Origin of the sequence: Reyranella sp., assembly GCF_965279465.1 — a bacterium.
GTDB lineage: Bacteria > Pseudomonadota > Alphaproteobacteria > Reyranellales > Reyranellaceae > Reyranella.
The window spans coordinates 5,085,492-5,139,465 of record NZ_OZ257242.1 but is presented as its reverse complement, the minus strand read 5'-3'; the positions used below and the strand labels follow the sequence as shown (position 1 = coordinate 5,139,465).

The 53,974-nt window shown below is 64.1% G+C and carries 63 protein-coding genes (2 of these 63 only partly in view); 18 read left to right on the top strand and 45 right to left on the bottom strand.

The features are described from left to right. The 3 genes from ACQY8M_RS25065 to ACQY8M_RS25055 form a co-directional block, all read left to right on the top strand. Positions 1–666, top strand: the 3' portion of a protein-coding gene (locus ACQY8M_RS25065) for an ATP-binding protein (RefSeq protein WP_428661231.1). Its footprint begins 900 nt before the window's first position; 666 of the gene's 1,566 nt are visible here — the last part of the coding sequence; its start codon lies beyond the left edge, outside the window; it ends in the stop codon at positions 664–666. A 127-nt stretch (positions 667–793) separates the two neighbouring features. After that, positions 794–949, top strand: a complete 156-nt coding sequence (locus ACQY8M_RS25060; RefSeq protein ID WP_428661228.1) for a hypothetical protein — start codon at positions 794–796, stop codon at positions 947–949. 169 nt (positions 950–1,118) lie between these two features. Beyond that, positions 1,119–2,033: a hypothetical protein gene (locus ACQY8M_RS25055; protein WP_428661225.1), complete on the top strand. Its 915-nt coding sequence runs from the start codon at positions 1,119–1,121 to the stop codon at positions 2,031–2,033. 131 nt (positions 2,034–2,164) lie between these two features. On the opposite strand, the gene ACQY8M_RS25050 is transcribed toward ACQY8M_RS25055, so the two are convergent. After that, positions 2,165–2,614, bottom strand: coding sequence for a hypothetical protein (locus ACQY8M_RS25050; RefSeq protein WP_428661222.1), 450 nt, complete (start codon positions 2,612–2,614; stop codon positions 2,165–2,167). A 145-nt stretch (positions 2,615–2,759) separates the two neighbouring features. On the opposite strand from ACQY8M_RS25050, the gene ACQY8M_RS25045 reads away from it, so the two are divergent. Next, entirely contained in the window at positions 2,760–2,903 is a 144-nt protein-coding gene (locus ACQY8M_RS25045) for a hypothetical protein (protein ID WP_428661219.1), read from the top strand. 195 nt (positions 2,904–3,098) lie between these two features. Here ACQY8M_RS25045 and ACQY8M_RS25040 read toward each other — a convergent pair whose 3' ends face one another. From ACQY8M_RS25040 to ACQY8M_RS25030, 3 genes are all read right to left on the bottom strand, one after another. Next, positions 3,099–4,022, bottom strand: a complete 924-nt coding sequence (locus tag ACQY8M_RS25040; protein ID WP_428661216.1) for an FkbM family methyltransferase — start codon at positions 4,020–4,022, stop codon at positions 3,099–3,101. A gap of 1,144 nt (positions 4,023–5,166) precedes the next feature. After that, positions 5,167–5,364, bottom strand: coding sequence for a hypothetical protein (locus ACQY8M_RS25035; RefSeq protein ID WP_428661214.1), 198 nt, complete (start codon positions 5,362–5,364; stop codon positions 5,167–5,169). 66 nt (positions 5,365–5,430) lie between these two features. Continuing rightward, on the bottom strand, positions 5,431–5,619 hold the full coding sequence (locus tag ACQY8M_RS25030; protein ID WP_428661212.1) for a hypothetical protein: 189 nt from the start codon (positions 5,617–5,619) through the stop codon (positions 5,431–5,433). Positions 5,620–6,039: 420 nt separating this feature from the next. Between ACQY8M_RS25030 and ACQY8M_RS25025 the strand changes: the two genes are divergently transcribed. Then, complete coding sequence (locus ACQY8M_RS25025; RefSeq protein WP_428661210.1) at positions 6,040–6,291, top strand: hypothetical protein; 252 nt, start codon at positions 6,040–6,042, stop codon at positions 6,289–6,291. Positions 6,292–7,019: 728 nt separating this feature from the next. On the opposite strand, the gene ACQY8M_RS25020 is transcribed toward ACQY8M_RS25025, so the two are convergent. Genes ACQY8M_RS25020 through ACQY8M_RS25010 form a run of 3 tightly spaced genes read right to left on the bottom strand, consistent with a single transcriptional unit; the run spans position 7,020 to position 9,036 of the window. Next, positions 7,020–7,547: a chromate transporter gene (locus ACQY8M_RS25020; RefSeq protein WP_428661207.1), complete on the bottom strand. Its 528-nt coding sequence runs from the start codon at positions 7,545–7,547 to the stop codon at positions 7,020–7,022. Beyond that, positions 7,544–8,098: a chromate transporter gene (locus tag ACQY8M_RS25015; RefSeq protein WP_428661205.1), complete on the bottom strand. Its 555-nt coding sequence runs from the start codon at positions 8,096–8,098 to the stop codon at positions 7,544–7,546. Before ACQY8M_RS25015 ends, ACQY8M_RS25020 begins: the two co-directional genes overlap by 4 nt. Then, positions 8,095–9,036, bottom strand: a complete 942-nt coding sequence (locus tag ACQY8M_RS25010; RefSeq protein WP_428661202.1) for a hypothetical protein — start codon at positions 9,034–9,036, stop codon at positions 8,095–8,097. The genes ACQY8M_RS25015 and ACQY8M_RS25010 overlap by 4 nt, the downstream gene beginning before the upstream one ends. 147 nt (positions 9,037–9,183) lie before the next feature. On the opposite strand from ACQY8M_RS25010, the gene ACQY8M_RS25005 reads away from it, so the two are divergent. Next, the gene (locus tag ACQY8M_RS25005) at positions 9,184–10,392 is read left to right on the top strand and encodes a TCR/Tet family MFS transporter (protein ID WP_428661199.1); all 1,209 of its coding nucleotides are present in this window, start codon (positions 9,184–9,186) and stop codon (positions 10,390–10,392) included. Here the strand turns inward: ACQY8M_RS25005 and ACQY8M_RS25000 are convergent. From ACQY8M_RS25000 to ACQY8M_RS24965, 8 genes are all read right to left on the bottom strand, one after another. Then, on the bottom strand, positions 10,355–10,657 hold the full coding sequence (locus ACQY8M_RS25000; protein ID WP_428661196.1) for a hypothetical protein: 303 nt from the start codon (positions 10,655–10,657) through the stop codon (positions 10,355–10,357). The genes ACQY8M_RS25005 and ACQY8M_RS25000 overlap by 38 nt on opposite strands. Before the next feature lie 180 nt (positions 10,658–10,837). After that, on the bottom strand, positions 10,838–11,335 hold the full coding sequence (locus ACQY8M_RS24995) for a MerR family transcriptional regulator (RefSeq protein ID WP_428675488.1): 498 nt from the start codon (positions 11,333–11,335) through the stop codon (positions 10,838–10,840). Positions 11,336–11,379: 44 nt separating this feature from the next. Further along, the gene (locus ACQY8M_RS24990) at positions 11,380–11,703 is read right to left on the bottom strand and encodes an integration host factor subunit alpha (RefSeq protein WP_428661193.1); all 324 of its coding nucleotides are present in this window, start codon (positions 11,701–11,703) and stop codon (positions 11,380–11,382) included. A gap of 137 nt (positions 11,704–11,840) precedes the next feature. Further along, positions 11,841–12,812: a beta-ketoacyl-ACP synthase III gene (locus tag ACQY8M_RS24985; RefSeq protein ID WP_428661190.1), complete on the bottom strand. Its 972-nt coding sequence runs from the start codon at positions 12,810–12,812 to the stop codon at positions 11,841–11,843. Next, on the bottom strand, positions 12,809–13,885 hold the full coding sequence (gene plsX / locus ACQY8M_RS24980) for a phosphate acyltransferase PlsX (protein ID WP_428661187.1): 1,077 nt from the start codon (positions 13,883–13,885) through the stop codon (positions 12,809–12,811). The genes ACQY8M_RS24985 and plsX overlap by 4 nt, the downstream gene beginning before the upstream one ends. 49 nt (positions 13,886–13,934) lie before the next feature. After that, positions 13,935–14,129 (bottom strand): 50S ribosomal protein L32, encoded by a 195-nt coding sequence (gene rpmF, locus ACQY8M_RS24975; protein ID WP_428661184.1) that lies wholly within the window; start codon positions 14,127–14,129, stop codon positions 13,935–13,937. A gap of 110 nt (positions 14,130–14,239) precedes the next feature. Next, positions 14,240–14,764, bottom strand: a complete 525-nt coding sequence (locus ACQY8M_RS24970; RefSeq protein WP_428661181.1) for a YceD family protein — start codon at positions 14,762–14,764, stop codon at positions 14,240–14,242. A 72-nt stretch (positions 14,765–14,836) separates the two neighbouring features. Next, entirely contained in the window at positions 14,837–15,334 is a 498-nt protein-coding gene (locus ACQY8M_RS24965) for a ubiquinol-cytochrome C chaperone family protein (RefSeq protein WP_428661178.1), read from the bottom strand. 95 nt (positions 15,335–15,429) lie between these two features. Between ACQY8M_RS24965 and ACQY8M_RS24960 the strand changes: the two genes are divergently transcribed. Continuing rightward, entirely contained in the window at positions 15,430–15,921 is a 492-nt protein-coding gene (locus tag ACQY8M_RS24960) for an outer membrane protein assembly factor BamE (RefSeq protein ID WP_428661175.1), read from the top strand. A 212-nt stretch (positions 15,922–16,133) separates the two neighbouring features. Here ACQY8M_RS24960 and ACQY8M_RS24955 read toward each other — a convergent pair whose 3' ends face one another. From ACQY8M_RS24955 to rpiB, 11 genes are all read right to left on the bottom strand, one after another. Continuing rightward, complete coding sequence (locus tag ACQY8M_RS24955; protein ID WP_428661172.1) at positions 16,134–18,239, bottom strand: sodium-translocating pyrophosphatase; 2,106 nt, start codon at positions 18,237–18,239, stop codon at positions 16,134–16,136. Between the two features lie 278 nt (positions 18,240–18,517). Next, a complete protein-coding gene (locus ACQY8M_RS24950; RefSeq protein ID WP_428661169.1) occupies positions 18,518–19,753 on the bottom strand; it encodes an MFS transporter in 1,236 nt (411 codons plus the stop codon). 53 nt (positions 19,754–19,806) lie between these two features. Beyond that, a complete protein-coding gene (gene thiL / locus ACQY8M_RS24945) occupies positions 19,807–20,787 on the bottom strand; it encodes a thiamine-phosphate kinase (protein ID WP_428661166.1) in 981 nt (326 codons plus the stop codon). Positions 20,788–20,792: 5 nt separating this feature from the next. After that, entirely contained in the window at positions 20,793–21,263 is a 471-nt protein-coding gene (gene nusB, locus ACQY8M_RS24940; RefSeq protein ID WP_428661163.1) for a transcription antitermination factor NusB, read from the bottom strand. Continuing rightward, complete coding sequence (locus ACQY8M_RS24935; RefSeq protein WP_428661160.1) at positions 21,260–21,736, bottom strand: 6,7-dimethyl-8-ribityllumazine synthase; 477 nt, start codon at positions 21,734–21,736, stop codon at positions 21,260–21,262. The genes nusB and ACQY8M_RS24935 overlap by 4 nt, the downstream gene beginning before the upstream one ends. Positions 21,737–21,840: 104 nt before the next feature. Beyond that, complete coding sequence (gene ribB, locus ACQY8M_RS24930; RefSeq protein ID WP_428661157.1) at positions 21,841–22,992, bottom strand: 3,4-dihydroxy-2-butanone-4-phosphate synthase; 1,152 nt, start codon at positions 22,990–22,992, stop codon at positions 21,841–21,843. Next, the gene (locus ACQY8M_RS24925; protein WP_428661154.1) at positions 22,989–23,591 is read right to left on the bottom strand and encodes a riboflavin synthase; all 603 of its coding nucleotides are present in this window, start codon (positions 23,589–23,591) and stop codon (positions 22,989–22,991) included. Before ACQY8M_RS24925 ends, ribB begins: the two co-directional genes overlap by 4 nt. A gap of 9 nt (positions 23,592–23,600) precedes the next feature. Further along, positions 23,601–24,680 (bottom strand): bifunctional diaminohydroxyphosphoribosylaminopyrimidine deaminase/5-amino-6-(5-phosphoribosylamino)uracil reductase RibD, encoded by a 1,080-nt coding sequence (ribD, locus tag ACQY8M_RS24920; protein ID WP_428675486.1) that lies wholly within the window; start codon positions 24,678–24,680, stop codon positions 23,601–23,603. A 7-nt stretch (positions 24,681–24,687) separates the two neighbouring features. Then, positions 24,688–25,152 carry a transcriptional regulator NrdR gene (nrdR, locus tag ACQY8M_RS24915; protein ID WP_428661151.1) on the bottom strand — a complete coding sequence of 155 codons (465 nt, stop codon included), beginning with the start codon at positions 25,150–25,152 and terminating at the stop codon, positions 24,688–24,690. 29 nt (positions 25,153–25,181) lie between these two features. Then, the gene (gene glyA / locus ACQY8M_RS24910) at positions 25,182–26,489 is read right to left on the bottom strand and encodes a serine hydroxymethyltransferase (RefSeq protein WP_428661148.1); all 1,308 of its coding nucleotides are present in this window, start codon (positions 26,487–26,489) and stop codon (positions 25,182–25,184) included. After that, entirely contained in the window at positions 26,486–26,935 is a 450-nt protein-coding gene (gene rpiB / locus ACQY8M_RS24905) for a ribose 5-phosphate isomerase B (protein ID WP_428661145.1), read from the bottom strand. Before rpiB ends, glyA begins: the two co-directional genes overlap by 4 nt. A 398-nt stretch (positions 26,936–27,333) precedes the next feature. Between rpiB and ACQY8M_RS24900 the strand changes: the two genes are divergently transcribed. The 6 genes from ACQY8M_RS24900 to ACQY8M_RS24875 all read left to right on the top strand — a co-directional run bounded on the left by ACQY8M_RS24900 (position 27,334) and on the right by ACQY8M_RS24875 (position 35,152). Next, positions 27,334–28,275: a glycosyltransferase gene (locus tag ACQY8M_RS24900; protein WP_428661142.1), complete on the top strand. Its 942-nt coding sequence runs from the start codon at positions 27,334–27,336 to the stop codon at positions 28,273–28,275. Positions 28,276–28,572: 297 nt separating this feature from the next. Beyond that, a complete protein-coding gene (locus ACQY8M_RS24895) occupies positions 28,573–29,709 on the top strand; it encodes a GSCFA domain-containing protein (protein ID WP_428661139.1) in 1,137 nt (378 codons plus the stop codon). After that, positions 29,706–30,464, top strand: coding sequence for a hypothetical protein (locus ACQY8M_RS24890; RefSeq protein ID WP_428661136.1), 759 nt, complete (start codon positions 29,706–29,708; stop codon positions 30,462–30,464). Before ACQY8M_RS24895 ends, ACQY8M_RS24890 begins: the two co-directional genes overlap by 4 nt. A gap of 655 nt (positions 30,465–31,119) precedes the next feature. Continuing rightward, a complete protein-coding gene (locus tag ACQY8M_RS24885; RefSeq protein ID WP_428661133.1) occupies positions 31,120–32,694 on the top strand; it encodes a glycosyl hydrolase family 28-related protein in 1,575 nt (524 codons plus the stop codon). Between the two features lie 623 nt (positions 32,695–33,317). Next, positions 33,318–34,400: a GSCFA domain-containing protein gene (locus ACQY8M_RS24880; protein ID WP_428661130.1), complete on the top strand. Its 1,083-nt coding sequence runs from the start codon at positions 33,318–33,320 to the stop codon at positions 34,398–34,400. Then, entirely contained in the window at positions 34,397–35,152 is a 756-nt protein-coding gene (locus ACQY8M_RS24875) for a hypothetical protein (RefSeq protein ID WP_428661127.1), read from the top strand. The genes ACQY8M_RS24880 and ACQY8M_RS24875 overlap by 4 nt, the downstream gene beginning before the upstream one ends. A 244-nt stretch (positions 35,153–35,396) precedes the next feature. Here ACQY8M_RS24875 and ACQY8M_RS24870 read toward each other — a convergent pair whose 3' ends face one another. The 5 genes from ACQY8M_RS24870 to ACQY8M_RS24850 all read right to left on the bottom strand — a co-directional run bounded on the left by ACQY8M_RS24870 (position 35,397) and on the right by ACQY8M_RS24850 (position 41,335). After that, entirely contained in the window at positions 35,397–37,004 is a 1,608-nt protein-coding gene (locus tag ACQY8M_RS24870) for a hypothetical protein (RefSeq protein WP_428661124.1), read from the bottom strand. An 898-nt stretch (positions 37,005–37,902) separates the two neighbouring features. Next, positions 37,903–39,429 carry a M81 family metallopeptidase gene (locus ACQY8M_RS24865; protein WP_428661121.1) on the bottom strand — a complete coding sequence of 509 codons (1,527 nt, stop codon included), beginning with the start codon at positions 39,427–39,429 and terminating at the stop codon, positions 37,903–37,905. Between the two features lie 66 nt (positions 39,430–39,495). Next, the gene (locus ACQY8M_RS24860) at positions 39,496–40,380 is read right to left on the bottom strand and encodes an NAD(P)-dependent oxidoreductase (RefSeq protein WP_428661118.1); all 885 of its coding nucleotides are present in this window, start codon (positions 40,378–40,380) and stop codon (positions 39,496–39,498) included. 1 nt (position 40,381) lies between these two features. Continuing rightward, on the bottom strand, positions 40,382–40,711 hold the full coding sequence (locus ACQY8M_RS24855) for a DHCW motif cupin fold protein (RefSeq protein WP_428661115.1): 330 nt from the start codon (positions 40,709–40,711) through the stop codon (positions 40,382–40,384). 18 nt (positions 40,712–40,729) lie between these two features. Further along, positions 40,730–41,335 (bottom strand): HAD family hydrolase, encoded by a 606-nt coding sequence (locus ACQY8M_RS24850; RefSeq protein WP_428661112.1) that lies wholly within the window; start codon positions 41,333–41,335, stop codon positions 40,730–40,732. A 24-nt stretch (positions 41,336–41,359) separates the two neighbouring features. On the opposite strand from ACQY8M_RS24850, the gene ACQY8M_RS24845 reads away from it, so the two are divergent. After that, positions 41,360–41,914 (top strand): GNAT family N-acetyltransferase, encoded by a 555-nt coding sequence (locus ACQY8M_RS24845; RefSeq protein ID WP_428661109.1) that lies wholly within the window; start codon positions 41,360–41,362, stop codon positions 41,912–41,914. A gap of 13 nt (positions 41,915–41,927) precedes the next feature. Here ACQY8M_RS24845 and ACQY8M_RS24840 read toward each other — a convergent pair whose 3' ends face one another. Beyond that, positions 41,928–42,527 (bottom strand): TetR/AcrR family transcriptional regulator, encoded by a 600-nt coding sequence (locus ACQY8M_RS24840; RefSeq protein WP_428661106.1) that lies wholly within the window; start codon positions 42,525–42,527, stop codon positions 41,928–41,930. Positions 42,528–42,674: 147 nt separating this feature from the next. On the opposite strand from ACQY8M_RS24840, the gene ACQY8M_RS24835 reads away from it, so the two are divergent. Then, positions 42,675–42,965, top strand: coding sequence for a nucleotidyltransferase family protein (locus tag ACQY8M_RS24835; RefSeq protein ID WP_428661103.1), 291 nt, complete (start codon positions 42,675–42,677; stop codon positions 42,963–42,965). Positions 42,966–43,151: 186 nt separating this feature from the next. After that, positions 43,152–43,778, top strand: a complete 627-nt coding sequence (locus tag ACQY8M_RS24830) for a LysE family translocator (RefSeq protein ID WP_428661101.1) — start codon at positions 43,152–43,154, stop codon at positions 43,776–43,778. Positions 43,779–43,875: 97 nt separating this feature from the next. Here ACQY8M_RS24830 and ACQY8M_RS24825 read toward each other — a convergent pair whose 3' ends face one another. Continuing rightward, the gene (locus tag ACQY8M_RS24825; RefSeq protein ID WP_428661098.1) at positions 43,876–45,918 is read right to left on the bottom strand and encodes a prolyl oligopeptidase family serine peptidase; all 2,043 of its coding nucleotides are present in this window, start codon (positions 45,916–45,918) and stop codon (positions 43,876–43,878) included. A 5-nt stretch (positions 45,919–45,923) separates the two neighbouring features. Continuing rightward, on the bottom strand, positions 45,924–46,844 hold the full coding sequence (locus ACQY8M_RS24820; protein ID WP_428661095.1) for a LysR family transcriptional regulator: 921 nt from the start codon (positions 46,842–46,844) through the stop codon (positions 45,924–45,926). Positions 46,845–46,880: 36 nt separating this feature from the next. Here ACQY8M_RS24820 and ACQY8M_RS24815 point away from each other — a divergent pair, with 36 nt between their 5' ends. After that, a complete protein-coding gene (locus tag ACQY8M_RS24815; protein ID WP_428661092.1) occupies positions 46,881–47,159 on the top strand; it encodes a hypothetical protein in 279 nt (92 codons plus the stop codon). A gap of 48 nt (positions 47,160–47,207) precedes the next feature. Here ACQY8M_RS24815 and ACQY8M_RS24810 read toward each other — a convergent pair whose 3' ends face one another. From ACQY8M_RS24810 to ACQY8M_RS24790, 5 genes are all read right to left on the bottom strand, one after another. After that, positions 47,208–47,567 (bottom strand): type II toxin-antitoxin system RelE/ParE family toxin, encoded by a 360-nt coding sequence (locus ACQY8M_RS24810; protein WP_428661090.1) that lies wholly within the window; start codon positions 47,565–47,567, stop codon positions 47,208–47,210. Continuing rightward, positions 47,551–47,826: a ribbon-helix-helix domain-containing protein gene (locus ACQY8M_RS24805; protein WP_428675484.1), complete on the bottom strand. Its 276-nt coding sequence runs from the start codon at positions 47,824–47,826 to the stop codon at positions 47,551–47,553. Before ACQY8M_RS24805 ends, ACQY8M_RS24810 begins: the two co-directional genes overlap by 17 nt. Positions 47,827–47,924: 98 nt before the next feature. Next, on the bottom strand, positions 47,925–48,035 hold the full coding sequence (locus ACQY8M_RS24800) for a hypothetical protein (RefSeq protein WP_428661087.1): 111 nt from the start codon (positions 48,033–48,035) through the stop codon (positions 47,925–47,927). Between the two features lie 157 nt (positions 48,036–48,192). Beyond that, the gene (locus ACQY8M_RS24795; RefSeq protein ID WP_428675483.1) at positions 48,193–48,432 is read right to left on the bottom strand and encodes a helix-turn-helix domain-containing protein; all 240 of its coding nucleotides are present in this window, start codon (positions 48,430–48,432) and stop codon (positions 48,193–48,195) included. Between the two features lie 174 nt (positions 48,433–48,606). Continuing rightward, the gene (locus ACQY8M_RS24790; RefSeq protein WP_428661085.1) at positions 48,607–49,020 is read right to left on the bottom strand and encodes a hypothetical protein; all 414 of its coding nucleotides are present in this window, start codon (positions 49,018–49,020) and stop codon (positions 48,607–48,609) included. Positions 49,021–49,127: 107 nt separating this feature from the next. Here ACQY8M_RS24790 and ACQY8M_RS24785 point away from each other — a divergent pair, with 107 nt between their 5' ends. Further along, positions 49,128–50,066 carry a LysR family transcriptional regulator gene (locus tag ACQY8M_RS24785; RefSeq protein WP_428661082.1) on the top strand — a complete coding sequence of 313 codons (939 nt, stop codon included), beginning with the start codon at positions 49,128–49,130 and terminating at the stop codon, positions 50,064–50,066. 109 nt (positions 50,067–50,175) lie between these two features. On the opposite strand, the gene ACQY8M_RS24780 is transcribed toward ACQY8M_RS24785, so the two are convergent. The 6 genes in view from ACQY8M_RS24780 to ACQY8M_RS24755 are tightly spaced (at most 22 nt apart) and all read right to left on the bottom strand, a layout consistent with a single transcriptional unit that may run on beyond the window. After that, entirely contained in the window at positions 50,176–50,592 is a 417-nt protein-coding gene (locus ACQY8M_RS24780) for an ExbD/TolR family protein (protein ID WP_428661079.1), read from the bottom strand. Between the two features lie 22 nt (positions 50,593–50,614). Then, positions 50,615–51,349, bottom strand: coding sequence for a MotA/TolQ/ExbB proton channel family protein (locus ACQY8M_RS24775; protein ID WP_428661076.1), 735 nt, complete (start codon positions 51,347–51,349; stop codon positions 50,615–50,617). 12 nt (positions 51,350–51,361) lie between these two features. Beyond that, a complete protein-coding gene (locus ACQY8M_RS24770) occupies positions 51,362–52,219 on the bottom strand; it encodes an energy transducer TonB (protein ID WP_428661073.1) in 858 nt (285 codons plus the stop codon). Further along, on the bottom strand, positions 52,216–52,905 hold the full coding sequence (locus ACQY8M_RS24765) for a PepSY-associated TM helix domain-containing protein (protein WP_428661070.1): 690 nt from the start codon (positions 52,903–52,905) through the stop codon (positions 52,216–52,218). Before ACQY8M_RS24765 ends, ACQY8M_RS24770 begins: the two co-directional genes overlap by 4 nt. After that, on the bottom strand, positions 52,905–53,591 hold the full coding sequence (locus ACQY8M_RS24760) for a Fe2+-dependent dioxygenase (protein ID WP_428661069.1): 687 nt from the start codon (positions 53,589–53,591) through the stop codon (positions 52,905–52,907). Before ACQY8M_RS24760 ends, ACQY8M_RS24765 begins: the two co-directional genes overlap by 1 nt. Positions 53,592–53,608: 17 nt before the next feature. Beyond that, positions 53,609–53,974, bottom strand: partial view of a TonB-dependent receptor gene (locus ACQY8M_RS24755; protein WP_428661067.1) — the 3' portion only. Its footprint extends 1,866 nt past the window's final position; 366 of the gene's 2,232 nt are visible here — the last part of the coding sequence; its start codon lies beyond the right edge, outside the window — the gene reads right to left on this strand; it ends in the stop codon at positions 53,609–53,611.

The following is a 53,974-nucleotide window of genomic DNA, read 5'->3' as shown; positions in this document are numbered from 1 at the left end:
ATGCGAAACTTCACGCGTCTTGGCCGCGACGGCCGCTTCGAGACCAGTCCAGAATACCCCAAAGAGGTGTGGCTGGAGGCGGTAGTCAACGCGGTGGTCCACCGGTCTTACAACCTTAAAAACATGAACATTTTCGTGAAGATGTTCGAGGACAAATTTCTCGTTGAGTCACCCGGCTCATTTCTGCCGCCGACAACTGCTGAGACGGTTTTTGAAGCTCACAATCCCCGAAATCCGAACACGATGTGGGCCCTTTACTACTTTGACTTCGTCCAGTGCGCCTTCGAGGGTACACGCCGCATGCGCGACACCATGCGCCAGGCGAACCTCCCGGACCCGATCTTCAGCCAACGCCAAGCCGGCACCTTCCAAGTCTCGGTAACGCTGAAGAACAATGCAGAGCATCGCAAAGTCTACGTGCGCTCGGAAGCGGCGGCTGGAATTAACCCTCATCAATATGAGGCGTTAGGGCAGAGCGAGAAGATGATCGTGAATTACCTTACGGACAATGCCCGAGTAAACGTCACCGATGCCGCGCGTGTGATGGCTTTGGACTGGCGGGGAAGCAAAGACGTGCTCGAGAACCTTGAGCGGAAAGGCGTTCTTAAGCGCTCGCCGGGCAGAGACCGAAGCCGTCACCGCTTCTATTACTTGCCCAAAAAGTAAAGGCAAGAAACTGCGCCCATGGACACCGACATCGCCACCGCCCGCCGCAACCTGGCCCAGCGCGTCCAGCGCTTCCTCGCGGCGAAGCGGGAAAGCATCCTGACCGCCGGCGAGGCCACGAACGTGGGTGGCGGCGATTGCCCACCTCGAGCACGGCCGCTATCCGGAGGGCGAGGACGCCATGATGCTCGCCGAGAAGGACTGGCCGCCGCGGGGCGATCTGGGTTCAGAGATCCCGGCCCAGGTGGTGGCCGAGCGGCTCGCGGAGCTGGCGCGGACGTAGGGCAGCCGTCCGACGCGACTTTGCTCGGGGGAAGATCTAGTCTCGGATTCCAATGATTCATCATCCCACAACCTTCGTAGTCGGCGCCGGCGCGAGCTGTGATTACGGATTTCCCCTAGGGGAGGCGCTAACGTGGCAAATTGCGGCCGCCTTGACCATGGACGGTCGCATGGGTTCGCCAACAACCGAACTGATGCGCACCGCCATAACTCTGGTCTGCCAACGTCCTGACCGTCGGCGGCCCTCCGCCGAACTATTCAACCAAGCTCGAGACCTTCGCTTTGCGCTCGTAACTGCATCCTCGATCGATGCGTTTCTTGAGAGCCGCTCGGACAGTCGTGACTTTGAGCTGCTTGGCAAGATGGCGATCGCCGCTTGCCTGATCACCGCTGAGCACCGGTGCCAGGTGCTGAAGCAATCACGCCCCGGGGCAATGATTGACTTAGCCCAATCCGAAAAGTCGTGGCTCGGCCGGCTCTTCAAGCATGTTATGGCACCAGGTGTATCGAAGTCCAACATCGAGCGACTGTTCGAGCATGCGTCATTCGTTGTCTTCAACTACGACCGCTGCATTGAGCACTATTTCGAGCACGCCGTCGCCAGCCACTTCTCGGTGGATCTACGAAGGGCCGCCGACTTCGTGCGGGACAATTTGAAAATTGTTCATCCGTATGGATATCTCGGCGAGTTGCACGGCGACGCATCTCTGAGTTTCGGGCACGAATTTTATCCCGAGGCGGCCGCCACGGGCGAGGGAATCTTCGCGATATCGCAGCGCTTGCTTACGTTTACCGAGAGCCAGAAAGCGCAGGGAGCCGAGGCTCGAGCCCTGCTGGAAAAAGCACTCCGAGTAGTGTTTCTTGGCTTCGGATTCGGCGACCAGAATGTCGAGTTGCTATCCGTCTCGACGAATTCCGTTCAAGAAGTGCGGGCTACCGTCAAGTGCTGGTCAGAGAGCAACCGCCGAGAGCTAGACCGCCGGATGCGACAGATGCTCGGAGTGGCATGCGGACCCCAAGAGCTGCGCGACGGCGATTGTGCGACTCTTATCGCTGATGAGCAGATGTTCCTCACGCGGCGATGACGGCGCCCGCCAAAAATGACCCCGTTGAGCGGGGCCAGTGCATCGCCGGGGAGAGCCGCAGCCCGCCCCGGCCATATTGTGCCGCCGTCAGCAGTTGCGGTTGAGAACCTCGGTGCACAGCGCGGCACAGCTCACGGTTCAGGATCGACGATCATCTCAGGAAGGATGCCGGGCAAGATGAATTCGGCCTTCTGGCACGCCATGGCCGGCGGCTCGAATCGTGGCCCGTCCAGCGTGCGGCGATACGGGCGGCCGATCCACTCCAGCACCTCTCTGCCATTCAAAACGCGCAAGTCAATGATCTGGGAGTACTGCGCGCGCAATAAAAACACGCGGGTGTCAATCGCCTTATCTACCCAGCTTGTGTGGTATCGCAGGAACACATCGACGGGCTTGTTATAGTTCGTTGCGTCGAGCTGATCGGCAAGGGAAAGGCCCATGGCCAAAGCAAGCCCTTCCAAATACTGCTCGACAAAGTCGGGCCCTCGACGCGCTGAAAGCAGTCCAATTACGCGCTCCGCCCCGCCGACGCTCGGATCCGAGCGGCTGATTGTCACCACCCAGGCTTTGCGGAGTGCCATAGTCAACCTCCAATTGGTCCCCACCTGTACCACCTCTGGCCCGCCATATTGCGGGCCGCCGTGGTGGCGGTGCCGGGAGCACGATGCTCCGGCCGGTTCGTGTCGCCATCAGCAGGCGCGGTCGAGAACCTCAGTCGCCCGCGCGGTGGTCGTCCGCTTTCCGCCCGCAATCATCGACACGATCGACGAATGGGCCGCGAAGGCCGGCGACGACGTCACCCGCTCCGCAGCGATCCGCTGGCTGGTCGAGCTGGGGCTGAAGGCGAAACAGCGAGCGACCAAACGATGACGAAAGAAGTGGCGCGGTGGACCATAGTCGACGAATGGCGGGTGGAGCGCTGACATGCTCTAGCAGCAAGCATCGCCTGCTCGTAGAGGTGACTACCTGAGAACGAAACTCGCTTACCGCATGCCAGCACGCTTGAGTACCGCTCGACAGAGCGCGCCAGCCTGCCCAAACGGGCGCAATATCCATCCTAGGAGGTCAATTGAGCGGCCCTGTCGACAGAACAACGTCCTTGGAGTTGTAGGTGCGAGGAAGTTCGGAAGTAAACGACGCCGCGGGCACAGTCACAATCCGGTCCGAGCCCCATGCCGGTAGAACATGAATTTGGTAGTTGGCTTCAGAGGCCAGAGCCGCGAGCATCTCACCCAGACGCTTTGCCTCTGGCAAAACTTCGATCAGCAAATTCGGTCGTCTGTCCACAAGCAGGGCGCGAATGTCGGCCAGCAGCACCGCCTCGATCCCTTCAGCATCTATTTTGATCAGATCCCGGCCGTCCGCGAGTTGACGGATCGGCAACCCTGGCACGACAATCTGTGTCCTGGTACTGCGGCCTACCACCTCAACGTCGTCGACCAAATGGGCTCCGACCGGCATCTTGCGGCCTTCGTCGGGCAGATTCAATGCAACATTGCGGACCTCGTCCCCGGAGACGACCGCCGCCTCCAGCACTTCCACCCGCGTCAACCCATTGCGAGCAAGGTTGGCACGCAGCGTGGCTGCCACGACTGGAACGGGCTCCACGGCGGTATAGATTCCTGACGAAGCCCGTGCGCCAAGCACCGAGAACAGGCCAACATTGCCACCGATTTCCAATACCGATTCTGCTCGCTGGCAAAGGTCTGTCCATATCCGAGCTGCAGTGCCCTCATAGCCCCGCACACCGAACCAAAACACGGCGTCCATTACCATTGAGTCTACCGCCTCAAACGAAAGCATCGGTTCGTCGAGCGGACGGATCTCGGTCAGTCTTCCGGCGAGGTGATGGCGGTTGGCGAGCGCGGCACGGCGCAGCACGATGGTGGCCGCAATACGTACGGGATTCCAGCGTGGCAAATCCCGAACGGCTTGCCGCAGCGGCCGAAAGAAAGATAAGGGAACGCTTCGAATCATCGGGTCAATCATCGCGTCACCTGCATTATGGCAGACCTTGCGATTGTATCGGACCCAAAATATGCTACCAGCATCCAGTGAGCGGCTGACGGTGCGGCTGCCTCACTATTTGGTAGTAGTGCCACTTCGCGCCTCAATGAGCTCCGGACGAGCGCCTGGCAGTGCGCATGTGCAAGGTCACCAACCCAAGGGCACGACGGACGCCGGCCCCGCCATTGCCGAGTTGAGGCGGCGATCCGGCGCTATCGCGATGAACGATGCCCTCCGCGTCGCGCTCGAGCTGGGATGGCTGCGTCGCGACGGGGCAACCTACGTCGTCACGCCGGCCGGCGCTGGCTTGGGGGCGTCGAGATCGGGGAAAAGGTCGCGGCGCGTGATGCCGTTCTGATGGTGTTTCGACGATCGACGCCAGGGCCGTTTTCGAGTCCGTACAGCGCCTCCCGTCCAGCTGGCCCCGGAAGTGCCGCTCAACTGGCGCGGCCCTACGCCCTGCAGGCGATGCTAGGCGCCGCCGACCGATTAAGCGGGCCCGCTATTCGTTGTCTTCCTCCGCCAGCAACTTCCCGGTGGCAGCATTTACGAGGTGAAGCCCCCCGCAAGCCGCGCAATCGATCGCTTCGTAGCGGCGAACCCCGTCGGCCGCAGGCTCACCCGTAACGACTGCCTGCACATTTATGCCGGTCATTGGGCAGCAGATGAGTATCGGCTTCGCCATCGATCGAGTTTACGGTGCACGAGCGGCTCGCCTCTGATTTGGGTCAAGCCGGGGCCAACTTTTCCACCGCCGCCAGCCCCGAGAATTTGCCCGTACAGCGCCTCCGGTCCCGCAGGCCCCAGAGGAAGCGCCACTCACCCGGCGAGGCCCCACGCCCTGCGCAGCGGGTGGGGCTGCCACGCCCCTTGCGCCCTCACAATTGGCTGTGGTTCATCGGCCGGATGCTCAATCGCCCCCGCGATCGCTTCATCCTGCTCACCGTCCTCGCCCTGATCCTGCTGGCCGGCGAGATCGCGGCCGTGCGCTGGCTGTAGCGGCTCGCCGCAAAGGCCTCAAATCTGCCCGCCAGACGCATCCGGCCAGACTGGCCTCAGGAAGGGCGCGCGGCTACGCCCTGCGCATGGACGGGCCAGGGCGACGGTCCGGATAGAGAGTCGCCCATCAGGACGTGCCAGCTTTCTGAGCGCGCCGCTCCAGGATCACAGCTTCCTCATCCAGCACATCGGCGTAGCGCATCAGGTCCGCTCGCTGGGACTCGACGGTCTGACCATTGGCCAGGCGCCGCGCCACGCGCGCGAGGTTGCGGGCGGCGGCGGCCCGCTTGGCCTGTTTTAGCGACGTCATCAGATCGCGTGGCATTCAGAGTGAATGGTCGGCTCTGGCAGAGGTTGCCGTCCCGCGTGCCCCTCGACGCCGGCCGCTCGGTCATTCCGACGTCGATCCCGTCGGCGGCTTCAGCCGATAGCGTCGGAACCACCTCCAGCGCAGCCGCCCGTTACCGACGATCATGAGCGCTGCAAGCGAAAGCAGACAAAACGCGGACGCCGAGACGGCCAGCAGGCTCACCCATTCCAGCGTGTCCAGGCTGCGTAGACGAGAAAGCGCGCCGTCCATGGTTCGCTCCTTCAAACCCTGAAACAAAGCAGCTGCGCCCGTGCTGTTCCGCTGCCACACGTTTCGCCCAGGTCAGGATATTGCTGGACATCCAGCAAGGCCGTTTTTCTGCCCGTGCAGCGCCTCGGCCCGGAGTGGCCCCGGAAGTGCCGGCCACCAGGCGCGGTCCGATGCTTGCCAGCGGCAGCGCCAGCGGGGCAGCTCAATTTGAAGCTCCGGCGCCGGCCTGTCTCGCCTTGAACAGCTGGCGGCGGCGACGGGCCGTATGTTTGTTCGGTTGATGACGATCCAACCTCCCCCTGCGTCGTCATTGGCGTACCACTGCCTCGCCGGGTGATGGTCATCTGGCGAGGCAGCCTGAGGGCGGCGGCATAGCTCAAGGCCAGTGCTCCCGCTCACACTCGTGACGGAGGCGCCGCCATGGATCGCGGTTTACGAGCACAACTGAGCCCGAACGAGGAAACTGCTCTGCGCAAAATCGCGCTGGGAGCGATGGATCGGGACTACATATCGCTGCCTCATCTCGAGCACCTTGTCGCCTTGGCCCTGATTGAGGCGAGGGACGGCAAATGGCGGTTGACGCAGATGGGCGCCGCCCGGTTGATTTCGAGCGAGAGCAGGCACACCGCCGCCGGACCATCGGCGATCTATGCGCCCCCTCAGACGAGATGACCGATTAGATCCGGAACCGCCTCATCCTGATCCTCGTGCTGATTGTGGTGCTGGTGGTCGCCGTGGCCGTCGTGGCGCGCTGGGTCTCGTGATTGCGCGATGTCGGGAGCCAAGGCCGTTTTGTTGCCCGTACAGCCACCTCCGGCCGGAGCGGCCGGAACAGCGGCGCGCGCCACGGACTCGCTACAGCCTCAAATTATCCGCGCAGCTGCGAGATTTCAGCCGACCCGGTCACTGTCGCCGTAGCGTCTGCGAGTTTACACCGAAAGCCCAAGGGAACCCGCGGCATCGAAGACCATTTTCACAAGCGGCCGCAAGCATACTCCCCGTCTGCTCAGGCCAGGCTCTCGGCCGGGTTGGTGGCCCATATCTTAACCCGGCCGAGAGCCACCGTTTCTTACCATCATGTCGTCGCGCCGACGATGCTGCCGGTGAACCCGGTGAGGTCGACATTGGCGACGCCGACCGCCACCGCCGTCAGCTACTTGGACCCTCTGTCTCGCATAGTTGTTATCCCGCGTCGTTTCGGGATAACAAGATAGGCGTGTTAGGTGCTGTTATCCAGCGATACCAACACGGGATAAAAATCCGGAAAAATCCCTGTAAATTCGGCTCTTTCCGGTGATTAAATGTTCTGTCTCGATAGGGTTCGTTATGGCCCCCGGCACTGCCTGGGGGACTGGGGGTCGCAGGTTCAAATCCTGTCGCCCCGACCAATCACTCGATGATCAGCCGAGCAACTGGACGGCGATGCCGACCGCTCCGGACGCGATGATCGGCCATGCCGGATTGATCTTCGTAAGCATCAGCACCCCGAATACGCCGACGGCGATCGCGCCGTAGACGACCTGGGTGAGCGCGCCGTGGCCCATGATGATGACCCCGGCCAGCACGAGGCCGACCGACACTGCGCCGAGCCCGCGCTGGATTGCGCCGCGCCAGGGCCAATCGGCGAGGCGGTTCCAGAGCCGGCCGACCGCGAAGGTCAGTACGCCGGTCGGCAGGAGGAAGGCAATCAGTGCAACCGCCGCGCCGGCAAGGCCCGCGACATGCGCTCCCACCGACGCCACCATCATCATGTTCGGACCGGGCGCGAGCTGACCCAGGCTGTAGTAGTGGAGCAGCTCGGGGAAGGTCAGCCAGTGATACTGGTTGACCGTGAGCTCCTTGAGCTCCGGAAAGGCGGCCATGCCGCCACCCACCGTCAGCAGGGAGAGGTAGGCGAAGACGCCGCCGATCTCGAGGAGCTGCTTCATTTGGGATCGGCCGGATTGCGCCGCCGGCCGTGCCACCAGATCGCGACCGCTCCGGCACCGATCAGCGCGTAAGGCACCGGAACGCCCAGGAAGGCGACCAGCACCGCCGTTGCCGCCGCCAGGATGTAGTCGGCGAGCTCCCGCAGCGTCTTGGCCCCGAGCTGCACGAGCACCATCGTGACGAGGCCGACCGCTCCGGCAGCAATGCCGTGCAGGAAAGCCTTTGCAACCGGACTGTCGCCGCCGGTGCCATAGATGAAGGCGGCGGCGGTCATCATCGATGCGCCGGGCAAGCACATCCCGAGCGCCGCCAGCACCGCCCCGGGCGCGCCGCGCAGGCGGTCTCCGACGAGGATCGCCATGTTGGTCGCGTTGAGGCCCGGCAATGTCTGGCTGATCGAGAGCAGCTCGACGAAGGCCTGGTCGTCGAGCCAACGCTCCCGGGCGACCAGGCCGGCCCGCAGGTAGCCGACCACCCCGCCCCCGATGCTGGTCGCGCCCATGACGAGGAAGACCCAAAACAGCCGCCCCAGGGTGGGAGACTGGGTCATTCGTGGGCCTGCGGCGGGTTGCCCTTCAACCGGTAGACCGCGCCGGTCTTGGTGGTCTCCAGCGCCAGCCAGTCGGCGGCGACCTGCTGCAGCTCGATGAAGAACGCCTCGCAGGCGGCCAGCGACTCGGCGCGGACGGCGTTTCCGTCGGCGAAGCGGAGCTGATAGGCGAACTCACCGACGAAGGCGTGGTGATCGCCGCGCGAGCGCCACAGGGCGAGATTGGCGACCGCGCCGCTGTGATGATGAAACGACAGCTCGCAGATGTCCTTCATCAGCTCCTCTACGATGGTGTGGTTGACCAGCTCGACTTCCTGACGCCCTTCGATCGGGATCGTCCGGAGCACCGGCAGAAACTCGCAAAGCTCTTCCATCGTCATCGGATCGATCGACGTCATCGCCAGGCGCTGCGCTTGGGGCGCTTCGCTCAGCCCGAACTCGACGTTGTGCGACAGCAACCGCCTCAACCCGCCGATCCGCTCCTTGAGCGGCATGACCTCGAGCTTGAACTTGACCTTGTATCGGCCATTGATGCGTGGCCGTACATCCAGGGCCTGGGCCTTGTGCATGTCGTCGCTGCGATACTTGAAGACGATCTCCGGATCAGCCACCGGAAAGCCGTCCTCGTACCGGATGCGTCGCCGTACGATGAAGAAATGATTGTAGAGCTGATAGGTGGCGGTATCGAGGAACAACACCTCGCGCACCTCGGGGCGCTGCTCCGATTTCGGCGTCGGATGAAAGCCGACGCCGGTTTTCTCGGCTGCACGACGCACCATTTCGGCGAATTCCTTGAACACGTGGGCGGAAGTGAAACGCTCCGGCTTCAGGATCAGCTTGCACTGCAGGTAGTTGATTTCGTCGCAACGCCGTCCGTCGGCATAGGTCACAGGATAGCGCTCGGACAACCACGTCTGCAGCAGCGATTTGTCGGTCATTGTCTTCTTCTCTCCCCGGCGTCTCGCATGGTGTGGCATCAGGCGAGATAATGCCAGCGGGACGCGCCCCATATCGGCGTGCGAGGCGATACCGTCAGCCAAAGAACCATTTCCCAAGCCGTTTTCATCCGTGGCATCACCGCGGCAATGACCAGCCGGCGCGCGATTGCCTTCATCTTCTGCACGGTGACGCTTGACGTGCTGGCGCTGGGGCTGATGATCCCGGTGCTGCCGCGGATCGTGCTCGGCTTCATGGGCGGCGACACCGCCGGCGCGGCTGAGATGTTCGGTGCCTTCGCGACGGTCTGGGCGCTGATGCAGTTCTTCTTCTCGCCGCTGCTCGGCGTGGTGAGCGACCGCTACGGCCGCCGGCCGGTGATCCTTATCTCCTGCCTGGGATTGGGACTCGACTACATCTTCATGGCGGTGGCGCCCACCCTCACCCTGCTGTTCGTCGGCCGGGTGATCTCGGGCATCACCTCGGCCACGATCGGCACCAGCTTCGCCTATATCGCCGACGTCACCCCCGCGAACGAACGTGCCCGCGCCTTCGGCCTGGTCGGCATGGCCTTCGGGCTGGGCTTCGTCGTCGGCCCGGCGATCGGCGGGCTGCTGGGCAGCCTCGATCCGCGCCTGCCACTGTGGGCCGCGGCCGCCGCCTGCCTGATCAATGCCGGCTTCGGCTGGTTCGTGCTGCCGGAATCCCTGCCGCCGGAGAAGCGTATGGCCTTCACCTGGAAGCGCGCCAATCCGGTCGGGTCGTTCCGCCTGCTCGCTGCGCATCGCGAGCTGCTGGGCCTCGCGGCCGTGAACTTCCTGGGACAGCTCGCGCACCAGGTTCTGCCGGCGATCTTCGTGCTCTATGCCGCCTATCGCTACGGCTGGGGCGAGACCAATGTCGGCCTCACCCTCGCCTTCGTCGGCGTCTGCTCGGCGGTCGTGCAGGGCGCGCTGGTCGGGCCGGTCGTGGCACGGCTGGGCGAACGGGCGACCCTGCTGCTGGGCTTGCTGTGCGGTGCGCTTGGAATGGCGATCTACGGCCTGGCGCCGACCGGTCTGCTGTTCCTCGCCGGCGTGCCGACGATGGCTTTGTGGGGCCTGTCGGGCCCGGCGATCATGGGCCTGATGAGCCGGCTGGTGAGTCCGTCCGAGCAGGGCCAGCTCCAAGGCGCCAATACCTCGCTCGCCAGCGTCGCCGGCCTGATCGGACCAGGGATCTTTGCAGTGACCTTTTCGGGGCTACTCGACCGACGGCCGGGTGCCGCGTTTGATCTGGCGGCGCTGATCCTGCTTGGTGCGCTCGCTGTCGCTTGGACGGTTACGCGGAGGCGGCCAGCCTGCGCCCCGCCTCTGTGAGCTTGCAGACCAGCCAACCGGGCTTCAGCGGATTGGCGAACCAAGGTTCGGCCCAGCCACGCTTCAGGCAGGACCTCACCACCTCTCCCGCTATAGCCTGGCCGTCGAGGTCGAAAAGCGGCAGCTTTCCCCCCGGCTGCGCCAGGCCGCGACGCAGATAGAAGAGTTCCGGCAAGGTCGGAAGATCGGCCTCCCGCTGATTGTCGTTCAGCGCGCGCGGCACTGCCTCAGGCGCCGATAGCGCCTTATCCTGATCGGCAAACACGGCTGCGTCCCCCTTTGACGTTGCCTAGTTGCAAAGCCCCTCAGGAACAGGATACGCGGATACTTCGAAAACCCAAATAAAATCAGGCAGTTATCGTATTGTTCTACGACAACCACCTGATTTGGTACAGAATTGGACCTGACACTCCCACGTATTGCGTGCGCAGAAACTAGTCGCCGTCTAGTTTTGTGCCTTCAGCGTGGTGCGAAGCTGGCTGAGCGCCTGCTCGAGATCTTCCAGCACAGTCTCGATCTCGCGCCGCTTGTGGAGATCGAGCATCGCTGCGCGCGGCGTTGCCGTCGAGGGCTGCGGGCCGGTGCGCGGCAGCGGACGCGCGTTGCCGGTCGCCATCGCCTCGGCGCGGGCCGAAACGATGCGCAGGCTCTCCAGAGCGCTTTCGGCGGCGATGTCGAGGCGCTGCTGCTGCGGCAGGCGGCCGCGGCCTTCCTTGAGGAGGCGCTGCACGCCCTTGATGGTGTAGCCGTCGTCATAGAGCAGCGAGCGGATGCGGCGCAGCAGGTCGACGTCCTCGGGCCGGTAGTAGCGTCGGCCCCCGCCACGCTTCAGCGGTCGAACCTGGCTGAACTTGCTCTCCCAGAACCGCAGCACGTGCTGCGGGACATCGAGCTCGGTGGCAACCTCGCTAATGGTGCGAAATGCCTGCGCCGACTTCTCGATTCGCTTTTCGACGGGTTGAATCGCTGCGGCCATGTCCAATCCCCTTAACCGGACGACTCCTTGCCAGACTCGTCGGGCATCCCGTTGATCAAGGATTTCAGGACGTTCGACGCTCGGAAGACAAGGACACGCCGGGGCAGGATTGGCACTTCCTGTCCCGTCTTCGGATTTCGACCAACACGCTGCCCCTTGTCTCGAACCGTGAAGCTCCCGAACGACGAGATCTTCACCGATTCCCCTCGAGCCAAAGCCTCGACGACTTCAGCCAGAATCGTCTCGACAAGGTCGCTGGATTCGTTGCGAGACAGTCCCACTTCCTGGAACACCGACTCGCTCAGATCAGCGCGCGTGATAGTCCGGCCTTCCATCCGGCGCCCTTCTCCTTCCCCCTTCTTAAGGCTTACTCTTAGATAGGAAAGCGGTCAATATCAGCGAGATAGCGGCGGTGCTTGAATCGTCCTCTGTTCTCTGCCTGTTCGAACAGTTTTGTATCAATGGTGGCTCTCTACCACCGGACGAGCGAGGCCCCCCACGCCAGGCCGCCGCCGATGCCTTCCAGCAGCAGCAGATCGCCGCGCTTGATGCGCCCGTCGCTCACCGCCACCTCGAGCGCCAGGGGAATCGAGGCGGCGGAGGTATTGGCGTGCTTGTCCACCGTCACCACCACCCGCTCCGGCGGCAGGCCGAGCTTGCGGCCGGTGCCGTCGATGATGCGCTTGTTGGCCTGGTGCGGCACCAGCCAGTCGATGTCCGCGGCGGTCAGCCCCGCCTTCTCGAGAACTTCGCCGACCACAGCGGCCATGTTGACCACGGCGTGCTTGAAGACTTCCTTGCCTTCCATGCGCAGCAAGCCGGTGGTGCGGGTCGAGGACGGCCCGCCGTCGACGTAGAGGATGTCGTGCTGCCGGCCGTCCGAGTGCAGCGCGTGGGCCAGGATGCCGCGATCGTGCGACGTGCCCTCGCCGTGCTCGGCCTTCAGCACGATCGCGCCGGCGCCGTCGCCGAACAGCACGCAGGTGCCACGGTCGTTCCAGTCGAGGATGCGCGAGAAAGTCTCGGCGCCGATCACCAGCGCAGTCGAAGCGAGGCCGCTCTTGATCATGCTGTCGGCGACCGACAGGCCATAGATGAAGCCGGCGCAAACCGCCTGCACGTCAAAGGCCGCGCCCCTGGTCATGCCGAGCGCCGCCTGCACGCGCGTCGCCGTCGCCGGGAAGGTCAGGTCGGGAGTGGCGGTGGCGAGCACGATGAGGTCGAGATCGCTTCCCTTCACGGCAGCCCGGTCGAGCGCGCGCTGAGCGGCCTTGACCGCGAGATGCGAGGTGAGCTCGCCGTCCGCCGCGATGTGACGCTGGCGGATGCCGGTTCGCTGCTGGATCCACGCATCCGACGTGTCCACCGTCTTGGCCAGCTCGGCGTTGGTGAGGACCCTTTCCGGCAGATAGGCGCCGCACCCCTGAACGACCGACCGAATCACGCAGTTCCTCCGCTTGCCTGCACCGCCTCTTCGGGCGCGTCAGGAGCCGCGATCACCTGGTGCAGCGTGGCCAGGCCCTCGACGAGCTTGCTCTTGTATTCGTAGCGTACCATGTCTCGCGCCACGCCGATGGCATAGGCGAAGCCCAGATCGTCGGTGCCGCCGTGGCTCTTCACGCATACACCGTCGAGCCCGAGGAAGACCCCGCCATTGTAGCGTCGTGGATCGACCCGCTTGCGCAGCTTCCTCCAGGCGCCAGCGGAGAAAACATAGCCGATCTTCGCGAATGTCGAGGTCCGGAACACGTCGCGCACCCAGCCATTGTAAAGCCTGGCTGTGCCCTCGATCGACTTCAGCGCGACGTTGCCGGTGAAGCCGTCGGTCACCACGACGTCGGCCACGCCGGAGCCGATGTCGTTGCCTTCGACGAAGCCGTGGAAGTTGACCGGTCCGCCCGGTCGGCGCAGCCAGGCGGCGGCCTGACGCAATTCTTCATGCCCCTTCAGTTCCTCCGAGCCGACGTTCAGCAGCCCGACCTTCGGCGCGTCGAGACCAAGCAGCACCTGGGCGAAGACACTGCCCATGACGGCGAACTCGGCGAGGTTGTCGGCGTCGCATTCGAGATTGGCGCCGAGATCGAGCATCACGGTCTCGCCGCGCGCGGTCGGCAGGAACGACGCGAGCGCCGGCCGGTGCGCACCCTCGAGCATGCGCATCGCGAACATCGAGATCGCCAGCAGCGCACCGGTATTGCCGGCCGAGACCACGGTGTCGGCCCGGCCCTCGACAGCAGCCTGGCAGGCCAGCCACATGCTCGACTGGCGGCGACGGCGTAGCGCGAAGGATGGCTTGTCGTCGGCGCTGACCGCATCCGCCGCCGGAACGATCTCGAGCACCTGGGCGAGCCCCTTGCGCTTGTCGACCAGCGGCTTGAGCTTTTCGGGGTCGCCGAACAGCAGGTAGGTCGCGTCGGGATAGCGCTCGCGCGCGATATCGGCCCCGTTGACGACGACGTCAGGCGCGCGGTCGCCGCCCATGCCGTCAAGCGCCAGGACGACCTTGCCCGCCTTCATCGAGGAACTCGTTTCGCCTGCCAGCCCAATCGCCGGCGCTGCCGAGAAACTACTTCTCGGCCGTGGCGCTGTCCGCCAGCACCGGCATGTCCTCGCGATAGTAGCCGCAATGCGAGCAGACCATGTGCGGCCGCTTCAGCTCGCCGCAATTCTTGCATTCGATATAGGCCATCGCCGGAATGGCGTGGTGAGCGCGCCGCATGTTGCGGCGCGACTTCGAAACCTTCTTCTTGGGAACAGCCATGACGATCTCCAGAATGGGGCGGTAACACCTGTCCCCAAAATAGCTAGGCCGCGCTTAGTAGGCGCGGCGGGCCGACTTCTCTAGCCAAAACGTTACACGCCCGCAACAATTTAGCGGCCGCGAGGCGGCTTGTCCCTCAGGGCGGCCAATCCGGCGAACGGGTGGCGCCGCTGTTCCTGCCGTCCAGGGCGCCCGTCCCGGCGCGGCTTGGGCAGGACATCCTCGAGCTTCGCTCCGGGCCTTCGCGGATAAGGGTCGGCCGCGAGGGAAAGTTGCTCGGCGACGATCTCGCCCACATCCAGCAGGTTTCCCGACAGCGGCTCGGGCGCGTCGGCTTGCGGGTTGACCAGTGCCTCGCCGCTCTCCGGGTCGCGCTCCTCAGTCAAATCCTGCTTGAAGACGACGCGAAAGGTCTCGTCGAGTTCCTGGGTCACCGGATCGAGCGTCAAGATGCAGGCCTGCACGATCTTGCCGCGCAGCCTGCCCTCGACCACGACCCGCGCGCCCGCCCGACGATCGACCGTGACGCGGGCCGCGAAAGCCGGCAAACCCAGGAAGCCGAAGCGCTTCGCGAGGGCCGCCCGCTCGCTCTCGCTTGGCGCGATATCGAGCGCCGTCGACCCGCTCGCACCCATGCGATCGATATCGACAATCCTCTCGATTTCTGATTTTATCTGTTTTCCAATATCTTGAGACATTTATTTAAACTACTTTATCAAGTCGTTACGGGCCGTTCGTGTGAGGCGTTCGACCTCCTGTCGGACATGCATCTCGAGGCAGGCGACCGGCTGGGCGTCGACAGGCGGGTTACCGCCGTAGGCGTTCCGGCGCAAGACCTCAGCCAGAGGCGTTGCCCCCTCGCCCGCCAGCGCCGCGCGGTAGGCCAGAGCCCGACCATGAAAACCCTCCGCCATGATCTTGATTCGCCGCCCGACACCCAGATCCTGCACCCCGATCTCGCGCAAGGTGAGATCGAGGTGGCGGAACATGGCGTCAAAGAAGGCCTGCGACAGCGCCTCGCCGTCCGGCTCGTGGCGCAGCCGGTCGATCATCAGGGCCGCATGCAGGGCCAGCGCATCGAAGCGGCCATCGAGCGTATCGGGAATGCCGCAAGCTTCGTACAGCTCGGCATGCCGTGCCCGCTCGGCGGTACGGGCGTAGAGGACGGCGGCAAAATCTTCATTGGGCTGGCGGCGGCGAAACAAGCAGTGCTCCCTGACGACATCGGACCTCGGTTGACCCCCGGACGGCGCCACGACATGGTGTGCCCCCTCTCTTCCCCGGATAAAAGAAACCGTCCATGCGTCGCACCGTCCCTACCGCCCTCGCCGGCGTCCTCATCGGCGCCCTCGCCTTGCCGCTGGCTGTTGCCGGCTGCGAGTCGATCGTGGATCAGCGCGGCTTCGCGGCAACGCCCGGATCGGTGGAAAAGCTCGAGATCGGGACCCAGAGCCGTGAAGACGTGGTCCGCCTCATCGGTTCGCCCTCGACCGTCGCCACCTTCAATCCCAACGTCTGGTACTACATTACCCAGAAGCAGGAATACTACGCCTTCTTCAAGCCGGCGATGCTGGAACAGAACGTGATGCAGCTCTCGTTCAACGAGTCGGGCCGCCTGACGACGATCAAGAGATACGATCTTGCCGACAGCCGGGACATCGACATGGTGTCCCGCATCACCCCGACCGCGGGCAAGGAGATGACCGTGCTCGAGCAGATCCTGGGCAACGTCGGCCGGTTCAGCGGTCCGCGCCAGGAAACCAACCCGGGCGCACCGACCGGCGGCATCTGATCGGGAGGCTGTGCCGATCGTATTCCTCCCCGGCGAAGCCGAGGAGGTCCCGCGGGAGTGGAGGTTCCCGGGCCAAGGCATTGGTGCGCCCATGCCCTTTCCGTCGCGGATGACCGTGACACCTCCCCGCGCTTCAGGCAGGGAGGAACGCTTCGACAGCAAAAAGCCCCGACGTCTCCGCCGGGGCTTTTGTCTGGGCCGATGGCCGTCCGTCAGTGCGCGAGCACGGCGAGCAGCAGCAGCGCCACGATGTTGGTGATCTTGATCATCGGGTTCACGGCGGGGCCCGACGTGTCCTTGTACGGATCGCCGACAGTGTCGCCGGTCACCGCGGCCTTGTGGGCGTCCGAGCCCTTGCCGCCGAAGTGGCCTTCCTCGATGTACTTCTTGGCGTTGTCCCAGGCACCGCCGCCGGCCGTCATCGAGATGGCGACGAAGATGCCGGTGACGATCACGCCGAGCAGCATGGCGCCGACCGCGGCGAAGGCCTCCGACTTGCCGGCGATCGCCGCGATCACGAAGTACAGCACGATCGGCGACAGCACCGGCAGAAGCGACGGGATCATCATCTCCTTGATCGCTGCCTTGGTGAGCATGTCGACGGCGCGGCCGTAATCCGGACGATCCGTGCCCGCCATGATGCCGGGCTTCTCCCGGAACTGACGGCGGACCTCCTCGACGACGGCCTGCGCAGCACGGCCCACGGCCAGCATCGACATGCCGCCGAACAAGTAAGGGAGACCGCCGCCAATCAGCAGGCCGACCACGACGTACGGATTCTCGAGCGAGAAGTTGACGGCTTTGATGCCGAGCTTGCCCTGGGAGATGAAGTACGCGAGGTCCGAGGTGTAGGCCGCAAACAGCACCAAGGCGCCGAGTCCGGCCGAGGCAATGGCGTAGCCCTTGGTGACCGCCTTGGTGGTGTTGCCGACGGCGTCGAGCGCGTCGGTGTTCTTGCGCACTTCCTTGGGCAGGCCCGCCATCTCGGCGATGCCGCCGGCATTGTCGGTGACCGGGCCGTAGGCATCGAGCGCCACCACCATGCCGGCGAGGGCCAGCATGGCGGTCGTGGCGATGGCGATGCCGAACAAGCCGGCCAGCACGTAGCAGATCACGATGCCGGCGCAGATCAGCAGCGCCGGCAGCGCTGTGGCTTCCATCGACATTGCGAGGCCCGCGATGACGTTGGTGCCGTGCCCGGTGACGGAGGCCTGGGCCACCGCTTTGACCGGACGATAGTTGGTGCCGGTGTAGTACTCCGTGATCCAGACGATCAGGCCGGTGATGGCGAGGCCGACGAGCGAGCACCAGAACAGCGACATGCCGGTGAACGACCGGTCGCCGACCGTCAACACCGTCCCCATGCCGACCAGCCGGTCGGTGACCAGCCAGATGGCCGGGATCGACAGCACGGCGGCCACGATCACGCCCTTGTACATCGCCCACATGATGCCGCCGTCGGAGCCCAGCTTCACGAAGTAGGTGCCGATGATGGAGGTGATGATGCAGGCGCCGCCGATGGCCAGCGGATAAAGCATGAGCTGAGAAAGCAGCGCCTGGTTGCCGGCGAAGAAGATCGACGCCAGGACCATGGTGGCGACCGTGGTGACCGCATAGGTCTCGAACAGGTCGGCGGCCATGCCGGCGCAATCGCCGACGTTGTCGCCGACGTTGTCGGCGATCGTCGCCGGGTTGCGCGGGTCATCTTCCGGGATGCCGGCTTCGACCTTGCCGACCATGTCGCCGCCGACGTCCGCGCCCTTGGTGAAGATGCCGCCGCCCAGGCGGGCGAAGATCGAGATCAGCGAAGCGCCGAAGCCGAGCGACACGAGCGCATCGATCATCTCGCGGCTGCCCTGCGGAATGCCTATCCTGAGCAGCAGCGAGAAGTAGCCGGCCACGCCGATCAAGGCGAGGCCTGCCACCAGCATGCCGGTGATTGCACCCGCCTTGAAAGCCAGGTCGAGACCTGCCGCCAGGCTCTTCTGGGCGGCGACCGCGGTGCGCACGTTGGCACGCACCGAGACGTTCATGCCGATGAAGCCCGTGGCGCCCGACAGGACGGCGCCGATCAGGAAGCCGCCGGCAGCAAACTTGCCGAGGAGGATGAAGAGCAGGACGAGGACCACGACTCCTACGATGGCGATGGTGGTGTATTGGCGCCGCAGATAAGCGCCGGCGCCTTCCTGAATCGCCTGGGCGATCTCCTGCATGCGCGGCGTACCGGCATCGGCGGCCATGACCCGCGATGCGGTGATGACGCCGTACAGCACGGCGATGACGCCGCAGCCGATGACGGCCCATAGAACGGATGACATAGTTGTTAACCTGTTGTTTCTTAAGGTGTTCTCAACCCCATCCGCGCCGATGAAAATAGTGTCTCCCCCAGCGCGAGGCGGGCGGGAAAATGACAGAACCGTCGCGAACGCGCAACAGCAGCAGGCGGCAAAAGCCTCATTGACTCAAGGGCTTGAGCGCTACCGCCCGGTCATCCCAAGGCCATCGTACGCAGCAGGTTGCCGCGGAATGCATGCCTTCCTCCGCAGGCGGGGGAAGGCAAGACGTTGCACGCGATAGCCTTGGGGCAACGGGAGCGCTAAGTCGCGCGGGCTGGGTTGCGCAGGCGGAAGATGCCGATCACCAGCAAAGCGATGCAGACCAGGGCGAAGGCCAGATAGTTGAGGTAGGCCCAGCCCTTCACCTCGAGCACGATCGACGCCATCAGGCTCGCTGTGGCAGTGGTGCCGAACACCATGAAATCGTTGAATGCCTGCGCCTTGCCGCGCTCGGCGGGCCGATAGGTCGTGGTCAGCAAGGTCGTGGCGCCGACGAACATGAAGTTCCAGCCCACCCCGTTCAGCCCGAGCGCCCCCCGGAAGTGCCATTCGGTCGTGCCCAGCAAGGCGATCGCCACGCCGCCGATCAGCAACGCGATGCCGGCGGTCATGATGTTGAAGACGCCGAAACGTTGGATCAGATGGCCGGTGAAGAAGGACGGCAGGAACATGCCCATGACATGTACGAAGATCGTGACCGGCGCTTCGCTCTTGCTGAGGCCGCACTGCACGATGGCCAGCGGTGAGGCGGCCATCACGAACGACATCACGCCGAAAGCGATCATCGCCCCCGCCGCCGCGACCATGTAGGCGGGCTGGGTCACGATCTCGAGCAGCGGCCGCTGCGGACCGGCCGCATCCTCGGTCCTGACCACCGGGAACTCGATGAACCCCAGCACGATGAAGACGATGAAATGGATGACGATGACCGAGACGAAGCTCGCCTGGAACAGCGGCTGCCATAGATCGGGCGTCCAGCGCGCGAGGGCCGGGCCGATGATGCCGGCGATCACGCCTCCCGCCGTCACGTAGGAGATCGCCTTGGCGCGGAACGACATCGGCGCGAGTTCCACCGCAGCGAAGCGATAGAGCTGCATGTTGGCGACCGCGTAGCCCAGCAGCAGGCCGCCCAGGCACATCACCGGAAAGCTGCCGAGCTGCAGGCCGATGGCCGCACACGAAGCGCCGGCCATGCCGAACACGGATCCGAGTCGGAAGCCGAACTTGCGGCCCCGCCGCATCATCAGCATCGAAGCCGGAAATACCGCCAGCATGACGCCGAGGTGCTGCATGGTGACGGGCAGGTTCGCCCATATGCGCATGTCCGCCGGAACAATGGTCAGCACGGCGAGCGCCGAGGAGGCGAACATCAGCGTGTTGCTGCCCTGGGTCAGCGCCTGGCAGAACCCCAACAGGCCGATGTTGCGCAGCGCACGGCGCGGCATGCCGGCGGAGGCATTGGCCGCCGTTTCCTCAACCTTTATCGAACCGTCCATTGGGTGCGCACAATAGGCGCGCATTCCTAGCGGCCCAAGCGAATTGACCGCAATCAGAAGTGGACATAGCCGCTCTGCGCAATGTGCTGCGGTTGCCCGGAAACGGTCAGAACGACGCCTTTGCCTTTTGAAAAGGCACCAACGCGCGTGACCTCGACACCCGCCGCACGTGACGCCTCCAGCAGGACCGCACGCTTTCGCGCGGGCACGGCGATCACCAATTCATAGTCGTCGCCGCCGCCAAGAACGTCATTCCAGAGCAATGGCTTGGCGCACAACGCCCGCCTTGCCGCTTTCGACAACGGCACCCGATCGCGTTCGATCCGCGCCGAGAGCCTCGACGCATCGGCGATGTGGCCGACGTCGGCCAGCAGCCCGTCGGAAACGTCGGCGGTCGCCGTGGCGATGCCGACGAGCAATGGGCCCAAGGCGGTGCGCGGCTGCGGCAGGCGATAGCGCCGCTCCAGGAAGGTGCTTGTCAGCTCGCCACGCGCCGCCAGCAGGCCGAGCGCGGCGTCGCCGATCGTGCCGCTCACCCAGAGCTCGTCCCCTGCCCGCGCGCCGTCGCGCCCCAGCCCCTTGCCGCGCGCGACCTTGCCGAAGGCGGTGATCGAAATCGTGGTCGGGCCCGGCGTGCCGGTCGTGTCACCGCCGCACAGCACGATGCCGAAACGGCGCTGGTCGGCGGCGAGCCCGCGCGCGAAGCCGGCGACCCAGCGCTCGGTCCAGCCACGCGTCAACGACAGTGCGAGCTGGTAGACGTGCGGTGTCGCCCCCCCCGCGGCGAGATCGGACAGGCAGACGCGCAGCGCACGCGCCGCGACCAGCTCGGGCCTCTCGTCGGCAAAAAAATGCACACCCGACACGATCATGTCGGTCTTCACGACGAGATCGTGCCGCCCGTCGCCTGCAAGGAAGGCGTTGTCGCTCTTGAGGCCGCCGGCGCCCGCGAAACCCCTGGCGAGCGGCGCGAAGTAGCGGGCGATCAGCTCGAACTCACCGATCCGACGCTTGGCCCTCGCCCCATGGGCCATCGCGGCTATCGTGCGAGCTCGGCCGCGCGTTCCCGGCGCGCCACGCGATCGAGCACCGAGTTCACGAAGGTCGACTCGCGCTGGTCGTAGAAAGCATGGGCGATTTCGACATATTCGTTGATGGCGACACGCGGCGGCACGTCGCGGCGATGGACCAGCTCATAGACGCCGGCGAGGAGGATGGCGCGCACCAACCGGTCGATCCGGGTCCAGGTCCAGTCCTCGGAGAGGGCGGCAGAAACCGTCTTCTCGAGCTCGTCCTTGTGGGCCGCGGTGCCTTCGACCACATCCTTGAACAAGGGACGATCGGCGTCGCGGCGCATACCGGCCTCGCCCGCCTCGCCGGTTCGCACTTTCAGGAACTGCTCGATGATATCGGCAGGCTGGTCCTGGCCCTCCTGCCATTGATAAAGCGCCTGCACGGCCGCCAGTCGCGCGGCCTGCCGGCGACTGGGCAGCGGCTTGGGATCGGTCACGACTTCCGCCAGCGGCGCTGCAGCGCAATCATGGCGAGGCAGGCATGGGCCGCGTCGCCGCCCTTGTCGCCGCGATGCGTCTCGGCGCGCGCCTTGGCTTGTTCCATGGTGTTCACTGTCACGATGCCATAGCCGATGGCCAGCTTCTTCTGGATCGACAGGTCCATCAGCCCGCGCGCGCTCTCGCCACAGACGTAATCGTAATGGGTGGTCTCTCCCCGGATTACGCAGCCAAGCGCGAGAAAACCGTCATAGTGCTCGGCGGCAAGCGCGATGGCGCCCGGGATCTCGAAGGCGCCCGGCACGACCACGCGCTCGAGCGTCGCGCCGTTCTTTGTGATCTCGGCTTGTGCGCCGGAGATCAGCGCGTCGGCAATCTCGGGATAGTAGCGCGATTCGACGACCAGGACGCGTGCGTCCTTGACGCCGTCGACGGCGGGCCGCGCCGTGGGATTCTCCGTACGTGTAGACATGGCTCAGCGACTCATCGCTGGGAGCGCGGCTCTCCAGAGCCGCTCATCTTCGGCTTGCCACATTTCATGAGCGGCCCTGGAGAGCCGCGCTCCCAGCATCATGATCACACCTTCGCGCGACCGGGGACGGGCTTCTGGCCGACGACCTTCAGGCCGAAGCCCTCGATGCCGACGATGCTCTTCTTGCTGTTGGTCAGCAGGGTCATTTCCTTGACGCCGAGATCGATCAACATCTGGGCACCGACGCCGTAGTCGCGCAGCTCCACGCCCGCCGGGGCGATCGGCTCGCCGGCACGACGGCGCTGCTCGGCCAGCACGACGGTCAGCGGCTCGCGGATCAGCACGATCACGCCGCGCCCCTCGTCGGCGATATAGCGCATCGAGGCTTCGATCTCGCCGCCGCGGCCGCCGCTGCGCTGGCCCAGCGTGTCGGTAAACAGGTTGACGGCATGCATGCGGACGGTGACCGGACCGGGCGCCGCCGGATCGCCCTTCACCAGCGCCACGTGCTGCGCCATCGTCACCTTGTTGATATAGACGACGCAGCGGAAATCGCCGCCATAGATGCTGTCGAGCTTGGTCTCGCTGATGCGCTTGATGATCGAGTCGTAGCGCCGGCGGTAGGCGATCAGGTCGGCGATGGTGCCGATCTTGAGGCCGTGGCGTTGCGCGAAGGTGATGAGATCGTTGCGACGGGCCATCGTGCCGTCGTCGTTCATGATCTCGCAGATCACGCCGGCCGGGTTGAGACCGGCCAGCCGCGCCAGGTCGACCGCGGCCTCGGTGTGACCGGTGCGCTCGAGCGTGCCGCCGTCGCGCGCCACCAGCGGAAAGACATGGCCCGGCGTCACGATGTCCTGCGGCCCGCATGACGGATCGATCGCCACGGCGACGGTGCGCGCGCGGTCGGCGGCGGAGATGCCGGTGGTCACGCCCTCGCGCGCCTCGATCGACACGGTGAAGGCGGTCTGGTGCCGCGTGCCGTTGTTCTGCGCCATCAGCTTGAGGCCGAGCTGCTCGACCCGCTCGCGGGTCAGCGCCAGGCAGATCAGGCCGCGCGCATGCTTGGCCATGAAGTTGATCGCCTCCGGCGTCGCCCATTGCGCCGGCACGACGAGGTCGCCCTCGTTCTCGCGGTCCTCGTCATCGACCAGGATGAACATCCGGCCCTTGCGGGCTTCCTCGATGATGTCCTCGGCCGCGGCCTTCACCTCGCTGAAGGTGATCCGCCAGGCGTCCTTTTCGAGCGCGCTCATGTTCTTCCGTGCTCCAACAATCGCTGAACGTATCGCGCGAGCATATCGACCTCAAGGTTGACCCTTTGGCCGGGCGTGGCTTTCCCCAGGGTCGTGACCGCCTGCGTGTGTGAAATGATGTTGATGCCGAAGCGATTGCCCTCGACCTCGTTCACGGTCAGGGAGATGCCATCCACCGCGATCGAGCCCTTGGGGGCGATGAAGCGCGCGAGATCGGCCGGCGCCTCGAAGACGAAGCGCACGCTGCCGCCCTCGGGCGTCATCGAGACGATCTTCCCGACGCCGTCGACATGGCCGTAGACCAGATGGCCACCCAGCTCGTCGCCGAGCTTGAGCGATAATTCGAGGTTGATGTGCCGGCCCAGCTGCCAGTCGCCGAGATGGGTCTTGTCGAGCGTCTCGCCTGAGACTTCGACCGCGAACCAGTCGGCCCCCTTGTCGACCACGGTCAGGCAGCAGCCTGAGCAGGCGATCGACGCGCCCATCGCAATCGGCGTCATGTCGTGTTTCGTCTTCACGACGAACTTGCGATCGCCGGCCTGTCCGCCCGGGGTGAGAGCGGTGATTTCTCCGACGTCGGTGACGATTCCCGTGAACATTTGTCCTACTTAAGCCGCTCTATGCCACGTTTCCAGCACATCGCCGCCAACGGTCCGCGTAGAAACAAGGGTGAACCGGGGCGCGAAATCGAGCTTCTGCAGCCCCAGTGGCGCAACCGCAGAGCGGCTGTCGGCTCCCAGCAGCAGCCCCGCCTGGTAGGAAGTCACGCAGTCCACGAGATCGGCCGCGAGGAACGCAGCCGTCACTTTCCCACCGCCTTCGATCAGCACGCGAGTCAGGCGCCGCTCGCCGAGCGCCCTGGCTGCCGCTCGCGCGTCGATCCTGCCTTGCTCATTGGACGCAACCTCGATCACGTCGACACCCTTCGACTGCAGGATCTCTCGCGCGCTTGCCGGAGCATCTCGCGTGCACAGGAGCCAAACCGGAGTCCTGTCGGCCGACAGAGCAAGTTTCGAACCAGGCGACATTCGCGCTTTCGAATCGAGAACGATGCGAACCGGCGAATAGCGTTCGAGGCCCGGCAGGCGGCAGGTCAGCTCGGGATCGTCCGCGGCGACCGTGTTCGCACCGACGAGGATCGCGTCGTGGGTGGCGCGCAGACGCTGGCCGTCGGCGCGCGCGGCCGCACCGGTGATCCATTTGCTTTCGCCCGACGCAGTCGCGATGCGCCCGTCGAGCGAGGTCGCCATCTTGAGATGGAAGAGCGGCCGGCCTTCGCGCACCCGCAGCAGGAAACCTGCGTTGATCTCCGCCGCTTCCCTTGCCCCCTCGCCGACTTCGACGGCGATGCCGGCTGCCCTCAGACGGGCGTGCCCCTGTCCGTTGACCTCTGGGTACGGGTCTTCGAGGGCCGATACGACCTTCACGACGCCGGCCCCGATCAACGCATCGGCGCAGGGCGGCGACTTGCCGAAATGCGCGCACGGCTCGAGCGTGACGTAGACCGTGGCGCCCTGCGCGGCGTCGCCGGCCTGGGCAAGCGCATCGACTTCGGCGTGCGGGCGACCGCCGTCTCGCGTGCGACCGCGGCCGACGACCACACCGTCTTTCACGATGACGCAGCCCACGGCCGGGTTGGGCCAGGTGCGCCCCAGCGACCGGCGCGCCAGCGCGAGCGCCGCGCGCATCACGGCATCAATCCTTCAGGTTGGTATCGGCGAGGTCGGAGATGAACTCCTCGAAATCCCGGGCCTCGCGGAAATTGCGATAGACCGAGGCGAAGCGCACGTAGGCGACCGGATCGAGCGCGCGCAGCGCGTCCATCACCAGCTCGCCGATCTGCGTCGAGGGAATCTCGCTCTCGCCGGAGCTTTCGAGGCGGCGCACGATGCCGTTGACCACGCGCTCGACCCGCTCGGGATCGACCGGGCGCTTGCGGCAGGCCACCGAGATCGAGCGGGCGAGCTTGTCGCGATCGAACTGCACGCGCTGGCCGTTCTTCTTCACCACCGTGAGCTCGCGCAGCTGCACGCGCTCGAAAGTGGTGAAGCGCGAGCCGCACGAGGGGCAATAGCGCCGCCGGCGGATCGCCGAATTGTCGTCGGTCGGCCGCGAGTCTTTGACCTGTGTATCCTCGTGTCCGCAGAATGGACAGCGCATTCAGTCCCCCTGTTTGTCTTATTGCGTTGTCAGTCGCGGTAGATCGGGAAGCGGGTGCAGAGCTCGCGGACCTTGCCGCGCACCTGGGCCTCGACCTGGGCGTCGCCGTCCGGACCGTTCTTGGCGATGCCGTCGAGCACGTCGGCGATCAGCTCGCCGATCTGGCGGAACTCGGCAACGCCGAAGCCGCGCGTCGTGCCGGCGGGCGACCCCAAACGCACGCCGGACGTGACCGTGAACTTCTCCGGATCGCCCGGAATGCTGTTCTTGTTGACCGTGATGCCGGCGCGATCGAGCACCTTCTCGGCCGAGACGCCGGTCGCCTTCTTGGGTCGGAGATCGACCAGCATGACATGGCTGTCGGTGCCGCCCGAGACGATCCTGAGGCCGCGCTCGGTGAGCGACGATGCCAGTGCCCGGGCATTGTCGATGGTGCGCTGGGCATAGACCTTGAAGTCCGGCCGCAACGCTTCGCCAAAGGCCACCGCCTTGGCGGCAATGATGTGCATCAGCGGCCCGCCCTGCAGGCCGGGGAACACCGCGGAGTTGATCTTCTTGCCGAGCTCGGGATCGTTCGACAGGACCATGCCGCCGCGCGGACCGCGCAGGGTCTTGTGGGTGGTCGTCGTGACGACATGGGCGTGCGGCAACGGGCTGGGATAGACGCCGGCGGCGACCAGGCCGGCATAGTGCGCCATGTCGACCATGAAGAACGCGCCGACCTCGTCGGCCACCTTGCGGAACCGCGCGAAGTCGATCTGGCGCGAATAGGCAGAAGCGCCGGCGATGATCAGCTTCGGCCGGTCGCGGCGCGCGATCTCCTCCATCTGCTCGTAGTCGATCAGGTGGGTGTCGGGCTTCACGCCGTAGGACAGCACCTTGAACCACTTGCCCGACTGGTTGGCCGGCGAGCCATGGGTGAGATGGCCGCCCTGGTCGAGCGCCATGCCGAGGAAGGTGTCGCCTGGCTTGAGCAGCGCCATGAACACCGCCTGGTTTGCCTGCGCGCCGGAGTGCGGCTGGACATTGGCGAAGCTGCAGTCGAACAGCTTGCAGGCGCGGTCGATGGCGAGCTGCTCGGCCTTGTCGACCTCCTCACAGCCGCCGTAGTAGCGCCGGCCAGGGTAACCCTCGGCATATTTGTTGGTCAGCACCGAGCCTGCCGCCTCGAGCACGGCACGGGACACGATGTTCTCGGAGGCGATCAGCTCGATCTGCTCGCGCTGGCGATGCAGCTCGCCCTTCAGCACCGCATCGATCGCTGGATCGGATTCGGCGATGCCCAGCGTGAACATTGCCAACGCTGCGTCCTGCCTCTGCACGGCAACCTGACTCATGACTTCGATACTCCGGAAAGCTTGGCAACACGGCCGGTATGGCGACCGCCTTCGAACGACGTCGCAAGGAAGACCTTCAACGCTTCACGCGCAACTTCGATACCGATCAACCGCTGACCGAAGGCCACCACGTTGGCATCGTTGTGTTCGCGCGAAAGACGGGCAGAAGTCGCGTCATGCGCGAGCACCGCGCGCACCTTGGGATTGCGGTTGGCCGCGATCGAGATGCCGATCCCGGAGCCGCAGACCAATACCCCCTTCTCCGCCCTGCCGGCGGCGATCGCATCGCCCATGGCCGTGCCGAAGTCGGGATAATCGACCGAAGCCGTCGAATTGGTGCCGAGATCGAGTACAGCGTAACCTGCCTGTTGCAGATCGCACTTCAGAATTTCCTTCAGGTCGAAGCCGGCATGATCCGACGCGACCGCGATGGTGGCTCCCGCCATATCGACGATCGATCCCCTCTATAGATTGAGTCTCCGAATACCATATCGGGGGTTGGTGTGTCACGAGAACCCAAAATCCTGTTTGGGCACCCACAACCCGTTGAATCGCAAAGAAAAACATCGGCGAACCGGGGCCTTCCTCGCTTCGGAGGTGGCTTACTTGGCCGGGCCGCGACTTGCTGTCCATCCAGACATGGATGTCATGACGGGTTCTTGAAGTCTCCTTCCTAATCACACGTCATTTGACCGACGGCGAAGCCCTCAAGTGCCGGCGTTCAAGCGCCGCGTCCACCTTGGCGGATTTGCCCCTGCATTTGCATATAAGCTGCCTTTGCATACAGGCTACCTTTGCATATAAACTGGTACTCTATATCGGCTGCCTTTAAGCGAGGGGAGCGATGCCGGACATTCAGCACATCATCGTCACGCGAATAGGCTTGGGCCTTCGGCGCCCCACACCACTGCGGCGATCCTTAATTCAGCTCAAGCATACCCTCCTTCCCTCGATAAGGGCGCAGAGCAACCGGCGCTTTCGATGGGTGCTTTCAACCGACAGCAATACTCCAGCTTGGTTCCAGGACGAGTTGAGGAGTCTTGTCGGTGGCCTTGGGCGGGTCGCTCCGCACGATCCCTTTTCTATTGGGCTGACACCGCCTATCCCGGCGCTGTGCCAGGAAGAATTCGGAACCAGCGAGCACATCCTCATGACGCGGGTCGATCATGACGACGCGCTCCATGGCGCCTTTGTCCAGAAGTTCCAAGACGAACTCGTAGAGCCGTCCGATCGCCCTGTCATCATCCGAGCACCCTTGGGCATTCAAGTCATGCCGAGAGCGGCGTCTGTGAGGTTCGCGTCTCCCAAACGGGGCGACACGAGCGTTGGCGCCAGCGTCTATGTCCCCCGGCTCGACCAGCGCCACGTTTACAATACCAATCACAACCAACTAGAGTCCAAATTCAGCGCCGCCGTCAGAAAGATTAAATCCGACGAGCCGCTGTGGGCGTACTTCCGCTCCAGTACCCAGGACTCACAGGCTGGAAGGCGTAGGGGTGTGCGGGGCGAAGCCGTGCCTGACCGTAGCAAATGGGACACGCTCGCCTTGTTTGGGCTCATGCCACAGCACTTCACCGATATGGCGCAAGAGCTGGCTGAGCTTAAGGATGAGCCGATTGTCAGAATGCCCTCGGATCTGAGTATACTTGCGCTGAAAGCACAGCTCATGGAGATCCATTCGGGCTATCAGCGCCGACACAAAAAAACACTCACAGAAAAAGCCAAGCGGAAGCTAGATTTCAAGATGGCCGTCATTCGACAGGCCGTTTACGCGGTAACGACCTAAGGCTCGCGACGCTGGTGTAGCTTAGGCCAACCGCGCGGGCCATATTGTGGATGCTCCAATGGGTAGCTCCCAGGGACTTCCCGCATAGCGTCTTGTGCACCACCCGCCTAATCGTTTCGGCGCTCGGCGGCGACTCGCATTCCGGCCGAGTCGCATCGCGCGGCAGTCCGGCAATTCCCTCGGCAATATAGCGCTCATATCTAGCTGAGCTCTTGCAGATCAAGTGACAGATTCCATTGCACATGGAGAGCAGACAACGTAACCTCTGCAAGTTGTGGTCTCGGGGGAGGTTCACGAATGACGTCACCTTACGTCGGACTAGATGCCCGAGCCTTTTGGCGCGCCGCGGCGGCTAATCCGGCTCACGATCTGTATCGAAAGAAATTCGATATAAGTCCTCAAGACTCGCTCATGACCGCTGGCAGCTGCTTTGCCCAACATATTGCCAATACTCTTCGGCATCGCGGCTATAACGTTCTGGACGCCGAGCCAACTCCACGGATGTTGCCGGAAGATTCCGCAAACAAGTTTGGCTATAATCTCTACTCTGCGCGTTACGGAAATATCTACACTGCTCGCCAATTGCTGCAGCTATTTAAGGAAGCGCTCGGGCGCTTCGAGCCCAAAAATTGGATTTGGAAAAAAGGGGATCGCTACTTCGATGCGCTGAGACCGAATGTGGAGCCCAATGGGCTGACGTCCGAAGAGGAAGTTATCGCACATCGCGCGGCTCATTTGGATGCCGTCCGGTCACTACTCAAGAAGGTGGACGTGTTCGTCTTCACCTTCGGCCTCACTGAAGCATGGCGCGACAAAGAGTCAGGAACAATTTACCCCACGGCACCGGAAACAATTGCCGGTACTTTCGATTCGTCAAAATTCGAATTCGTCAACTTCACCTTCAACGAAGTTTATCGTGATTTTCTGCTTGTCCGGAAGATCATCCAGCGGCGCCGCCCGGGTGCGAAATTCGTTATTACAGTTTCTCCCGTTCCCTTGACGGCAACTGCCAGCGGCAACCACGTACTGGCCGCAACCGTCTATTCTAAATCGGTACTCCGTGCCGTTGCAGGGCAACTCGCGAAGAAATTCGATGATGTTGATTATTTTCCCTCATACGAGCTGATCGCTGGCCATACCACTCGAGCCGCCTATTACGAAAGGAACCTTCGAGAGGTGTCGGCTGAAGGGGTTGCTGCAGCCATGAGTGCTTTTGTATCGCAGCATGCTGCCGGAGGCTCGCCACAGGGTGCCGCGGAAGTGCCCCACGGGGAAGTACCCCAGAGTGTCAAACGCGCGCAGCAGCGCGCCAGGCGTGCCCGACGTGCCCGGCGTGCTCGAGAGATTGCCGAACGCTCAGGAGCACCTAAGAAGCCGAAGAAAAATCAGAACGTCGTTTGTGAGGAGATGCTTTTGGAGGCGTTCTCGCGATGACTATCTGCATTGTCGGCAACTCCCACGTTATCGCACTGAAGGAGGCAGCCGACGGTTTCCCATGGGCTCTTTCGTATTTCTGCGCACCGGGCTTCAATCTGGCGGATGTAATTGTCCAGGACGGCAAGCTGGTAGGTGGATCTGAACGTCTACGAACGGCTCTTGCGAACTGGAGCGCTATTGGTGTTGGAAATATACTGCAAGAGGTTGAGCTAAAAGCAAGCTCAGCATTTATCGTCGTTGGCTTGGGCCTCTCTCCGATGCACCTTGCGAGTTCGTACGCCTCGGTTCGGCTATTCAATCATATGAGCCGAGGAATGACGATGGTTTCCCTTGACTGCCTCGAGGAGATTCTCGTCGCACGGTTTCGATCGACTTGGTCCTTTAAGATCGCCAGACTTCTAAGAGCAAATTCCGATAGACCTATAGTCGTAGTGCCGCAGCCAGCACTTATTGAGACTCCCAAAACGGCCGTCTCTCAGGGCGCGCAAAAACGGAGGAGAAGGAGCCGTTGGCAGGTTCTAGACGATATGAACGTCGGCGACATGCTCTTTCCCCTCTATGAGCGAGCTCTCGCAAAAGCGGCCGATTATGAAAGCGTGATTGCTGTCCCACAGCCCGCGACGACGATGACCGGGGTTCGCACAAAGGCTGAGTACCAATGTAAGCCGGACGATTATCGGCACGCAAATAAATCGTATGGAGCACATATGCTCGGACGCCTGAAGAGCACATTAGAGACAATCAGGCTTTGATCTGTATGTGTTGACGATAGTCGGCTGACAGTTGCCGCTCCCAAAGGGATATCAGGCGGCTTCAATCCAACCGTCTTTTTTGGGTGCTGTCTTTCGCGGTGGTGTCGTTGGCAGGAATGCGGGCCGCCGAAGGACTGGTTGGGCGTCATGCCGTTCGTGCCGCGGCTGTGATGAGGCCTCTTTCTGATGCAGGTGACGAGGTGGGCATCAAGGGTTTTGTGGAGGCACTCGACGGTGCCGTTCGATTGTGGCCGGCCGAGGCGTGCCTTCCTCCAGCTTGATCTTCGCGCTGGAGGACAATTTTGTAAGGAAGGACGTCCACGGTCACCAAGGTCACTGCCCTCGTTGTGCTATTCGCAGACCTTGGGGGCTGACAGCCTGCTGGATGGCGCGCTCTGCGGAAGCCTTCTCCAAGCTCAGTAGGCATTCGTGCCTGGCGAACCGGATCGTGCGAAGCTGAATACGCGGTAGCAAAGATAGACCGGGGCTGTAGTCAACCAGCTTGCAGGCCTGGCTGACATTGCTAAGGTCGTTGGCAAGTTCTGGTAAGGGGGAGCGCACGGAGGAACGTTTCAGTTCCTCCGTCGGCCGGCTGCAATTGGTGGGCTGTGTTTCGTTCTCTACAATGTCTGTGGCCGGTGACCGGAGCCTCCCGATGTTCGATGCGTTCACTCCCCAGAGGGCCTTTTCCCGAGCAAGAGTTGGCGCAGGGATCGTACTTGCGCTCAGCGTCTCGATTGGAACGCTTTTCGCCTGCATGCTTCCCCTTGGCGGCGGTGCCAGTGCCAGGGATGTCATTAGCTGGATAAGCATCGGTCCGAACGGCGCCCTTCGCTATGGTAGTGATCGCGACGGCAATCAAATCCCCGATTTCTCCGCTGCCGGCTACGAAGCGGGCGGTGCCATTCCAGATGTCGAGACGGTCGAACGGATCGCAGCACCCAGCGGCGGCGACGATACGGCCGCCATTCAGTCTGCGATAGACACAGCTTCCGGGCGCCCGGTAAAGGAGACCGGGTTCCGCGGGGCCGTGGAACTGGGGCCCGGAAAGTATCGCGTGTCCGATACCCTCAAGATCCGGGCAAGCGGCGTGGTGCTGCGAGGGGCTGGCATGGATCGTACCCAGCTCAACGCGACGGCCTCGCTCGACATGCTCATACTGGTCGAGGGCAGCGGAGCGCCCAGGAGGACGGGCAATAGCCGGCGGATCGTTGCGAACTACACGCCGGTTGGGGGAAAGACCATCCTGCTGGATAGTGCGGCAGACCTATCGGTCGGAAACCGGGTGTTCGTACAGCGTCCAATGACCAAGGCCTGGATCGCGGCGATTGGAATGGACCGGATACCGGTTCGATCGAACGGCAAGACACTTCAATGGGCGCCCGGAGCCAGCATCCTTTCCGACCGCACGATTGTGGGTGTCCACGGCAATACGATCGAGTTGGACACAGGTCTGACCGACGCGATCTCTTTGCAGGACGACGGACAGGTATGGCGGTATCGATTCGAAGGCCGCATCGAGCGGGTTGGCGTGGAAGCACTATCCGCCCGCCTGGAGGACAACACGCCGCGCGAGCATGCCAAGTCTGGTGAAAGCGAACCAATGGGGGCGAACTTCCTGACCTTCGGCGCTGCCGAGAATGGCTGGGTCCGAAACGTGTCGGTCGCCAGATTCAGTACTGCAATTATGTTCCGCTCAACGGCGTCCAGCATCACGGCGACGGACTTCACCGTAACGGATGCTGCCCCCGTCAAGTCGCGCGGAGCTCTGCCGACCGTCGTTTCCATCGACGGCCAGAAGATCCTCGTATCGAACTGCAGACTGGAGGGTGGCTCCTATATCGCGTGGGCGACGCAGAGCCGGGCGCCAGGTCCGAATGTCGTACGCGAGTGTGAGGCGCATGGTAATCGCGCGTTGGGTCAGGGCCACCAAAGATGGGCGACCGGCCTGCTGTTCGACAATGTCAAGGTCACCGGCAGCCTGCATCTGGGCAACCGGGGTAACGCCGGCTCCGGGCAAGGATGGTCGGCAGCGAATAGCGTACTGTGGAACAGCTCAGCCGCCACTTGGCTTGTCGAGGATCCCCCGACCGCGCGGAACTGGGCATTCGGCGTGACGGGGCGTCAGTTGTCGTCGTCAGAACCGCCGGGAGAAATCGTGTCGCCCGGTCGAAGGGTGGAGCCGCAAAGCCTATACCGGGCACAATTGCAGGATCGTTTGCGACGATAATTGAGCACCTCCGGTGCGGGTGTTTTCCGGCCAAGCCTCTTTCAGGGCCGGGAATTGAGAGCTGCCGCCACGGCTGCAATTTCCTCTGCGCCGCACACGGTATGCGAATCATCATGAGGAAGCATCGGAGCGTGGAGGTCGAAGGGAGGGCATGCCCCCCGATGGCCCCACCCTCCGCGTCGCGCTTGGCGGCCGGTCGGGGTCGAACAAGGTGTCGATCTGTTCGAGTACGGGGATCAACGTCTTGCCGGGCCTCCACATCAGCGACCATCAGCCGAGGCAGTACATGAGTTGACGAAAGACACCAGGCGACTGGACGACCAGATTTCCTTCAGGTTGAAGCCGGCATGATCCGACGCGACCGCGATGGTCGCCCCTCTTCCAGATATGGAAGGCCTAAACGGGGTTGTTGAGGTCTTGTTCCTCGCCGCAGGTCAACGGGCCGATGGCGGAGGCCTCGAGTGGCGGGGCTGCCCCTCCTCACCTTCACTGCTGTTCAAATGAAACAGCAATCAAAATCCTCCTTGCACTAGCCGAGCTCTTACACATCAAATGATTGATTCCATTGCATTTTGAGTGCCGACGACGTAGCCTACGCAAATTGTGGTCTCGGGGGTTCACAAATGACGTCGCCTTATGCCGGCCTTGAAGCTCGAGCGTTCTGGCGTGCAGCTGCGCGTGATCCAGCTCGCGATTTGTATCGAAAAAAGTTCGATATAAACCCTCAAGACTCGCTCATGACCGCTGGCAGCTGCTTTGCCCAACATATTGCAAGAACTCTTCGGCATCGGGGCTATAACGTACTGGACGCCGAGCCAGCTCCACCAATGTTGCCGGAAGATTCCGCAGGCAAGTTCGGCTATAATCTTTATTCTGCGCGCTACGGAAATATCTACACTGCTCGCCAGCTTCTGCAGTTGTTTAGGGAATCGTTCGGGCACTTCGAGCCCAAGAATTGGATTTGGCAAAAAGGCGATCGATATTTCGATGCCCTGAGGCCGAACGTGGAGCCCTATGGGCTGAAATCCGAAGAGGAAGTCATCGCACACCGCACGGCTCATCTGGGCGCCGTTCGGTCGCTGCTGAAGAAGGTGGACGTGTTCGTCTTCACCTTCGGCCTCACTGAAGCCTGGCGCGACAAGGAGTCGGGAACGATTTACCCCACGGCACCAGAGACGATCGCCGGCACTTTTGATCCGGAAAGGTTCGAATTCGTCAACTTCACGTTCAACGAGGTGTATCACGATTTTATGGTCGTCCGGAAGATCATCCAGCGGCGGCGCCCTCATGCGAAATTTGTCATCACGGTTTCACCCGTTCCCTTGACGGCGACGGCCAGCGGCAACCACGTGCTGGCCGCAACCATGTACTCCAAGTCCGTACTGCGTTCGGTCGCGGGGCAGCTCGCGAATAATTTCGACGATATCGACTATTTCCCGTCATACGAGCTGATTGCCGGTCACCCTACTCGAGCCACCTACTACGAGAGCAATCTTCGGGCAGTGACAGAGGACGGGGTTGCCGCTGCCATGAGCGCCTTCGTGTCGCAGCATGTTGCCGAAGGCTCACAGCAGGCAGCCGCGGAGGTGCAGCAGGTCGCCAAAGGCGCCTGGCGTGACGCCAAGCGGTCACGCGCCCTCAGAAAGACGAAAAAAGCCCGGGACGTCGTTTGCGAGGAGATGCTCCTGGAGGCGTTCTCGCGATGACGATCTGCATCATCGGGAACTCGCATATCGTCGCACTCAAGGATGCCGCCGATGGATTTCCACGGCCTCTCTCGTATTTCTGGGCGCCGGGCAAGGAGCTGCAGGGGGTAATCGTCAAGGATGGCAAACTCGTAGGTGGAACCAAGAAGTTAAGAGATCGTTTTGCGAAGTGGAGTGCCGCAGGCAGAGACGTGCAGATAGAGGTAGATTTAGAAGCAAGCTCCGCGTTTGTCGTCGTTGGCCTGGGTCTTTCTCCATTGGACCTTGCGAAATCCTACGCCTCGGTTCGGCTGTTCAATCATATGGGCCGCGGAATGACGATGGTTTCCGATGACTGCCTCGAGGAGATTCTCGTTGCGCGGATTCGATCGACTTGGGCCTTCAAGATCGCCAGACTTCTGAGAGGAAGTTCCGATAAACCTATAATCGTCGTGGCGCAGCCAGCTCCCATGGAGACTGGAAAGACGGTCGTACCCCAGAGCGCACAAGAGCAGAAGAAAAAGAGCCATCTGCAAGTTCTGGACGATGTCACGGTCGGCGAATCGCTCCTGCCAATCTATGAGCGGGCTCTTGCGAGGGCAGCCGTTTCCGAAAACGTGATAGCTGTCGCACAACCCGCGACGACGATGATCGGGGTTCGCACAAAGGCTGAATATCAATCCAAGCCTGACGATCATCGGCACGGAAACAAAGCGTATGGAGCACATGTGCTTGGACGCCTGAAGAGCGAATTCGAGGCAATCGGGCTTTGAGTTGCTCGTGCTGAGACGATGATCGGCTGGCAGTTGCCGCTCCCGGAGTGAGGTCAAGTCGTTTCGAGCGATCGCTCTTCGCGAGCCGGTGTTGCGAAGGCGTTTATCCGGGCTTCCATTCAGCCCGGATTCGGTCGAACGCTTTTTGCTGGGCTCGTCCACTCTCCTCCCTCAAGGATTGGGCGAGTAGCCGGGTGTGCAGGACGCTACGGAAGCAGCGTTCAGAGCTTTTGGCTTCCCGGCGCTACCGACTCTGCCCCGCAGTTCGCCCGGTCCGGTCGATGAGCTGCTGTTCATAGAGGCTTTGCGGCTTCACATGCTGGCCGGGCGAAATGATTTCCCCAAGGGGCTCCTGGGACGGGGTCAGGGGGCCCAGCATGCCGAATGCCCAGTTATGCGCAGTAGGCGGATTATCAACGCGCCAAGTCTCCGCCGAGCCGTTCCAGAGGACGCCATTGGCGCTCGACCATCCCTGGCCTGTGCCCATGCTGCCGCGATTGCCCAGGTGCATGGAGCCGGTGATGGCGATGTTGTCGAATAGAAGACCGGTGGCCCAGCGCTGATGAGCCTGGGCCGACACCCGCTCACCGGTTGCCTTGCAATTGCGCACGACGTTGGGACCGGCGGTAAGGCCCTGTGTTGCCCACGCCATGTAGGAGTCGCCCGAAACTTCACAATCCGAGACGAGAATGTTCTGGCCGTTGATCGCTACGGCCATCGGCAAGCCCAAACGACGTTCGACCTCAGGTGACGCGCTGATCTTGATCCTTTGCACCGATATTCCGGATGCGGTTTTTCCGAAGGCGATGCTCTGAGTGTACCCTTCTATGGCGACGTCTTGCATCCAGCTATTCTCGACCGCGTGGAAAGTCACGAAAGCGGTTCGCGGGCGAATGATTTTCTCGCCCATTCGGGCGGCAGGAGGGGCGTTCCCCGATGCCGAAAGATGCTCCACTCCCACATCGGAAACTCGACCGTCGAATTCATATCGCCAGACAACTGCGCCATCGGTCGAAGCCAGGGCGTTCGTCAGCGGCGCGTTGAGCTCGATGCGGTCTCCCGTCACGGCCACGACCGTGCGATCGAACAGCAGGCCCGGGCCCGGCTCCCATTGCTTGACCTCCCCTCCGTCCCGCCGGGCGGGAATCCGATCCATCCCGATGGCTGAAATCCACTCGCGTGTGGACGGCCTCTGGACGATGATCCGATCCCCGGCTTTCAGTTCGCCGGCGCCTTTGACGCGAACGCTCGTCGCGCCAACCGGGACGTATTCATCCTCAATGCGAAGGATCTCGCCTTTCCGCTTCCAGGTTCCTGTTCCACCTATGACGAGGAGAGGACGCTGCTCGCCTGCACCATGCAGGATCGTCCTGCCGATACCCGCTCCCCGCAATACTATGCCACTGGCGGACATTCTGAGGGAGCCCGCAATGGTGTACCTGCCCGGCCCCAATTCCAGGGCTCCGCGCAGGCCGTCATCGTTGACCGGATTTCGGGATAGTGCATCGAGGGCCGCTTGGATCATTGCCGTATCGTCGCCGCCCGACGGTGCCTCCAGTCTGCGTGCGACTTTCACTTCAGGAATGGCACTGCCTGCACGATATCCAGCAGTCGAAAAGTCGGGGACACGGTTTCCCCGTTCGTCCGTGCCATAGGCAAGCTTGCCGTTCTGGCCGACACTGACCCAGTTGATGGCCTTTCTGGCCCAAGCCGGAGTCACTTCCGCCAGGCTGCCTGCGGCGGCCACAGCGATGACGACGCACAAAGACAGCCATCCGGCGCGCATTGCCCCGCGCTTTGGCCAGCCGAACGATTGGAGATCGGGCCTCAGAACCACACGCTCGTATTTCATCCTCGTCGTCCTCGGAACTCGGCGTTGGGGGAAGACTTCGAAAAGAGCCGTTACCTGGCCGTGATCTGCGTCGGAGAGCGGCCGGGTCGCCAGCTCGATGGCCGTGGAAGAGAAAACTCGTTCATCAAGGCCGGGGGCAGCGGAATCTGCCGGGCCTCGATCCTGCGTGGCAGGAAATCCGGGCGATCCAGTGCATTTGCTTTCGGCATGAGCGCGATGCAGAAGAAGACATTCATGGCTCTGGCGCCTTGCCCCATCCGACTACTCCGGCCATGGGCTGCTTCGCGTCCGCGCTCATTGTTGGCGATCCGGGCCTTTCAGGCCAACGCCCGGAGAGGGGCGGCGTACCCGCGACACCGGAATTGTGCGGCTGTGACGCAATCTGGGAGAAACTGGGTTGGAAAGAGCATGAGGTCGCTTCACCAAGCGGGGCACCTCGAGCCGGCGAACTCACATTCGCCCCAGAGGACCTCTGCCCGAGCAGGGCCTGGCGCAGGAATCGCATTTGCACTCTCGATACCCGATTGGAACGCTTTTCGCCTGCATGGTTCTCCTTGGCGGTGGTGCCGACGCCAAGGACTTCCCTAACTGGACCAGAGTCGGCCCGAATGGCGCTTTTTACCATGGTAGCGATCGCGACGACAATCATATCCCTGATTTCACGCGAGCGTACCAAGCCTGGTGAAAGCCATTCGGCGCGACCGGGCGTCAATTGTCCTTTTCAGAACCATCGGGAGGGATCGTATCGCCCGGCCGCCCGGTGGAGCCGCAACGCCTATACCGGGCTCAATTGCGGGATCGTTTGCGGCGATAAATGAAGCGCCTGCAATGCGGGCGTTTTCCACCCAAGCTTCTTTCAGCGCCAGCAGAGGCCGAAAGCCGGCGGCGGCCGGATCCCCTAGGGGTCCATGTGAACCGGTCCCATCGGCCGGAGTCTGATGCCTTTGCGCAGGTGCTTGTAGGGCATCTCGACTGGATCGGTGATGTGCGCGCCAGGCGACCGGACGACCAGGATCGTCTCGGCGATCGGCTGGAAGTCGGCGCGGAAATGGACCGTCGACTTCAAGGCGAGGATCGGCACCTGGGACGGCTCGACGCCCACGGCCCGGAACATCTCCTGGTCCGCGGCCTGCACGCGCTTGCAGGCGAGCACGGCCGAGACACCGCTCGCCTCATCGGTGACCAGCGCCATCGGCCCGATCTGGAACTTCGCGCCGCCATAGAACGGACCGGTGCCGGTGAAGACGCCGCTGCCGAGCTTCACCACCCGCCAGTCGGCCTCGAGCGGCGTCTCGCCGGCGTAGCCGACCGCGGCGCCGATGCCGCGGCGCATGATGTTGCCCTCGCCGGTCTCGACCGCGGCCCTGGCGGCGCCCTCGTCGACGATCATGCCGATCACTGCACCCTTCGCCTTGTGGCGCATCAGCGCCGCCAGCAGTCCGACCGTGTCGGACGTGCCGCCGGCGCCCGGGTTATCCTGCACGTCGGCCAGCACGATCGGCTTCGTCGCATTCTTCGACAGCTCGATCGCGCGCAGTGCCGCCGCGTCCGGATCGAGCAGCTCGCCGGCAAAGGCCTTCTCCTGCGCCTTCACCGTCGCGGCGAGTCTGTCGGCGGCGGCCTCGACGGCTTCCTTGTCGTGGCCGTAGACCACCAGCGCCGGCCCGCACTGGGCGATGTCAGCCGGCGGAAAGCCGGGCGTATGCGTCACGCTGACGATGCCTTGATTGTGGCTCTTCTCGCCGGCCTCGAGCTCGCCCACGAGGTCGAAAATGCCTTTTGCCGGCTCGATGAAGGTGCACTGCCAGACCAGCGGGATCAGGAAATCGAGCTGGCGGTAGGCGCGATAGACCGGGCGCTTCTCCTTCAATAGCTTGTCGAGCAGCTCGACGGCGCGCTTGCCCGTCACTGCCATGTCGATGTGCGGATAGGTGCGGTAGCCGACGAGCGCCGTTGCCCGTTGCGCCATCTCGGGCGTGAGGTTGGCGTGATAGTCGAGGCTCGCCACGATCGGCAGGTCGTCGCCGACGATGCTGCGAATCCGGCGCAGCAGCTCGCCCTCGCCGTCCTCGGTGTTCTCCGCGACCATCGCGCCGTGCAGGTCGAGATAGATCGCGTCGAACGGCCCGAGCTTGCGGACATCCTCGTCGAACAGCGCCCACATGCGCTCGTAGGCGTCCTCGGTCACGTAGGACGCCGGTGCCGCCGCGGCCCAGGCCAGCGGCACGATCTCGTGGCCGAGCTCGGCCAGTCGTTTCACCGCGCCGGCGATCGGGATGTTGAAGCCCTCGACGCCCGCGATCATCTCCGGCCCGCGCAGGAGCGGCGGCCAGGCGTCGGCACGCACGAACTCCTCCCAGCTCGCCTGCTGCGGCGCAAACGTGTTGGTCTCGTGCTGAAATCCCCCGACGGCGATACGCGCCATGAAACGCTCCCCCTCATACCTTGGCCGGGACCGCGTCACGGAGGGCACGGTCCCGGCGAATGAAAACTACTTCCTCGTGCCGTCCTCGATCGCCTTGATCAGGACAGGCCAGTATTCCTTGCTGAAGCCGAGTTCCTTCGCCCGCTCCATAAGCTCGCGCGCGACGTCTGCGCCGAGCGCGGGCACGCCTTTGTCCTCGGCCATCTGGATGGCGTAGGACAGGTCCTTCAGTGCGTAGTCGGTAGAGAAAGCGCGCTCGGGGAACACGCCGGGCAGCATCGCCTTCATGCCGTGATTGCGTAGCGCGAAGGAATCGGCCGAGCCCTTGGTCAGCGTCTCGTACAGGATCTTGCCGTCGATGCCGTTGGCGCGCGCGATGCTGAGTGCCTCGCCCAGTGCCACGACCGTCTGGAACAGGATCATGTTGTTGAGGATCTTGACCGCCTGCCCCGCCCCCGCGTCGCCGCAATGGGTGACCTCGCTGGCGAGGTGACGCAGCAGCGGCTCGATCCTCGCAAACGTATCGGCGGTGCCACCGACCATGATCGACAAGGTGCCGTCGATCGCGGCCTGTCGCGTGCGCGCGATCGGCGCGTCGGCGAAGGCGCAGGCCTTGCCCTCGAACTCGGCATAGAGACGGCGCGCCAGCGCCACCGGCGCGGTGCTGGTGTCGATGATCGTCCAGCCCATCTGGACCTTCGACAGGATGCCGCCTTCGCCGAGGCACACCTGCTCGACCTCCCTGCCGCCCGGCAGCGACAGGAAGATCGTCCGGCAGCTGGCGACGATCTCGTCCATCGAGGCGGTCTTCACCCCGTCCGCCGCCAGCCGCTGCAGCGGCTCGGGATTACGGTCGGCCGCGAGCACCGTCGCCCCGCTCTTGCGTGCGAGGTTGCGGCACATCGGTTCACCCATGGTGCCGACGCCGATAAATCCGATCATGTCAGTCATGTCAGTCCACGATGAAGAGTTTGGCGCCGCCTTCGGTGTAGGAACGGTGCGCGAGCGTGCCGTCCGCCACCTGGTAGCTCTGCCCTTGTTTCAGCACGACGGTGCGCCCGTCGGCCAGCTCCGTCTTCAGCTCGCCGTCGAGCACCAGCAGGACATGGCCCTTCTGGCACCAGTGATCGGCGAGATAGCCCGGCGTGTACTCGACCATGCGCACGCGGATGTTGTTGAAGTTCCTGGTACGCCAATAGGCCTTGCCGGTCTCGCCCGGATGTTCCGTGCGCTCCACGCCGTCCCAGTCGGTCGTGCCGAAGGGTATGTCGAACATCAGCATCGTCTACTCCACATGCGCCTACTCCACGTGCGCCAAGACCCGCGCCAGGCTCTCCCGCCCGCGATAGAGCGCAGCGCGCCAGCCGCACATCCGGGCGGCATCTACATTGGCCGGACGATCGTCGACGAACAAGATGGCCCGCGCCGCCGTCACCGCCATGCGGGCCTGCGCATTGGTGAAGAACACGCGGTCCGGCTTGCACACGCCGAGCGCGGCTGAATAGACGATCTCGTCGAAATGTGCGCCCAGGCCCAGATGATCGCGCAGGAAGGCGACGCGATGGTGCTCCTGGTTGCTGGCGGCGAACACGCGTCCGCCGGTCCGGCCGCGCCAGGCGTCGGCCATCGCCAGCACCTCGCGGTCGACGATGCTGTCGTTTTCGAGCCATAGGCTCACGAACTCATGCACTCGGTCGGCAAGGTCCCGGGGCTCGAGCCACTCGTGCAGGGCGACATGGACGTCGAGCCGGCCCTGCAGCACCTGCGCAAAGATCGGGCTCTGAAAGAAGCCAAGCAGTTCCTCGGCCGCGAGGCCGAACGTCGCCTGCAGCTTGGCCGGCCAGTCGGGCGCCGAGTGGACGATGACGCCATCGATGTCGAGGACGAGGACGGGGCTGGAACTCATGGCCGACAATGGTACAGCAAAGCGATGAAGCTCGTCGTTCCCGCCCTCGACTATATCGACGGCTACAAGGATGCCCTGCAGCGCGGCTGGTCGCCGGACAATGTCCGGCTGGAGCTCGCTGCGCGCGAGGAGCTGGCGAAGATCGCCGCGGATCCGGCCGCCTTCGTCGCGTCCCTCGACGATCCGGAGGCGAAAGCAGGCCCGGTGACCCTCGGCGACGGCTCGAAGGTCCCGCGCCTGCCCGGCTACCGGCGCTGGATGTGGGATGGCGAGTTCTGCGGCTCGATCGGATTTCGCTGGCAGAAGGGCACTTCCGCCCTGCCGTCCTATGTGCTGGGCCATATCGGCTACGCCGTCGTGCCGTGGAAGCGCCGGCTGGGTTACGCGACCCGCGCGCTGGCCCTGCTGCTCGACGACGCGCGCCGAGAAGGCCTCGACCACGTCTCGCTCACGACAGATCCCGACAACGAGCCGTCACAGCGAGTGATCCTTGCCAACGGCGGAACGCTGCACGAGCGCTTCAACGCCGGGCCGGTCTACGGCGATACGGACCACCTGCGCTTCATCATCAGGCTTTAGGGGGCACCGGCCCTCAGGCCGACGCGCCGCCGGCCCGCATCACGGTCTCCGCCATCGCCGACAGGATGGCCAGCCCGCGAGCCTTCAGCGCCCGCGCCGACTCGGCGCCGCCGATCTGGCTTTCGAGCACGAGGCCGATGAAGCCATGCACCGTCGCCCAGGAGAAATCGGACATACGTACCTTCACCTCGGCCGAGGCATCGGGGATGGCAGCGGCGACAGTCGCAAAGTGGGCCTCGCGCACGACCTTTGCCGCTTCCGTTCGTTCCTGGCTGAACATCAGTCGAAACAACATCGGATTTGCCGCGGCGAAGGCCATGTAGCCGACGCCCTGCCCGACCAGCCGCCCTGCCGGATCCGTCGCGCGGCGCGCCTCGGCCGCCATCATCGCCGCGAGCTCGACGAAGCCGCGGGCCGCGATCTCGGCCAGCAGGTCGTCGAGCGAGGCGAAGTGGTGCGCCGGCGCTGCATGCGAGACTTCCGCGCGGCGGGCGCATTCACGCAGCGTGAAGCCGCGCATGCCCCGCTCCTCGAGCAGGGTTCGCCCGGCGGTTACCAGCGCCTCGCGCAGGTTGCGATGATGGTAAGGAGTTTTCTTGGTCGTTTCAGTCATCGCCTCACGCTCTGGTTTGCCGGTGTCAAGATTATGGCAAAACGATCTTGTAGGCGACTGATTCCTGCGACGCGATTCTCGATCCTCGAGTCTCTCCAATCAAAGGCTGGTGCTGGCTCGGATGACCGCCCGGCTCTATGATCACGCATGGCTCTGCTAGAGGACCTTAACAGCCAACGAGAATTGCTTCTCGCCATCGCTGCCCGGCACGGGGCCTCGAACGTTCGTCTGTTCGGTTCGGTTCTGCGTCATGAGGATCGCCCTGACAGCGACATCGACCTGCTGATCGACATGGCAGAGGATCGTGGTTTCGGCGACTATTTGGCACTGGTCGAGGAACTCGAGAGCGTCCTGTCGCGTCGCGTGGATGTGGTGATCGAGCGGAGCCTTAGCCCGCACTTCCGGCCTTACATCGAATCCGAGGCCCGTCCTTTGTGAACAGCGATCTTCCATATCTCGGGCACATTGCGGATTCCCTCGCTGCTATCCGGTCGTACGTTGCCGATGGTTGCGAGATCTTCATGGGGCAGCGACTCATCCAAGATGCGGTCATTCGAAACTTCGAAATCATCGGCGAAGCCGCAGGCAGAGTCTCATTGCCGAGCTCAAGGACAACACCGACCAATGACCCTCGAACTCTGGGCCGCCTTTGTCGCGGCATCGTCCATCCTGCTCGTCATCCCCGGCCCGACCGTTCTGCTGGTTGTGTCCTATGCGCTCGGACAGGGCTGGCGCACGACGCTGCCGATGGCGGTCGGCGTGGCGCTGGGCGACTTCACGGCGATGACGCTCTCCATGCTCGGGCTGGGCGCCCTGCTCGCGGCCTCGGCGACGTTGTTCACCGCGCTGAAGTGGATTGGCGCCGCCTATCTTGTGTGGCTCGGAATCAAGCTGTGGCGCGCCGGCGGCACGCTCGAGGCCGCGCCGCGTACCGACGCCGTGTCGGCCGCGAAGATGCTGGGCCATGCATGGCTGGTGACGGCATTGAACCCCAAAAGCATCACCTTCTTCGTCGCCTTCCTGCCGGCCTTCCTCGATCCGCACGCCGACTTCCTGACGCAGATGCTGGTCTTCGAGACCACCTTCCTGGTGCTCGCCTTCGCCAATGCCTTCGGCTACGCGCTGGTCGCCAGCAAGGCGCGCGGTCTGGTCGGCAATCCGCGCGCCCTCAAGATCGTCAATCGGACCGGTGGCGGGCTGCTGATCGGCGCCGGCGTCGCGACGGTGACATTGAGCAGCGCCCGAACCTGAGAGCGTGTCGAGGTGCTGGGAGCGCGGCTCTCCAGAGCCGCTCATGGGCCGTGACAAAGCGAAGAAAGAGCGGCTCTGGAGAGCCGCGCTCCCAGCATTACATCCAGCCGATCCGGTCGCGCAGGAAGGCGTAGCCCAGGGCAATGAAGTGGGCGCGCTCCCGGTTATCCTTACCGTAGCCGTGGCCGCCGGTCGGCGGCTCGTAGAACCAGGCATCGCGATAGCCCATCGCCTGCAGCTTGGCGGCCATCTTGCGCGCATGGCCGGGATGAACCCGGTCGTCGCGCCGGGTCGTGGCGAACAGGATCGGCGGGTACGCTTGCCCTGGCACGGCCTGGTGATAGGCCGAATAGGTCTGCAGCCACGCCCACTCTTCCGGCTTGTCGGGATCGCCGTATTCGGCGATCCAGCTCGCGCCGGCCAGCAGCTTCGAGTAGCGGCGCATATCGATCAGCGGGATGGTACAGAGCAGCGCGCCGAACCGTCCCGGATAGCGCGTCATCATCTTGGCAATCAGGATGCCGCCGTTGGAGCCGCCCTCGGCGGCGATGCGGCCCGGCCGGGTGACGCCGCGGCGCACCAGGTCGGCGGCAACCGCGGCGAAGTCGTCGTGGGTCAGACGCTTGGCCACGCCTCGACCGGCATCGTGCCACGGCACGCCGAACTCGCCGCCGCCGCGGATGTTGGCCGTGACGCTGGTCCCTCCCCGCTCCAGCCAGAGCTTGCCGATCGAGGAATTGTAATAGGGCCGTGTGGTCACGCCGAAGCCGCCGTAGCCAGTCATGTGGACCGGCGCGTTGCCGGTCTCGCCCGCGGGCCCGGTCTGCACGTAAGGAATGCGCTCACCGTCGACAGAGATCGCCTCGTGACGGGTCACCACCAGCCCTTCGGCCGAGAAGGCCGGCGGCGAGCGCTTCAGCACGGTCGGTGCCTTGCCGGGCTCGAGCAGCATGAGGGAGGACGGCGTCAGCGGATCCTGTGCGCTCGCCAGCAGCTCGCCGTTGGCCTCCGACCGCTCGACATCGAGCGACCAGACGTCGACTACGCCGATCGACGGCAGGCCGGGCAGCGTCGTCCGGGTCCAGCCGTCGGCTGCCGGCGTCAGCACTTCGAACACCGGCACGAGATTATCGAGGATCGAGAGGATCAGCCGCCCGGCGTTCCACGTGTGCCCGTTCAGGATGCGCCGCTTGGCGGGCTCGAACAGCAGCGTGAAGTCGCGGCTGCCGGCGAGGAAGGCGTCGAGCCGGATGCCAAGCAGGCAGTCGCCCGGCCAGACCTTGCCGCCGACCACCCAGGCGTTGCGCGGCTGGACGAGGAACCAGCCGTGATCGATATCGGTCTGCACGCCGGTCGGCAGGTCGAGCCGTACTTTCTCGCGCCAGACCTCGAAGTCGAAGAAGCCGATCGCGTCGTAGAACCAGATCGGCCGTTCGGGATCGGTGCGGTCGACCGCGCCGGAGGCCGACATGCTTTTGGCCGGCACCTCGAACAAAACCGGCGCATCCCCCGGCTTCGTGCCGCGCCGCCACAAGCGCACGGTGCGGGCATAGCCCGAGGTGGTGACGTCGCCTCCGAAGGCACTGCTCAGCAACAAAGTGTCGTCGTCGATCCAGCTCACGCCGCCCTTGGCCTCGGGCAGGACGAAGCCGTTGCGCACAAAAGACCGCGTTTCGAGATCGAATTCGCGCAGAACGACTGCATCGCTGCCCCCGCGCGACAGCCGAATCATCGCGCGGTCGTGCTTGATCGGACGCGTATTGGCGCCGCCCCAGATCCAGTCTTCGCCCTCGGCGGTCGCCAGCGCGTCGAGATCGATCAGCACATCCCAGTTGGGCACGTCGCTACGGAAGCTCTCCGCCGTGGTGCGACGCCAGAGGCCGCGCGGGTGTGCGGCGTCGGTCCAGAAATTGTAGAGCCAGCCGGCGCGGCGGCCGGGGAACGGGATCTTGTCCGACCGGTCGAGGATCGCAGCCAGTGTCGTGGCGTCGGCCTCGACCTGCGGGCCGCCGAACGCGGTCAGCGTACGCGCGTTCTGTTGCCCGACCCAGGCCGAAGCGCGTTCGCCCTCGACATCTTCCAGCCAGAGCCAGGGATCGTCGTCCGGCGCATCGACGGTCGGCCGTGCATCAATGGACATTGGCATCAACGGACATCGACAGACCCCTTGTTCAGTGCATCGAGCAGGGCGGTGCGCAGCCAGCGGTTCCCGCCGTCGCCATCCATCGCCTCGTGCCAGTAGAGATAGAGATCGAGCGCCGGCATCGCCATCGGCATCCGCAGGATCCGGTTGCCGTAGGCTTCGTTGAGCAGCTCGGCGTAGCGGCGCGGCATGGTCAGCACGAAATCGCTCTCGGCGACGATCCGAGAAGCCGCGGCATAGCTGCGGCAGCGCAGCCGCACGCGACGGTGCACGCCGAGCTGGCCCAGCGCCAGATCTTCGAGCGCAGGACCGCGTCGGCGTGAGCTCACCATCAGGTGCTGCTGGTCGACATAGGCGGCGAGCGTCGGCTTGCGGCGCAGGCGCGGATGGCCCGCGCGCACCACTATCACGAAGTCGGCGGCGACGACCTTGTGTCGCCGGATGCGATCGGAGAACGGCAGCGGCATGTCGACCGCCGCATCGATCGAGCCATCGGCAAGCGCCGCTTCGATGCTGCGGCGGCGCACCTGGACCGCGCGCAGCTCGACCTGCGGCGCGGCTGCGAGCTGCCGCGCCAGCGCCGGCAGCACGACGAGCTCCATCGGATCGCGCATGGCGACGGTGAAGGTCGCTGCGGTCTGCGCCGGATCGAACCTCCGCCCCGCGGCCAACACGCTGCCGAGAGAATGGAGCGCCGCGGCGAGCGGCTCGCGCAGGCTACGCGCCAGCGGCGTCGGAACAAGCGTGCGGCCGTGGCGCACGAACAGCGGGTCGTCGAACTGCTCGCGCAACCGGCCCAGCGCATGGCTGATCGTCGGCTGGGTGAGGTTGAGCTTGGCCGCGGCGCGGCTCACCCCACCTTCACTCAGGATCATGTCGAGCACGACCAGGAGGTTGAGATCGACCCGCGAAAGATTGATCATGTCGATAGATTAGCACGTAACCCATTCAATTTTTCCATGCCGCAAATCCGCCTATCGACGAGCCGATATCAGCAACGCGAACGGGAGGACGCCACGGATTTCACCCACACCGACAAGGTCATGGCGCTGCAGGACAGGCTCGGCGCCGGCATGGAAGCGCATGTGCTGCCCTACGAAAACCGGCGCGACGAGGTGATCGAGGACCTCGCGGCGCGCGCACGGGGCCGAGGGCCTGTGGAACCTCTTCCGCACAAGGCCGGCTTGGGCCCGGCCGCATCCATCACTGCATGCGAACGATCGGCATGGCCGAGGTGACGCTCGAGAAGATGTGCTCACCAGACATCTCAGTCCATGGCGGAAGTCTCAGCCCGGTTCCCTTCTGCCGAGGAGGCGCACCAGCATATGCCTGATGTGATCCTGCCCGCCAAAGAACACGGCAAGAATACGGACCTTGCGGGCTGTTTGATCGACGTCGAACCAGTAGATCGCGCGGGCAATGGCAAGAAAGCGGATCCCCGGCATGATGTCGTCGCGTGCCGCGCCCCGTAGGGGAGAGCTTGCCAGCCGATCGACGGCCTTGCGGATATCCATGACCCGCCGCGCTGCATGCTCCAAGGCCTCCTCGGTCCCCTCGCCGAAGGTCACGTAGCTCTCAAACAGATGGTCAAAGATCAGATCGAAGTCGCGTTCGGCGTCCGCCGAGAATTCAATCGCGAACCGCATATGCCCGGCGTTTCTTGTCGATCATTCGAGCCAGCCGGCTATCCATCCTTGCGGCCGACAAGAACGGGCCCGAACGCCGCTTGCCGAGGATTTCAGCCAACGCGGCCCGCTCCAGAGCTTCATCCTCCATCTTCTCGCGCAGGAGCTCGACGCCCTGTTGCAGGACGGCGCTGACGCTGGGGAAGCGTCCCGAGTCGACGAGCGTCTTGGCGAAGGAATGCTGATCATCGGTCAGCGAGATCGAGGACTTTATCGTCACGGGCCTGCCTTTTCGGTCAGATCGAGTGTACTGACGGTAGTACTGGGTCGTACCAATCGTCAAGGATCGAGAGCCGGTGTCTCGCATCTGGTGCGTCATCACAGCAGCTCGAAGACTCGGAAGCTCGCGCGGCCCTTGCAGCCGGGCACCCGGTGGTCGTGGATCACGATGCCCAACGCGTCGGCCGTCTCACGGATGTCCTTCGTCATCCCGATGCAATCGCGCGACGGTTTCGGGTCTCCACTGGGTGATCGTGCATGAGCAGAGCCGAGCTTCCAACGTATTGGTTTGTCTTACATTTTTCGAATGGGTTGCTCTACTGGGAGCTGAAGGTTGGGGACAGTGCTACGTGCCGATTCGTGATCGTCACGCTTGGTCAGGATGAGAAACGGGCGGCAGTCGGGACACATGGCCTGACACTATGTTTCTTTTCTGCCAAGCGTTCAGCTCAGTCTCCGGATAGAGAATTGCTTTCCCAATCTTGACGAAGGCCGGTCCCGTGCGCATCGCTCGCCAATCTCGCAACGTGCCGATGCTTACTGCTCCGCGGTAGCTCTCAGCGACTTCCTCAGCAGTCGGAGTATGGGGAAAGTCAGCTTCGGCCAGAGGCAAGGCGCGGCGCGCAACTTCGCCTGCCTCTGGTCGAGTTCCGTACAGCTCGTAGGGCGGATTGAAGCCGAGGCACAATCGGACGGTGCACACGACGAGATGGCGGGTTCCGGCTTCGGCTCCAACGAGCTACATCACTCTCGGGACACGACCGCCGCCGCCTCAATGCGTTCACATCGCCCTGGCGAGCGCGAACAACCGGAATTCCTCCAGCGCCGCGTGCCGATGCGGGGCGGCTTCGCGCCGATAAGTCTCCGTGTCGACGATCGAGCGGAATGCGGCGAAATCGCCGTATTCATTGATCGCCGCTTCGTCCCAGCGTTCGCCTTGCGGGCCGACGAGGCTCGCCAGGAACGGCCCTGAAAACATCCGGACGATCGGCTTGCTGCCCGCGAGACGCCGGAATGCCGGTCTATAACGGTCATGAAAGGCTTCGCGCCCCGTGCAGGGCGCGGCGTCGAAGCCGTCCTCGTAACGCGCATACGCGCGGTAGCGCAGAAGATTGAGCATGTAGACCGGCTGGCCGGGGGGAATCGCGTGCTCGGCGGCGTCAAGGGCTTGCAGGGTGACTTCAATAGGATTCATGGGATTTCCGCGGTTTCCAGCGGCGCAGGTTGCGCGCTGACGCTCCCCATTTGGCCCATTGGGAACGGCTCTTGTAGCGACTGCGCAGCCATGACTATGTGGACTGGATGTCCACAACGGCCTTTCCTCCCGACCTCTCGCGTCTCCTTGCCTTCGTCCGCGTCGTCGAGGCGGGCTCCTTCGCCGAAGCCGCGCGGCGGGCGGGGATGACAACCTCGGCGATGTCCAAGGCGGTCGCCCGCCTTGAGAAGGCTCGCGGAATGCGGCTGTTGCACCGCTCTACCCATTCGCTGGCGCTGACCGAGGAGGGCGAACGGCTGATCGCGGCGGGACGCGTGCTGGTCGAAAGTCTCACCGTAGTCCAGGCGGCGCTCGGCGAAGCCGCGCGCGGCGATGGCGGACGGGTGCGCGTGACGGCCCCCGCCTCCTTCGCGCGCGCCTGCATCCTGCCGCGACTTCCTGCGCTTCTGCGGGAGCGGCCGGAAATCGAGGTCGAGGTCAAGTTTCGCAACGAGCTTCTCGATCTCGCGGCGGAAGCCGTCGATGTCGCGATCCGCTCGGGCCCCCTCGACCGCGCGCCCGGCCATGTGGCGCGGCGGCTTTGCACGTTCTCCTGGATCGCTTGCGCCTCGCCTGCCTATCTGAACGCCCGCGGCACGCCGGCGACTCCATACGAGCTTTCCGCGCATGACCATGTCGGCTTCCGCAATCCCGCGAACGGCCAGATCCTGACCTGGCGCTTCGCCGACCCGCGCGGCAAAGCACCCGTTCGCGTCGCGCCCAAGCCCAAGCACATTTGCGACGACGCGCACGCTTCGCTCGCTTTGATCGCGAATGGGTTCGGCGTTGGCTGGGGGCCGGCGTGGCTCGTCCATGAAGACCTACGCACCGGCCGACTCGTCGAAGTGCTTGCGCCATGGCGTGCGCCGGCAGAGCCCCTATGGATGCTGCGCACCTCCAACCGCCGCCCGCCCCTGCGCACGCAGCGCGTCATGTCGTTCCTCGCCACGCTTCCCGCCGCGTTCAGCGAATCGGCGCTACGCTGAAGCGCTGTCGCGTCTTGAGGCAGCGACCGGAGCTACAGGGACGTCAAAGCCGTGCGGTGCCGACGCATCCGTGTGAACGCCGCGCTGCCCGCCGTAAACCCGAGCCGGCCTATTTCACCGGTTCGCTGACGAAGGCGACCTTGCTGAGGCCAGCCTTGGAGGCGTCTGCCAGCGTCTCGGCGACATAGCGGTAGGCGACGCCCGCGTCGGCGCGCAGATAGACCTCGGGCTGCGGCCGCTTCTGGCCCGCCTCGATGAACTTCGCCTGGGCCTCCTCGCGGCTGATCCGCTCGCCGCCCCAGAACAGCGAACCGGTGGCGTCGATCGCGAACTCGATCTTCTCCGGTTTCTGGATGTCGGCGTTCGACGACGCCTTGGGCAGGTCGAGCTTCACCGTGTTGGTCAGCAGCGGCGCGGTGACGATGAAGATCACCAGCAGCACCAGCACGACGTCGATCAACGGTACCATGTTGATCTCGGCCATCGGTTGGCCGGAGGTCTTGCGATCGAAGCTCGCGAAAGCCATGGGGAGTCTCCTGCGCTATACGTTACTTGACGGCGGCGAGCGGAACGCCGCCGGCCTTGAGCGGTCGGCCCTGCAGGGCGCGCCCCATCGACAGGAAGGTCAGCAGCTCGAAGGCGAAGGCGTCGAGCTTGGCCGTCAGCACCCGGTTCGACCGCGTCAGCCAATTGTAGCCCATCACCGCCGGCAGTGCGACCGCCAGACCGATGCCGGTCATGATCAGCGCCTCGCCCACGGGTCCCGCGACCTTGTCGAGCATGCCCGAGCCCGACATGCCGATCGCGACCAGCGCGTGGTAGACGCCCCACACCGTGCCGAACAGCCCGACGAACGGCGCCGTCGCGCCGACCGTCGCCAGCATGGTCAGCCCGTTCTCCAGCGACGTCGTCTCCTCGTCGAGCACCTTCTTGATGGTGCGGGTCAGGAACTCCTGCTCGCTGCCCGCCTCCTCGAGCTTGCCCGCGCCGAACTTCTCGTGATGCGCCTGGGCATGCAGTGAATGCGCGGTCAGGTGGCCGAACGGCTCCTTCACACCGTGAATGCTGAGCTCGTTCTGCACCGCCTCGAGCGAGGTGGCGCTCCAGAAGAAGTTCAGGAACCGCTTGCTGCGCCGCTGGCGGATCAGCTGGCTGATCCCCTTCATCACGATCAGGTACCACGAGATCGCCGACATCAGCGCCAGAACGACCAGCAGCACCTTCGCGACGATGTCGGCATTGGCCAGGAAGTGGCCAAAGCCCAGTGCTGACGCGTCACCCATGCATCACCTCTATCAACGCAAGACAAAATCGATCGGCACCAGCACCCAGACGGGTTGGGGTATGCCGTTCTCCGAATAGGGCCGAAGCAACGCGGCGCGGACGGCGCTCAGTGCCGACTCGTCGAGCGCCGGATGGCCCGACGACTGCGCCAGTGAGACCTGTGCCGGCCGGCCCGTCCTGTCGACCAGCACCCGCATGACCACCCGCCCCTGCTCGCCGGCGCGCCGGGAGCGCGCCGGATAGATCGCGTTCGGCGGGTTGATGTAGGCGACCTGGCCGATCGACACCGTCTTGGGCGCCTGCGGCACCGACGGCGGCGCGGTCTGCGGCGCATGATCGACGACCGGTGCGGCGGCCTGCGGGCGCGGCCTGGGTGGCGGCGGAGGCGGCCTGGGTTTGGGTGGCGGCGGTGGAGGTTTCGCAGCGACCGGAAACTCCGGGGGCGGCAGGTCCGGCGTCGGCGGCGAGACCATGGTCTCGAGCATCGGCACCTCCGGCGGCGGCGTGTCCTCCGGCGGCGGCGTGTCGAGCTTGACCGGTTCCTGCTCGGGCGGCGGCGTATCGATCGGCGGCGGCGTATCGAGCCGCACGGGTTCGAGCTCCGGCGGAGGCGTGTCCTCGGGCGTCGGAACGTCGACCTTATCCACTAGCTGCTCGGCCGGTACCATGCGGACCTCGACCGAGGTCTGGTCGCCGACCGTGAGCTTGGTCGGCTCGATCTGGGTCAGCGCCCAGCCGCCGCCGACGTGAAAGAAGATCACCAACGCCAGGATCGCACCACGCTTGGCCGGCGACAGCGGCGGTTGATAGGCCGGCTCCGGCGTCAACCGCGGCGGACGCTCCGGCTCGCAGAACTGGGACGATGTCATTGCTGCATTGGCCATAGCGCCAAGCCCACCGTCGTGGCGACGGAGAGTCCGAAGATCGTGAGGCCGAGCCCGCGCCGGCGGTTGGTTGCCCACCACAGGATGGCGCCGCTGATCGACAGGAAGATCAGGCAGCCGGCCAGGGTGTCGATCAGCAGGATCCAGGGGATAGGCATGCCGGTGCCCTTGTGCAGGTTGGTCAGCGTCGCAACGAATCCGTTCGACGTCGTGCGCACGCTGACCGACTTGTTGCCGGCCCAATACTCAGCCTGCATGACATGATTGGGACCACCGAAATTGAATGTCCAGCGCTCGGGCTGGGTCAGCCGCTGCCCGCCGTCCCGCTCGCTCCCCCGTTCGCTCCACGCCACGGGCCGCGAGCGCTCGACCCGCGTGTTGAACGGCGGCCGATCGGCTTTCAGCGCGTCCTGCAGCCAGGCTGCCATCGCCTCCGCGGTCGCGGGCGGCGGGTCGGGCAAGGCGATCTGGGCATTGATCTGCTGTTGCGCCGGCAGCTCGAGCTTGAGGGCCGCGCGATGATTGAGCCACACCCCGCTGAAGCCCATCATCAGGCCAAGCAGCGCACCCCACAGGCCGAACCAGCCATGGGTCTGCCGCACCCAGCGCACAAAAGTCAGCCGGCGGTTGACCCGCACCGTGGGGACATCGCCGGCGGTCGTATCGACCATCAGGTCTCGCTCCATTGGCGCACGAGATTGTGGTAGCAGCCGATCAGCGACCGGCGGGCAACCTCATCTGCGTTTGTCTGGTTGAGCCGCTGGATAGCGCCGTCCATCTCGTAGAGCAAGGCGCGCTGCGAATCGTCGCGGACCAGGCTCTGGACCCAGAAAAAACAAGATGTGCGAACGCCGCGCGTGATCGGCGCGACCTGGTGCAGACTGGTCGCCGGATAGACTACCATGTCACCCGCCGCCAGCTTGACGCTGTGGCCTCCGTAGGTGTCCTGGATCTGCAGCTCGCCGCCGTCGTAGTCCGACGGGTTGGTGAGGAACAGGGTCGCCGACACGTCGGTCCTGAGCTTGCGACCGTCGTGCGGGCTGATCCGCACGCTGCCGTCGACGTGGGCGCCGAACACCATTCCCTCGCTGTAGCGGTTGAACATCAACGGATAGACCGTGTTGGGCAGCACGGCGCTGATGAAGGTCGGATTGCGCTCGAGCGCCGGCACGATGATGCGCTGGCATGCCAGCGCAACTTCCGAGCGCTCGTCGATCTGCTGGTTGAACTTGACCGGCGCACCCTGGTAGCCGGCGGTCACTCGCCCATCGACCCATGCGTCGCCTGCACGATCCAGACGCTCGCGCAGGCTGATGAGCTGCGCGGCGTCGAGGACATTGGGAATACAGACGAGCACGGGCCGGCGGGTCCTGGTTACATGCGGTAGTTCAGGGTGAGCATCGCCGTGAGGCCCGATCCCGGCACGCCGCGACCGCCGTCCGACGCTGCGACCTGCTCGTAGTAATAGACATTGGTCAGGTTAAACACGTTGAGGCGAATGTCGTACTTTTCCATCTTGTACGCCGCCGTCGCATCGAGACGGATGTAGTCGGGCACAATGATCGTGTTGGTGTTGTTGGCGTAGCGCAGACCCTGATAGGTCGGACCGCCGCCGATCTCCCATTTCTTGTCGAATGTGTAGGTTGCCCACAATGTGGCCGAGTCGCGAGGCGTGTTCAGCGGAATCTTGTCGGTCGTGTTGATGGCAGTACCGTTGACGATGCGTGCATTGAGCAGCGT

Coding starts and splice junctions, on each gene's coding strand:
- ACQY8M_RS25055 (WP_428661225.1), top strand. CDS start 1,119: ATGGGTTCGCCAACAACCGAACTGATGCGCACCGCCATAACTCTGGTC.
- ACQY8M_RS25050 (WP_428661222.1), bottom strand. CDS start 2,614: ATGGCACTCCGCAAAGCCTGGGTGGTGACAATCAGCCGCTCGGATCCG.
- ACQY8M_RS25040 (WP_428661216.1), bottom strand. CDS start 4,022: ATGATTGACCCGATGATTCGAAGCGTTCCCTTATCTTTCTTTCGGCCG.
- ACQY8M_RS25035 (WP_428661214.1), bottom strand. CDS start 5,364: ATGCCACGCGATCTGATGACGTCGCTAAAACAGGCCAAGCGGGCCGCC.
- ACQY8M_RS25030 (WP_428661212.1), bottom strand. CDS start 5,619: ATGGACGGCGCGCTTTCTCGTCTACGCAGCCTGGACACGCTGGAATGG.
- ACQY8M_RS25025 (WP_428661210.1), top strand. CDS start 6,040: ATGGATCGCGGTTTACGAGCACAACTGAGCCCGAACGAGGAAACTGCT.
- ACQY8M_RS25020 (WP_428661207.1), bottom strand. CDS start 7,547: ATGAAGCAGCTCCTCGAGATCGGCGGCGTCTTCGCCTACCTCTCCCTG.
- ACQY8M_RS25015 (WP_428661205.1), bottom strand. CDS start 8,098: ATGACCCAGTCTCCCACCCTGGGGCGGCTGTTTTGGGTCTTCCTCGTC.
- ACQY8M_RS25010 (WP_428661202.1), bottom strand. CDS start 9,036: ATGACCGACAAATCGCTGCTGCAGACGTGGTTGTCCGAGCGCTATCCT.
- ACQY8M_RS25005 (WP_428661199.1), top strand. CDS start 9,184: ATGACCAGCCGGCGCGCGATTGCCTTCATCTTCTGCACGGTGACGCTT.
- ACQY8M_RS24990 (WP_428661193.1), bottom strand. CDS start 11,703: ATGGAAGGCCGGACTATCACGCGCGCTGATCTGAGCGAGTCGGTGTTC.
- plsX (WP_428661187.1), bottom strand. CDS start 13,885: ATGAAGGCGGGCAAGGTCGTCCTGGCGCTTGACGGCATGGGCGGCGAC.
- rpmF (WP_428661184.1), bottom strand. CDS start 14,129: ATGGCTGTTCCCAAGAAGAAGGTTTCGAAGTCGCGCCGCAACATGCGG.
- ACQY8M_RS24970 (WP_428661181.1), bottom strand. CDS start 14,764: ATGGGTGCGAGCGGGTCGACGGCGCTCGATATCGCGCCAAGCGAGAGC.
- ACQY8M_RS24960 (WP_428661175.1), top strand. CDS start 15,430: ATGCGTCGCACCGTCCCTACCGCCCTCGCCGGCGTCCTCATCGGCGCC.
- ACQY8M_RS24955 (WP_428661172.1), bottom strand. CDS start 18,239: ATGTCATCCGTTCTATGGGCCGTCATCGGCTGCGGCGTCATCGCCGTG.
- ACQY8M_RS24950 (WP_428661169.1), bottom strand. CDS start 19,753: ATGGACGGTTCGATAAAGGTTGAGGAAACGGCGGCCAATGCCTCCGCC.
- thiL (WP_428661166.1), bottom strand. CDS start 20,787: ATGGCCCATGGGGCGAGGGCCAAGCGTCGGATCGGTGAGTTCGAGCTG.
- ACQY8M_RS24935 (WP_428661160.1), bottom strand. CDS start 21,736: ATGTCTACACGTACGGAGAATCCCACGGCGCGGCCCGCCGTCGACGGC.
- ribB (WP_428661157.1), bottom strand. CDS start 22,992: ATGAGCGCGCTCGAAAAGGACGCCTGGCGGATCACCTTCAGCGAGGTG.
- ACQY8M_RS24925 (WP_428661154.1), bottom strand. CDS start 23,591: ATGTTCACGGGAATCGTCACCGACGTCGGAGAAATCACCGCTCTCACC.
- ribD (WP_428675486.1), bottom strand. CDS start 24,680: ATGCGCGCGGCGCTCGCGCTGGCGCGCCGGTCGCTGGGGCGCACCTGG.
- nrdR (WP_428661151.1), bottom strand. CDS start 25,152: ATGCGCTGTCCATTCTGCGGACACGAGGATACACAGGTCAAAGACTCG.
- glyA (WP_428661148.1), bottom strand. CDS start 26,489: ATGAGTCAGGTTGCCGTGCAGAGGCAGGACGCAGCGTTGGCAATGTTC.
- rpiB (WP_428661145.1), bottom strand. CDS start 26,935: ATGGCGGGAGCCACCATCGCGGTCGCGTCGGATCATGCCGGCTTCGAC.
- ACQY8M_RS24900 (WP_428661142.1), top strand. CDS start 27,334: ATGCCGGACATTCAGCACATCATCGTCACGCGAATAGGCTTGGGCCTT.
- ACQY8M_RS24895 (WP_428661139.1), top strand. CDS start 28,573: ATGACGTCACCTTACGTCGGACTAGATGCCCGAGCCTTTTGGCGCGCC.
- ACQY8M_RS24890 (WP_428661136.1), top strand. CDS start 29,706: ATGACTATCTGCATTGTCGGCAACTCCCACGTTATCGCACTGAAGGAG.
- ACQY8M_RS24885 (WP_428661133.1), top strand. CDS start 31,120: ATGTTCGATGCGTTCACTCCCCAGAGGGCCTTTTCCCGAGCAAGAGTT.
- ACQY8M_RS24880 (WP_428661130.1), top strand. CDS start 33,318: ATGACGTCGCCTTATGCCGGCCTTGAAGCTCGAGCGTTCTGGCGTGCA.
- ACQY8M_RS24875 (WP_428661127.1), top strand. CDS start 34,397: ATGACGATCTGCATCATCGGGAACTCGCATATCGTCGCACTCAAGGAT.
- ACQY8M_RS24870 (WP_428661124.1), bottom strand. CDS start 37,004: ATGAAATACGAGCGTGTGGTTCTGAGGCCCGATCTCCAATCGTTCGGC.
- ACQY8M_RS24865 (WP_428661121.1), bottom strand. CDS start 39,429: ATGGCGCGTATCGCCGTCGGGGGATTTCAGCACGAGACCAACACGTTT.
- ACQY8M_RS24860 (WP_428661118.1), bottom strand. CDS start 40,380: ATGACTGACATGATCGGATTTATCGGCGTCGGCACCATGGGTGAACCG.
- ACQY8M_RS24855 (WP_428661115.1), bottom strand. CDS start 40,711: ATGCTGATGTTCGACATACCCTTCGGCACGACCGACTGGGACGGCGTG.
- ACQY8M_RS24850 (WP_428661112.1), bottom strand. CDS start 41,335: ATGAGTTCCAGCCCCGTCCTCGTCCTCGACATCGATGGCGTCATCGTC.
- ACQY8M_RS24845 (WP_428661109.1), top strand. CDS start 41,360: ATGAAGCTCGTCGTTCCCGCCCTCGACTATATCGACGGCTACAAGGAT.
- ACQY8M_RS24840 (WP_428661106.1), bottom strand. CDS start 42,527: ATGACTGAAACGACCAAGAAAACTCCTTACCATCATCGCAACCTGCGC.
- ACQY8M_RS24835 (WP_428661103.1), top strand. CDS start 42,675: ATGGCTCTGCTAGAGGACCTTAACAGCCAACGAGAATTGCTTCTCGCC.
- ACQY8M_RS24830 (WP_428661101.1), top strand. CDS start 43,152: ATGACCCTCGAACTCTGGGCCGCCTTTGTCGCGGCATCGTCCATCCTG.
- ACQY8M_RS24825 (WP_428661098.1), bottom strand. CDS start 45,918: ATGTCCATTGATGCACGGCCGACCGTCGATGCGCCGGACGACGATCCC.
- ACQY8M_RS24820 (WP_428661095.1), bottom strand. CDS start 46,844: ATGATCAATCTTTCGCGGGTCGATCTCAACCTCCTGGTCGTGCTCGAC.
- ACQY8M_RS24815 (WP_428661092.1), top strand. CDS start 46,881: ATGCCGCAAATCCGCCTATCGACGAGCCGATATCAGCAACGCGAACGG.
- ACQY8M_RS24810 (WP_428661090.1), bottom strand. CDS start 47,567: ATGCGGTTCGCGATTGAATTCTCGGCGGACGCCGAACGCGACTTCGAT.
- ACQY8M_RS24800 (WP_428661087.1), bottom strand. CDS start 48,035: ATGACGAAGGACATCCGTGAGACGGCCGACGCGTTGGGCATCGTGATC.
- ACQY8M_RS24790 (WP_428661085.1), bottom strand. CDS start 49,020: ATGAATCCTATTGAAGTCACCCTGCAAGCCCTTGACGCCGCCGAGCAC.
- ACQY8M_RS24785 (WP_428661082.1), top strand. CDS start 49,128: ATGTCCACAACGGCCTTTCCTCCCGACCTCTCGCGTCTCCTTGCCTTC.
- ACQY8M_RS24780 (WP_428661079.1), bottom strand. CDS start 50,592: ATGGCTTTCGCGAGCTTCGATCGCAAGACCTCCGGCCAACCGATGGCC.
- ACQY8M_RS24775 (WP_428661076.1), bottom strand. CDS start 51,349: ATGGGTGACGCGTCAGCACTGGGCTTTGGCCACTTCCTGGCCAATGCC.
- ACQY8M_RS24770 (WP_428661073.1), bottom strand. CDS start 52,219: ATGACATCGTCCCAGTTCTGCGAGCCGGAGCGTCCGCCGCGGTTGACG.
- ACQY8M_RS24765 (WP_428661070.1), bottom strand. CDS start 52,905: ATGGTCGATACGACCGCCGGCGATGTCCCCACGGTGCGGGTCAACCGC.